Origin of the sequence: Paraburkholderia hiiakae (assembly GCF_904848665.1) — a bacterium.
Classification (GTDB): domain Bacteria; phylum Pseudomonadota; class Gammaproteobacteria; order Burkholderiales; family Burkholderiaceae; genus Paraburkholderia; species Paraburkholderia hiiakae.
In genome coordinates, this window is sequence record NZ_CAJHCQ010000024.1 from 1 (window position 1) to 57,671 (window position 57,671).

The window sequence follows — 57,671 nt, forward strand, 5'->3', positions numbered from 1 at the left end:
CTGGTTGTCCTCGCGCTTGAGGAACACGGCGTTGCGCAGGCGCGCCGAGAGGTTCGGGGCACGCTCGAGTTCGGTCTCGCGGGCGGCGTCGTAGACGCGGGCGGTGAGGATCTTCCGGAGGTAGTCGTTTTCGTCGCGACGGGACTGAGCGGATTCAGTCGCTTCAACGACTTCGGTGGCTTCGGTGGCTTTGGCGGCGGGACGACTTTGATACACCTGCATGACGGCTCCTGTACTCGCTTTCGTTTTGGCCAGGAGGCGGAAACAAAAAACCCGCCTCTCGGGGCGGGTTGTTGTCACTGCTGCCAGACGTACGCTAACCCACCATTCGTTGAATGGTGCGAATAATCAGCGCAATCGTGACAAGGCGGCAGTTCATGGCTGTAAGAATGACCTGGGGGGCGGGTGTTGTCAATTGCAAACAATCGTGTCTTTCGCAATGCACTACAAATTACGTTTTATTTGCTACGTTTTTTGTTTGAAGTAGGTTTCTTCACAGTCTGGCGCGCAAAAGTCGCGCTTTAACCGCGCTCCAGTGAACATGTTTCGTGAAACATTCTAGAAAATACAATCCAACCACTTGATTATAAAAGATTATATTTGGCCTCACATTTCTTAAGGCCTGTTTCACGGATTCGACCCCGCTTGCGTTTCGTGCATGGGCCGCACAGCTGAAACAACGAAAAAGGGCGCCTGACGACGCCCTCCCCTGCTGCCGTTAGCCAATACTCTCGACGCTCAGGTCGCCTCAGATGTGTCCATTTCCGAGGCCCACTGCTCGATGACTGCCTTCACGCGTTCGGCCAGACGCTGCTGATCGGCGGGCGCGATGCCCTTCAAGCTCAACTCCGCGCGCCCGTCGCCAAACAGCTTCAGTTCACCCAACGCGATGCCGTCCGGTCGATTGAATTGGACACGGGACTGGTAATGCGTACGGCGCGGTCCCACGCTGCGTGCGCCCGCTTCAGCCGAAGCTGCCGCCTCGAGCTTGCGCACGCTCGCCTTCCCTTCGATCACCTGCTGAAGCCAATGCTCAGCGACCGAGGCGCCTGCCCGGTCGAAGATCAGCTTGATGTTGTACGCGTGCCCGAGTCCTACATCCTTGCGATTCTGCGCCATCCGTTGCAGCAGATAGGGCGGCAGCGACGTGAGCGCAATCACCTTGCTGATGTGCTTCGGATCTTCGCCTACGGCCACCCCCAACTCGACCTGGTCGACGTAGACACGATCGTCGAGCAGTTTCTTCCACGCGAGCGCATCGTCGAATACCGTCTGCTCCTCGCGCTCCTTGTTCGCGTGATAGGCGCGCAGGTACAGATTCTGGTTGTTGAGACCCTCGCGGACATCGGCATCGATGAACTTGTCGCCGCGCGAGCGCGCAGCGCGAATACGGCGCTCGCCGTCGACGATCACATATTGGCCGGGAAACGCCGCGAGTTTCGTGACCAGGATCGGCGTGATCTGTCCTTGCGTCTCAAAGCTTTCGGCCAGTTCGTCGATCGTCTCGGCGCTATAGAACGCGCGCGGGTTGTACGGATTGGAGACGACATCTTCGACCGAAATTTTCCGAACCGCATGCATCGAAAGCGGTGCCTCGACGATTTCGGCAGGCTGGGCGGCCGGCGTCTCCGCGGGATCAAGTGCGACGTTGGGTGCACCCGCGTCGCGTTGCGCGATATTGACAACATCGGCTTCGGCGAGGCGTTCGCCAGCCGAAACGCGCTCGGCAACCATGCCCGCGCGCACTTTGCTGGTGAAATTCAGCTTAGCGGCCATCGATGACCTCCTCTTCTTCCTCCTGAACCAGCGCAATGATCTCGTTGTAGACGGCGCTGATCTCGTCCTTCGCGACTTTCGTCCCTCGCACGCCGCGCACATCGAAGACGGTGCGGCCAAGCGCTGCCGTCTGGCGATAGAGTTCTCGCTGCTTGATGGTTGCCGAGAACACGCGGACGTTGCTTTCGGCGAGGATGGCGCTCATCTGCGTGTGCAGCAACGTCTTCGAATTAGATTTATTCAACAAAATCGCGAACTTTCCAGCCGGATTGGCGACTCGAGTGCGCTCGACCAACTCCATCATCCCTTCGCTACTCCAGATGTCGATCGGCGACGCATCCGTCGGAATGACAGTGGCGTCGGCTACGGCGAGAACACGCGCGGTAGTCAGGTCGTTGATATTGGGCGGGCAGTCGACGATGACGACGTCATAGTCGTTCGCTAGCGCTGCGACTTCTGGCCCAATCATCTTCTCGAGCTTATGAATGCTGCCGACGCGGAACGGCAGGGGCGTTTCGGGACCTGCCGCTGCACACCAACTCATGCAAGATTGCTGACCATCGGCATCGGCTACATAGACCTTATAGCCTTCAGCCTGAAATGCCCCAGCCAGATTCATGCTGGTGGTGGTTTTGCCAACCCCACCTTTTTGGTTCGCTACGGCGATCACGAGACCCATTCGTTTCTCCATGCAATTGTTCAACAGCGGACAAGCCTCCCAGGCACACTCTCCACGTGGAGACTCCAACAAGTCACTCGGGAGTCTAACGGTAACTTAAAGTAAATTCTAGGATTTCCGTCTCAGACGTTGCCAGTTCACAACCAATTGGCCGAGTGGATAAGAATTGGGCACAACGCGATGCAATGGTGATCGGTCGGATTTGCTGGATTATGGTGTTTCAACGACACGAGAAGTCGCTCTCCACGTGGAGATCACAGAATGTCATTGAAGGTGCGGAGTCCAACTCACAGACCGATGAATCGCAGCATCTTTGCACAGTCGTGTAATGCGCGCGTGACGGCAGGTCGAAGATTCGAGTTGCGTGAGAGTTGAGAGATATCTTCTGGTCGATGGGACGGATCGAGGAGCCGGGCGCCAATCTCTACGTGGAGAATTCGGCTTGGCCGGCATTAGGCCAGCCTGTGCTGTACGCGTGAAGTGGCCGAACGGATAGCCATTCGGCCGGTACGTGAAATCATTGAATCTCCACGTGGAGATTCATCAATAGGTATTCGGGACGAGCGCTAACGCATGAGCAGGTGACATCCCGCACAGGCTGCAAAAGCAAGCGGGTATTGTCCATCACGAGCATGCCGCCCAACCCGCAGGTTCTTGTTCGTTCGATGCAGCAACTCTCCACGTGGAGATCAACGCGAACAGCGCAAACCAACAAAACGGCATCAGCATCGGCAGCACCGCGCGACGAGGCACGAACATCACTCGGATGCACTCACGTAGCCGATACCTGGTGCATCACGAAGAAAGCGAGCGCTTCTCTCAGGCGTAGACGCTTCGATAGATATATTTGTCTACGATTTCCAGGTTGGTATATTTAGTCAAATTTCCTTGCTTGCAAACCACGTATATTCACCGCCCGTCGCACACAAAAAAACGGCGGCCGAAGCCGCCGTCCCATTTCTTCGTTCGCCGTCACTCGTCCCGCGATTTCAACGCAAGATCGATTTCCGCAGCCTGTAGGCCATCGCCCCCCACTGGCGCCTGTTGTCCACTCAACAGGAATTCGAGCAGGTCGGCAGCAGTCGGTTGCCCCCAGGTGTCCAGCACGACCCAACGGAAGAAGTTCGTCGATGCCATCTTGCTTGGCACCTTCGCCGTCGACACCTTGAGCTTGTCCATGCCGACCGTCTCGTTGTAGCGCTTGATCAGCGCAGTCTGGTCGTCGTATTCGAGCTCATTGAAGTAGGCGCGCGCCTCATTGATCTTCGCTGCGATATAGCGGTCCTTCACCTGATCCTGGCTCTCTCGCGCGCGGTTCGCGTCGGAGGCGGGCGCGGCGGCATTCGCACCGGGCAACTCGTAGCCTTCCGTCAGCGCCTTGCGGAAATACGCCGCAACATTCGCGAGCGGCGCTGCGTTTTTCTGTGCCACGCGCGCCGCGGTATATGCCACCGCCGTGCGAATCTTCGCTTCGCCATACTGCTTGAGCAGGCGCCGCGCCTCGGAAACCGGAATACTGAACTTCGACATCTCGCCAATCAGCAGCGTTTCGTTTACACGCAGTTCCTGCGACGGATCGGTCTCCGGCTTGCGCGTCACACGGAACTGCAGGGCGACGACCGAGCGTCCCACCTTGTGCTCGATAAGCTCGAACATGTGATCCGAAATCTCGTTCACTTCCTTGATGCAGGGCACCAGCACACGGCTCTTGAATTGCTTGTAGAGCTTGTACGATTGCGCCGAAGTATCTTGCCCAAGGATCAGGTCACGCAACGTCGCGAGCGGAAAGCGCGCGGTCACACCCACGGCCTCGTAGCGGACGACGTTTTCCCACAGCGCGAGCGAATGCGCCTTCCTGAACTGACGCGTGATGCGCATGTCGATCATCGCGTAGATCTCAGGATTGAGCAGTTCGCCGCGAATCTGTTCGGAGAAGGTGTAGCGCAATACCGATCGCTCGAGTTCGGCGCCGGCAAGCAATCCAGACGCCTTCCAGATGCTGCGCTTGTCCTGCGTGAGGTAGTCCCAGTTGACGACCGTGCTGATAAGCGAGTTGATCGTTTCCTTGACGTACTCGGTGTTGTTGCTGTTCAGATCGACGTCCTGGGAGAGGGCGGAGATCGTGATCTCGAACGACGAGCGGCCGCGGTCGAGCGAATCCTGGCGAATGGCGTTCTTGATCAGCGAGCTGAACATCTTGCGCTGTTGCAGGCTGATCGACCCAGACTTCGGTGCGATATGAATCGCCGGGACAGCCTTGCGGAACAGATCGGGCGGCTGGCCTTGCTGGAATACGAGTGCACCTTGTTTGTCGGCGTCGCCGGCTTCGGCCTTTTTTCTTGCCATATGAGCCACGTTGAAAGGGAACCTGGTCGGTTGGTAACTGTATACCAACCAATCAGGTGACTCAAGGCCGCAGACGCAATCGTGACGCGGCACGACACCCAAGGGCGAGAGCATTGACAGCCGGAGAATTCCCGCCTCGATGGCCACTGGGAACCCCTCCGAAACACTCAGAGCAGATCCCGCGCGCGAACCCATAACTGGTGACCTTTGTATTGTCGCGTCCTGAAAACCATCCCATAGCCGGTGACCTTTAAGCCGAATGTGAGTACTCACTCTACAAATTAAGTCCCGATAGGTAGCCGCCCATGGGATTTTTCGCGTTGCTATCCGCGTTGTTGCCTGGATCTGATCCGCCAGGCGTCGGCACGTTCATGGCGCCCATAAATGGTGACCTGAAGCGGCTCCCACAAATGGCTACCCATGCTGACGCAAAATTCGCCTTTGGCTATTAGCAAATCAGCCCTTGCCCCCATAACAGGTGACCCGTAGCAGATCCCATAGGCTGTTACCTTGCTCCAGCGAGCTCATTCCCATGCACGGAATCATGCGGGGGACCGGATTCGGGCCTGAGGACACCGGTATTTCTCTCCCGAAATGCCACCATAGCTGGTTACCCACGCCGCTTCCCAAGGACGGTTACCTTCATCTGGCCGAGGAACCCTGCAAAACGCCCTCACGCAAGGCAAAGCGTCCCATAACTGGAGACCTTCCTTGGCTCCCATAAACAGAGACCTGAAGGCAAAACGCCTCCTTTTCCCATAGCGGGCAACCTTCCCCCCATATCCACAACCCGTAAACCCCATGTCCGGCTACCGAAGTCCCATATCCACAACCCGAAACTCCCATACTCGGGACCGCAAATCCCATAAGGCGCCACCAAATCGGCCGCAAAGCCTTGCCTGGTAAGGGTTTGAGGCGCCTAAAGGTTTACTAAAGTTGTTAAAGCGTAAAAGGTAAACACTGAAACACGCGTCCGATGAGAAAGACGTCTCCCAAAACCGGGGACCTTAATGCATGTGAGTGGTCACCAACCTCCGTGGCCCCATTCCTGGTTACCTAGCCCGTCTATCAAGGTCTTGCGCGGACCATAGATCATTACCTAAGCGCCCTATTCCTGATATTTGACATGCAAATACTGCGCTAGATCATTGATTTCATGAGTGAAATGCTCACAGGGTCTCCGGTTATGGTGCAGTTCGTCGTTCAAGGTAACTGCCTATGGGATCGATTGAACGGCTCCGAAACCAAGCGGAGCGCAGGCGCGAAGCGCCCCGCCGGTCCCGGACTCGCCCTCAACCCGGGTCGCGAGAGCGAGGCGCCTGCAAAACGCACTCGTGTAGCAACCGTTCCTCCCATTTCCGGTTACCCAACTCAGGTCACCAAATATGGGAGCCGCCGAAGGTCCACATGGGCCGGACCCGAGAGACCACATCAAGTTCGACAGAACCCGGCTAAGGTGCACTGCACAACGTATGCCGGTGACCTACGGCACATCGGGCGACCCGATGTCAGTCTGAATTTGCGGGAAAGGTCACCGCGGCTGTTGTGTGCTGCGGCAGGCAATCGCTACGATACACATCGGCGAGACGTTGCTGGGCGGCTTCGATATCGGCCGGATAGTCTTCGTCTTCCGCGTGTGACTCGTAACCCACCGCCTCGAGTTCTTTCAGTTCCCGGATCAGATCCGCGTGCGTGACCTCGCGGGCCGGTTTGACGAACGGGTAGCTGTGACATTCCTGCTGTGTCAGATGCGGCGCGGCGACCGCGCTTACGCTCACCGCTCCCACAAACGGTACCCATACGAACTTCAGCCATGACTTCATGATGAATCCTCCTTTTGATGAACCCGCAACGAAATGAAAAAGCGCGAACGCGCGAAAAAGCGGATTCGAGGATAAGGAGGCGCTGACGCTGAATCGGGCTCAGCCGAATGACAGAACGTTCATCCACCCCACGCGCGCGTGACGCGAGACCTCGCGTACGCACGAATTGACAAAATGACAGGCGCGCGTCACGCAGCAGTAAGAAGATGACGCGCTCTTCATTGCCGTGATGCCGTTGGGTTGAGGGCACGCCACTATGATGACCGGGCACAAGCGCATCCGCGTTTGCTGGTTCGGCAGTGAGTCGCTGGGCCGACCATTCATTGCCATTGGGGGTAGCGATGTCAGTCAGCGAGAAAGCAGCGCGCGCACGCAGCGCGGCCGCACGTGTGCCGGCCTTGTACGACTTGGCAACCGGCACGCGAGGCGCACGATGAACCTGCCCGCCTGGATCGCGCTCGGGCGTAACCTGTTCGTTCCGGCGTCGTCGCGTGCGGCGCCGAACGTGCGGGACATTGGCCGCGACCACTGGCAAACGACCACGTTCCGCTGGTTCACCGCATACGCCGCGATCTTCTCGCTTGCGTTCATGGCGCTGCTTGGCGTTATCGAGTACTCCGTGACGCGCGCGATGATGCGGGAGACCGACAGCGGCCTGCGCTGGCAACTGCGGTACTTCGATTCGCGCAGCGACGCGAGCCTCGCCAGCGCGATCGAAGCGCGCCTCACGCGTGCGGACCGGCGCGACAACTTTTACGGCCTGTTCGCTCCGGACGGGCGCTGCCTCGCCGGCGATATCCGCGTCATGCCCACCGGTCTTGCGCTGGCACACTATGGCCAATCACACGAGCACTCCCGCGGCCAGACGCTCCAGTTCGAACCCGGCTCCGTGCAATCGTCCCTGCGCGCCATGGGCGAGATTCGGCCCGATGGCGCGCGCCTCGTCGTCGCGCGCACGCTCTCAGATGTGCGCCACGTTCGTGACGAACTGCTGAAGGCGTTGTTCGGCGGCGGCCTCTTGTGCCTCACTGGCAGCCTGTGCGCCGGACTCGTGCTCAGCATGCGGCAGATCCGACGCGTCGCGCAGATCAAACGCGCCACACGCTGTATCGCGAACGGCGACCTCGCGATGCGACTGCCGGTAGCCGGCCGCGACGAACTCGACATGCTCGCGTATCTCGTGAACCGCATGCTCGACGAAGTCGAGCGCCTGATGGGGGAGGTGAAAAGCGCATGCGACGGTATCGCCCACGACCTGCGCACACCGCTCACACGATTGCGCCTGCGTCTCTCGCACGCGGCCGAAGCCATGGAGCAGCGCGGCGAGGCGCTCCTCGCCGACGTTCTCGTTGGCGCGCGAGGGGAGGCCGACGCCGTGCTCAATCGTTTCTCTGCACTCCTGCGTATTTCGGAAATCGGTGCGATGGATCGCCAGCGCGGCTTCTCGAGCGTCACGCTGCCCGATCTCGCGCACGAGCTATGCGAACTCTATGCGCCGCTTGCCGAGGAAAAGGCCGTTGACATGCACGTCGCCGTGGAGCCGGTCGAACCCATTCACGCCGACCGCGCGCTGCTCTTCGAAGCGTTGAGCAACCTGCTCGACAACGCCATCAAATTCACGCCGCGCGGTGGCGCAGTGCAGGTCGCGTTGCGCGCTGGCTCGCGTGGACCGCAACTCGTCATCGCCGACAACGGACCCGGCATCGCGCCTGGCGAATGCGCCGCGGTGCTGCGGCGCTTCTATCGCAGCGAGCGAACCCGTCACCTCCCGGGCACCGGCCTCGGGCTCGGCATCGTCTCGGCGATCATGCGGCTGCACGACTTTCGCGTTGCCATTGGTGAGGCGAATCCTGGGACGGTCGTCACGATCGACTGCTGGACGCATCGAGCGCAGCACACCCAAGCGGGCCCGTGATCGATGAGACTCCTGCTGTGCTCGTCCTCGACGACCGAGCGAAGTTACCTGTACAAGGCGCTGAGCGAGAGCCTGAACAGCGTCGAGGTTGCGGACAACGTCGAATACGCCGTGTATCTCGCGTCGCAGGAGCCGTTCGATACGGTGTTCCTCTGCGCGGCCGGCCCTGAGGCGCATGACGACATCGCCACCGCGCTCGCGGCCTTCACGCGTTTGCCCGACGCGCCTGCGATCGTCGTTGCGCTCGCGCGCGCGACACCCGCGGACTGCGCGCGCCTTCTGCGCGCCGGTGCCGATGCCTGCTTCGTGCAGCCCTGGTCCATTCTGGAGATCCAGGAGCGCATGCTTGCGCTACGCCGCGGCGCGCTCGTTCACGCGAGCGCGCCGTTCGTGCGCCTCGACCCATCCACACGCGACCTCGTGGAAGGCATTCGGCGCGTGCCGCTCACCACGCGCGAGTATCTGCTCGTCGAATGCCTCCTGCGCCACGCGGGCGCGCCCGTCGCGCGCGAGCATCTGATCCGCTATGCGTGGCCCGACAAGGCCGACGTTGAACCGTCGAGCGTGAACCTCGTCGTCTCGCGTCTGCGGCGCAAACTCGCGTCGCACGGCGCGCATGCGAGCGTCGAGACGGTGAATCGCTATGGCTATCAACTCGACCTGCACATGCGTCAGCCAATCGTCGGTGTAATAGCTATGTAAGCGCCGAAGGGCGCGCGAGCCCGTATTGCCGTTGCACCCTTAAATTTAATTTCATGAAAGGAATCGCGGCGCGCCGCGGGCGCAACGGTAAACTCGAGGCTCTTGAATAGTTGTGCCGGCGGCGCGACGGAGTGCGAGAAAGATGAGTCAGGTGCGCGTTTTGACCGTAGAGGACGATGCCGTCACAGCCAACGAGATCGTCAGCGAGCTGACGCAGCGCGGCTTTGCCGTCGAATGGGTCGACAACGGCCGCGACGGTATGGCGCGCGCGATGAGCGACGAATACGATGCCATTACGCTCGACCGCATGCTGCCGGGCGTGGACGGTCTCTCGATCCTCACGGCCATGCGCACGATCGGCATTCAGACGCCGGTGCTGATGTTGAGCGCGCTCGGCGACGTAGATGAACGCGTGCGCGGCCTGCGCGCGGGCGGCGACGACTACCTCACCAAGCCTTTCGACCCCGAAGAACTCACCGCGCGCCTCGAAGTGCTGCTTCGCCGCCGCCAGGCCGCGAGCGTCGCGCGCGAGACCGCGCTGCGCGTGGGGCCGCTCGAACTCGACCTCATTTCGCGCAAGGTGCGCCGCGACGGCGAAGAGGTCGTGCTGCTGCCCACCGAGTATCGCGTGCTCGAATTCATGATGCGCCACGCAGGCAAGACCATCACACGCACCATGCTGTTCGAAGCCGTATGGGGCTACCACTTCGATCCGGGCACCAACCTGATCGACGTGCATATGGGCCGCCTGCGCAAGAAAATCGATCCGCCGGGCGTGCCGCCGCTCATTCAGACCGTGCGCGGCTCCGGCTACATTCTCGGATAATCCGCTTTGTCGAGCCGTTCATCTTCTGCCGCTTCCGCGCAATTGCGCAGGCGCTGGCACACCACGACGTTCCGCTGGCTGTGCGCCTACACGGCGCTGTTCGGCGTCTTTCTCACGCTGCTGGTCGGTTTCATTGCGTGGACCGCTAGCACCACGATCGAGCGCGACGCCGACACGATCATGGGCTGGCAGCTCATCTATTTCGACTCGATCCCCGATGCGCAACTGCCCGACGCGATCTATCAGCGGCTCGAACACGAGCACCTGCATGTAAATTACTACGGACTCTTTACGAGTGACGGCCGTTACGTCGCGGGCGATCTGCTAGCGCCGCCGCCTCACCTCACCTATACGCGCGAGGGCAGCACGCATGCCCATACGCTGAAGCTGCTCGACCGCGATGTATCGCCTGTGGTCCGCGCGATGGGCGAGGTGCGCCCTAGCGGCATGCGCCTCGTCGTCGCGCGTGACATGACGAGCGTGCTGCGCATTCGCAAGATCATGGTGCGCACGCTCGCGGCAGGTGCCGTGCTCGCATTGCTCGGCGCCGCGGCAGGCGGTCTCGTGCTCGGCATGCGCCAGATCCGCCGCGTGCGCGAAATCCGCCGCGTGACCGAATGCATCGCGCGCGGCGACCTCGATCGGCGCCTGCCTGTGGGCGGCGACGACGAGCTCGACATGCTCGCCCATCTGGTGAATCACATGCTGGACGAAGTGGAGCGGCTGATGGGTGAAGTGAAGGGCGCTTGCGACGGGATCGCGCACGATCTGCGCACGCCGCTCGTGCATTTGCACACGCTGCTCGCGCGCGTGGCCGAGCGCGAGAGTGTGCGCGGCGACACCGCCGGTGCGGTGCTGCTCGATCAGGCGCGCACCGAAACCGGGCAACTGCTCGAACGTTTCCGGGCCATGCTGCGCATTTCCGAAATCGGCACGCTGCAAAGGCGCGGCGGCTTTGCGACCGTCGACTTGCACGAACTGGTGCAGGAACTCGCCGACCTCTACGAGCCGCTCGCCGAGAGCCGTGAACTCGAATGGCGCATCACGGCCGAGCCCGTCGCCGAGATTCACGGCGACCGCGCTCTGCTTTTCGAGGCGTTCAACAATCTCATCGACAACGCCATCAAGTTCGCGCCGCAAGGCGGCGTGGTGAGCGTCACGCTGCGCTCCACGCCGCTTGGCCCCTTGCTCGAAGTGGCGGACAACGGTCCCGGCATTCCTCCTGGCGAGCGCGCTGCGGTCCTGCAGCGCTTCTATCGCGGCGAGGCGGTACGTCATGTCGCCGGCTCGGGCCTGGGGCTTTCCATCGTGGCTGCCGTGATGCGTGTTCACGACTTCACGCTGCGCATCGACGACGCGCAAGAACTGGCGCGCGAGGAGCCGGGCGGCGCCGGTACGCGCATGAGCGTGGAATGCTGGCCGCGCTCGCTCGCCTGACATCTTCGGATCAGCCGTCGGGCACCCGCATTCATGCGCATACTACTCATCTCCCGGAATCACGCCGAAGGCGCCTGGCTTCAGAAGGCCCTGCAGGAAAGCGCGCATAGTCTGCAGCGCGCGGAAGACCTGCGCGACGGCCTGTTCGTTGCTGGCGAAGAGCCATTCGATGCGGTGATCGTCATGGCACTCGACGGCGCGCTGCTGCCCGGGCTGTACGGCATCCTTCCCGGACTCTCCAAGGTCACCGCCGGGCCGACGATCATCGCCGTGCTCGGTATCGAAGCGAGCGCGAGCGAGCGCTCGAAGGTGCTGCGCGCGGGCGCCGACGCGTGCTTTCGCTATCCGTTCTCGTTCATCGAGATGCACGAGCGCATGCACGCGCTATTGCGCACCACGGCGGCATGCGGTGGCGGCGTGCAGGGTGGGGTGCCTGCGCAGGCCGCGAACGGCGCCCAGAGCGTCCAGAACGCGCCACAACTCGATGCGGGCACGCGCGAGTTCGTGGAGGGCGCGCGCCGCGCGGAGCTCACGCGTCGCGAGTACCTGCTTGTCGAATGCCTGCTGCGTCAGACCAACGTACCCGTGCCGCGTGATCAGATGATTCGCTACGCGTGGCCCGAGAAGGACGATCTCGACGCATCGACCGTCAACCTCGTCGTTTCGCGGCTGCGGCGCAAGCTCGCGTGCCAGGGCATGGAAGTGCGCATCGAAACCATCAGCCGATACGGCTATCAACTGACGTGGCCCACGTTCGATTGAGACGCGCGCTGAGGTAACCGGTTGTGGGAACCGGTTACCTATCCGGAACCGGACGCATGCGTTTGTTAACATTGAAAAGCGAACGGCACGCTGAGCGCGTGCCGTTCGCTTGTGCCCGGAAAGCCCCGCCTGTCGTGCTCAGTGTGCGTAAAGCGTGGAGTTCAGGTACGCAAGCTGACCGTCCTGTTCCGCCTGAACGAGCTCGTGGTACACCTCGGCGCGCGTCTTTTCGTGCACCGCTTGCCCATAAGGGGGTACCCATCCACCGGGCGCAACCGTGGGGGCCGCGTCGTTCGATGCGACCTGGGTGGCGGCGGGCTGGCTGGCCTGCGTGCCGGCCGTCGGTGCCGAGGTTTGCGCAAAAGCGGACGTGGTGGCAACGACACCGGCGAGCGCCGCGATGATCATGAGAGCCTTCATGTGACTATTCCTCCAGGAGTGAGATCGGTTAGCCGGTTAGCGAATGCGATAAATCGCATCCCGGTATGAGCAGAATAGTTAGGTCACCATATCGAACCCGATGCAGAACCATGAAGAAATGTTTATCAGCCTGAGACGATTCGGCGAAAAGAAAAACCCCGCGTCTGGGCGGGGTTCGAGTGATCATAAAAGCGGCGACGGCCGCTTCAGATGCGCTCAGGAAGCCGCCTTGTCCTCATGCAGGTCCTGCGTGCTCCACCCGCCGCCGATCGCCTGTATGAGGCCCACGGTGGCGGCGAGGCGCCGTGTGTCCAGTTCCAGCGAGGCAATCTGCGTGGAGAGTTCGGTCGTTTGCGCCGTCACGACGTCGAGGTAGCTCACCACGCCGTCGCGGTAGCGCGACATCGAGAGCGTAAGGGTGCGCTGCGCCGCCGTGAGCGCCTCGTCTTCGCGCTGCGCTTCGTCGCCGAGATGGTGCAGCAGCGCCAGGTTGTCCTCGACCTGCTGGAAGGCATTGAGTACCGTGGCCTTGTACTGCGCACCGTTTTCGGCGAGCTTTGCCTGCGCGCCGCGCACGACCGCCGCGCGGCGGCCGCCGTCGAAGACCGTCATCATGAGTGTGGGACCGATGGACCACATCTCGTTGGGCGCGACGATCCAGGGCGAGAACGTGTCGCTCTGGAAGCCGCCGTCCAGCCCGAGCGAAAGATCGGGGAAGAACGCGGCCTTCGCCACACCGATCTGCGCGTTGGAGGCGGCTACGCGCCGCTCTGCGGCGGCGATGTCGGGCCGCCGCTGCAGGAGCGCCGATGGCAGTCCCCCGGGCAGATTCGGCAAATGCGGGCGGATCGTGTCCGGCGCGACGTTGAACTGCGAGGCCGGCACGCCGATGAGCGTGGCAATGGCGTGCTCGTAGAGCGCGCGGCGCGCGCTCACGTCGTCCGCCGCGGCCTGCGCCGAGGCGAGCTGCGTTCTTGCGCGCGAGACGTCGAGCGAAGACGCGATGCCGCCGCGATGGCGACTCTCGGTCAGATCCAGCGCATGACGATAGGCGGCGATGGTGTCGTCGAGCAGCTTCGACTGCTGGTCGAGTCCGAGCAGGTCGAACCACGTGGTGGCGAGCTTCGCTTGCAGGCTCAGTTGCAGCGAAGCGATGTCGGCCTCGCTGGCTGCGCTCGACGCCTCGCCGGCCTTCACCTCGTTGCGCACCTTGCCCCATAGGTCGAGGTCGTAGCCGATCCCCACGTCGAGCGTGTTCGAGTTGTACACGTTCGGCTGATCCGAGCCGCGCAGCGGACGCAGCGCCGACTGGCGCTCGCGCGAGACGTTCGCTTCTGCGCCTACGGTCGGCAACAACGCGGAGCGCGCCTCACTGACGAGCGCATCGGCTTCGTCGTGACGGGCGAGCGCGGCGGCGACGTTCGGATTCGCCTTCGCAACCTGCGGCTCGAGCTGATTCAACACGGGGTCGTCGAACGCGCGCCACCACCCGTCGCGCGGAAGCTGGTCGGCGGGGCGCGCCGTCTGCCAGTCGCCTGCTTCCTTGAAGTGCGTGGGAATGGTGGTGGCGGGCGCGTGATACGGGGGCGCGAATGAGCACGCGGAGAGCAGCAGGGCCGCTGCAAGCGCAACGGCGCGCAACGGTTGCACACGCGCAGACGGCTTAACCATGCGCACGCTCCGCGTCGTGCACGGCTGCCGTTTGCGTCGATTGCGCGCCTCCCCCGTTGGCGGAGGCGACGCGCACGAGGTCGCCGCTCGCGAGCGAATCCGGCGGATTGTCGATCACACGCTCGCCCGCGTGCAGGCCGGCCGTAATCTCCACGCGCGTGCCGAGGTCGGTGCCGATCGTCACGTCGCGCAACTGCACGTGCTGATGAGCGTTGGCGACGGCGATCTGCATACCATGCGCGCGGAAGATCAGCGCGCTCGCGGGCACGAAGAGCGCGTGTGAATCGCCCGGCATCGCGAGATGGACTTCGGTGTACTCGCCGGGGAAGAGCAGGCCCTGCTTGTTGTCCACGGCGAGCTGCACGAGCATCGTGCCCGAAGCGGGCGAGATCGACTGGTCGGTGTCCACGAGCTTCGCGTCGAACTTCACGCCGGGGCGCTCGGGCACGGTGAGCGTCGCGTGCATGCCAGGCTTGATCGAGGCGGCGTCGCTTTGCGGCACGCTCACGTACACGCGCAGCTGGCTCGCGTCCGAGACCGTGAACAGATCGGGGCCGCTGCCGCTGCCCGCGTCGATCAGCGCGCCCACGTCGGTCTTGCGCGCGGTGACGACGCCGTCGAACGGCGCCGTGATGCGCTTGAACGACTCGAGCGCCTCGAGCCGCCGCACGTTGGCCTCGTTTGCCTCCACCGTGGCCTGCTTCGCGATCAGGTCGGAGGTTTTCTCGTCGGCCTCCTGCTGCGAGACCGAGTCCTGCTTGAGCATCTCGGTCCAGCGCTTCGCCGTGGTGGCGGCGAGCTTTTCGTTGGCGACGGAGTTCTGCAGATCGGCGCGCGCCTGCTGCAACTGCTGGTCGAGGTCGGGGGTGTCGATCACGCCGAGCAACTGGCCCGCCTTTACATGTGTGCCGATATCGGCGTACCACGCGTGCAGATAGCCTGACACGCGCGCATAGATGGGCGCGTTGATGTAGGCGGCGAGGCGCCCCGGCAGCACGAGCGGCTCCGATGCCGGGCTCGCTTGCGGCTGCACGGTGGCAACGGTGGGAATGGCCTGCGCGTCGGTCCACGTGGCGAGTTCCTGGTGCGCGTGAACACGGCTGAATATGCCGCCGGACACGATGCCGGCCGCGACCATGAGCGCGATCGCCGCGGTGGATTTCAGATGACGCAGCGGCTGCGGCGAGGCGATGTCGATTTCAGTAGACATGGGCTTCTCCCGATTCGAGGGCAGGTTGATCCGTAGATGATTCGGTTTGCTGACTATCGCCATGGTGGCCGCGTTTGCCGTTCTGGCGCTTGTGCACGAGGCTGAACACCACGGGCACGAACAGCAGCGTCGCGCAGGTCGCGCAGAGCAGACCACCGATCACGGCGCGGCCGAGCGGCGCGTTCTGCTCGCCGCCGTCGCCCATGCCGAGCGCCATCGGCGCCATGCCGATGATCATCGCGAGCGCCGTCATGAGCACGGGGCGAAAGCGCGTGAAACCCGCTTCGAGCGCGGCGCGCATGGGGTCGCCGGTGACGGCTAGACGCTCGCGTGCGAACGACACCACGAGAATGCTGTTCGCGGTCGCCACGCCCATGCAGAGAATCGCGCCTGTGAGCGCGGGTACGGAGAGCGGCGTGTGCGTGGTGAAAAGCATCCAGACGATGCCGGCAAGCGCGGCGGGCAGGGCGCTCACGATCACGAACGCATCGCTCCACGAGTGGAAGTTCACGACGATCAGGAGATAGATGAGCCCCACTGCACCGGCAAGCCCGAGCAGAAGACCCGTGAACGCGCTGTTCATGGTCTGCACCTGGCCGCGCATGGTGACAGTCGAACCCTTCGGCAAGTCCTTGGCGCTCGCGTGAATCACCTTGTTGATCTGCGAGGAGACGGCGCCCAGATCGAGGCCCTGCGTGCTCGCGTAGATGTCGTAGAGCGGTTCGATGTTGTAGTGCGAAACGACGGCATCGCTCACGCCACGTGTAATCGTGGCGATGCCGCCAAGAATCTGCGAGCTGCCGCTCTTGCCCGTGACCGGCAGATTCCGCAGGTCGGAAAGCGTGGTCATGCGGTACTGCGGCGTTTGCGCGACGATGGGGTAGGACACGCCATTCTTCGGATTGAGCCAGTAAGTGGGCGACACCTGGCTCGTGCCGGACAGGCTCGCCACCACGGAGTTGGTCACATCCTGCTCGGTAATGCCGAGTTCGTCGGCTCGCGAACGGTCAACGGCAACCGTCAGTTGCGGATAAGTTGATGCCTGCTGGATGCGTGGGTCGGCAATGCCGGGAATCCTCGCGATCTTATGCAGCAGTTCATTCGCATAGACCTTGTTTGCAGCCTGGTTCGGACCGCTCACCTGCACGTCGATCGGCGCGGGCGAACCGAAGTTGAGAATCTGGCTCACGATATCGGCGGGCAGGAAGGAGAACGTCGTGCCCGGAAAGCGGCGCGGCAGTTCTGTACGCAGTTCGTGCACATATTGCGCGGTGGGCGCGTGTGACCTGGCGAGCGAAATCAGGATGTCGCCATCCTGCGGCCCGATTGTGCCGCTGTTGTTGTAAGTCAGGTTGATGCCGCTGTTTGGCAGTCCGATATTGTCGATCACGCTCGTGAGCTGCTCGGGCGGAATGGCCTCGCGAACGGTGTCTTCGATATGGTCGAACAGATCGGCGGTTTCCTCCACGCGCGTGCCGATGGGCGCGCGCACGTGCAGGGCAATTTCGCCGGAATCGATATCGGGGAAGAAGTTTCGTCCAAGGAACGGCGTGAGCGCGAATGAGAGCGCGACGATAGCGAGAAACCCCACGACAAAGCGCCGCCGGTTCGTGAGCGCGAGTCCGAGCACGACGCGATAGCCCGCGCGCACGCGCTCGAAGCGTCGTTCGAAACGACGTTGAAACAGCACGAGCGGATTGCGCGTGCGCGGCATGGAGTTGTGCACACCATGCGGCGCCATGACGGCGGCCAGTTCGCCCGAAGCGTGACCTTGCGAAGCGTGCGGTTTGAGCAAGTAGCGGGCCATCATCGGCACGAAGGTGCGCGAGAGCACGAACGAGGCGATCATCGCGAAGATCACGGCCTCGGCCATCGGCACGAACAGGAAGCGCGCAATGCCGTCGAGCAGCAGCATTGGCACAAACACGATGCAAATGCAAAGCAGCGAAACGAGTGCCGGCATGACGATTTGCGCGGCGCCGTCGAGAATCGCGCTGCGCACGTCCTTGCCTTGCTCGAGGTGCCAGTTGATGTTTTCGATCGTGACCGTCGCGTCGTCAACGAGGATGCCCACCGCGAGCGCGAGACCGCCCAGCGTCATTACGTTGAGCGTTTCGCCGCACGCTGCGAGCCCTGCGATTGCGGCGAGCACGGCGAGCGGAATCGAGGCGGCGATGATGAGCGTCGAGCGCCAGCTGCCGAGAAAGAGCAGGATCATTGCCGAGGTCAGCGCGGCTGCAATCAAGCCTTCGCGCGCGACACCACTCACGGCGCCTTTCACGAACACCGACTGGTCGGAGAGTGCAACGAGCTTGAGTCCAGGCGGCAATGACTGCTCGATGAGCGGCAGCTTCGCTTTCACGCCGGCAATGATGTCGAGCGTCGAAGCCGAGCCGTTCTTCATGATGCTCATGAGCACGGCGCGGTGGCCGTCCACGCGCACGATATTCGATTGCGGCGGATAGCCGTCGCGAACGTGGGCCACATCGCGCATAGAGATTACCGTGCCATCCACGGTCTTGATGGGCAGCGCGTTGAGCTGGTCGATCGTCAGCGGGCTGTTGTTCAGGCGTACGTTATATTCATAGCGGCCGATTTTCTGCGTGCCGGCGGGAATAATCTGGTTCTGTTGCGCAAGTGCTGTAGCCACGTCTTGCGCCGAAAGCTTCTTCGCCTGCAGCGCTTGCGGGTCGAGGTCGATCTGCACCTCGCGCACCTTCCCGCCGTAGGGCGTGGGAATCGCGACGCCCGCCACGGAAAGCAGTTGCGGCCGGATGAAGTTGGTCGCGTAGTCGGCGAGCTTCTGCTCGTCGAGCGTGTTGCTCGTGAGCGCGAGTTGCAGCACTGGCACCGTAGACGCGTTGTAGTTGAGAATCTGCGGCGGCGTGGTGCCGGGCGGCATCTGCTTGAGCACCGTCTGCGAAACCGAAGTGACCTGCGCGGTGGCCGTGCGGATATCGACCGTCGGCTGGAAGAAGATTTTGACTACGCCGTAACCGCGAAACGACTGCGACTCGATATGCGCCACGTCGTTGACGGTGGTGCCGAGCGTGCGCTCGTAGTAACTGACGATGCGGCCCGCCATGTCGTCGGGCTGCAGGCCCGCGTAATTCCACACGACACTGATGACGGGGATGCGGATGTCGGGAAAGATATCGGTAGGCGTGCGTAACGCTGCGAGCGGGCCCGCGATCAGGATCAGGAGGGCCAGCACGATGAACGTATACGGACGGTTCAAGGCTAGCCGGACGATTTTCAGCATCAGATGGGGCTCCGTTCAGGATATCGGCAGCCAAGCTGCGCGCCACGCGTGGGGCAGCCGACGCCGGTATTGTGTCGGCCGCGTCCTAACACGCGGGAGCCAGGCAAATGAAAAAAAATTTAGCTGCGCGCCGATCTCATGAAAATTGAAGGACTGCGAAATGAAACGAAGCAGGGAGAACGGCGGCAAGGTTGAGAATTGCGTCAACCGAGCAGATAACCCGATCCGCGTATCGTGCGGATGAGCGAGGGTTGGCCAGGCGTGTCCACGCGGTTGCGCAGGCGTCCCACGTGGACATCCACGAGATTGGTGCCGGGGTCGAAGCGGCCGCCCCACACGCCTTCGAAGATCATGGTGCGCGTGAGCACCTGGCCCGCATGGCGCATCATGAATTCGAGCACGCGCAACTCGGTGGGGCGCAGGCGCAGCACCTTGTCGCGGCAGCTGAGCCGCCGCTTGACAAGATCGAGTTCGAGCGGCCCCACGCGCAGCACGGTTTCCGTCGTGGCGGGGCGCGTGCGCCGGCGCACGAGCGCTTCTACACGTGCGGACATTTCGTCGATCGAAAACGGCCGGGTGAGGTAGTCGTCGCAGCCCGCGCGCAGACCCTGGATGCGTTCCTCGACGCCCGTGGTCGAACTCATCACGATCACGGGTGTTTCGATACCCACGCCGCGCATGGTGGTGACGATCGTAAGACCGTCGAGGTCGGGCAGGCGCCGCTCGAGCGCGACGACGTCATAGTCGCCCGCCATCACCATCGCTATGCCCTCGCGGCCTGAACGGGCAACGTCCACGGTGAAGCCGGTCGAGGCGAGCGTGGGTACGACAGTACGCTCGGTAACGGCGTCGTCTTCAATGGTCAGTATTCTGGGCATGGCTTTCCACCCGTTGTGACGAAAAGAACTAGAAACAGCATCAGGCGATATCAGGCAACCGCGCGCAGTGGCGCCGGCGCGGACCGCGTCTGCGCCACGTTAGTGCGGAACTGCTCCACCGCGAAGTCGATAAAACTGCGGATCTTCATCGTGAGGTAATTACGGCCGGAATAAACGATCGAGATGTGCTGCACGCCGCCGTTCACGTCGAACGCGTTGAGCACGGGCACGAGCGCGCCGCGCGCGAGGTCGTCGGCCACGAGCGGTAGCGGCAGCAGTGCGACGCCCATGTCCGCGAGCGCGGCGGCGCGCACGGTTGCATAGCCGTTGGCCGTCATCGGGCCGTTCACGTTGATGCGCTGCACGCCCTCGGCGTTCGAGAACTCCCAGTGGCGCGGCGCAGCGGAAACCGCTAGCAGGCCGTGCTCGACGAGTTCGGCCGGATTGCGTGGCACGCCGTGGCGCGCGAGCCATGCGGGCGTGGCCACCAGCATCTCCTTGATCGAAGTGAGCTTGCGGCTCACGAGCGAGGCATTCACGCTCTGGCGGTCGGTAGCGAAGCACACATCGAAGCCGCCTTCGATCAGGTCGATGTGCGTGTCGTACGCCGTCACGTCGAATTCCACGCGCGGATTGACCGCGCGATACGCGCCGAGCACGGCGGGGAGTCCCGAACTCGCGAACACGGCAGGCGCGGCGATGCGCAGCACACCGCTGGGGTCGCGCGTGGCGCGCACGAGTTCCGATTCGACTTCGTCGAGCTTTTCGATCACGGCGCGACAGCCATCCAGATAGAGGCGTCCGGCTTCGGTGAGCGAAAGGCTGCGCGTGGAGCGGTTCAAGAGGCGCATGTTCAGATGCGCTTCGAGCATGCCGACGCTGCGCGTGACGGCCGCAGCCGACATGCCGAGTTGCTTGCCGGCAAGGTTGAAGCTGCTCAGATCGACGACGCGCGTAAAGACGCGCATGGCTTGGAGCTGGTTCATGGGCGATATTCCTGGGCAGACGCGCCAGCACGAAGGCGAGCGCGGGCATCGCGCCGCACATGGCGGCGACGTTTCGTACACGCATCGTGCGTGATCAGACGGGAAGAATGAGGGGGCTCGAAGCGCGCTTAATTCGGCGGCGCTTGCGTAAAGACATGCGCGTCGCGCTGCGCGGCCGCTTCGTGTGCCGAGAGCGCGGCCTTGAGCCGATGCCCGCTTTCGGTGGGAATAGCGAAACCCGCCCAGCCGAGGCCGGTATGGCGCAGAAACACGACGGTGCCGTCGAAGAGCGGATTGCGTTCCGTGTACCAGCACGGGTCGATCTCGAGCACATATTGATGCGAGCGCAAAGGCTGCTCGGGTACCGCTGGCTGCATGAGTGCGCGCAGCTTGCTGAGTTCTTCGATCAGGCCATCCACATCGGGCGTGTCGAGCAGCGCAACCTGAGCGCCTACCTTCACACAAACCGCGTGCTGTCCGTATTCGTTGACGAGTTCGATCGACATCGGCTTTTGCATATTGCGTTCCTCGCAGTGCTGAAACTGGAAGGCATTATGGGTGCCCAATCGGAACGCATGCTTTAAGTTGCGGCGCACTCCACATGAAAACAAATTTAGAAAGCGACGATTCGCTTTCCCTTCGTCACGACATGGCGTGCAGTGCGCGTGTTAATCGCCCACGCCGCCGGATGGCCATCGTTTCATGCCGCGCGATGTGTGTGTTTATTCTTATACGTGCTGTTTGCGCAATTGCAGCGCGCGATTATTGCGGCCGCCGGCGAGAAACGCTGCAATGAACAGCAGAATGCCAATAATCGCAACCGTCGTCGCAAACGCGCGAGCCACGTGCGTGCTGCTCGATCCCGGCCCGGCAAGCGCGAAAAACAAGCCGCCAAGCAGCGCCACAGCGAGCGCCGCACTCACTTGCAAAACCGAACTGACGAGCCCCGCGGCAAGACCCGACCAGCGCCGATCGACACATTCGACATTGCGCCTGACGAGCGCCGGCAACGCCACGCCCTGGCCGAAGCCGATCAGAAAGAGCGACGCGCTCAGCGCATGCAGTCGCTCATCATAAACAAGCATGGCAGTCCAAAGTAATCCGCAACCCTCGATTGCCATGCCGGCCGCCGCCGCGCGATGCCCGAACTGGCGCACGATCAGCGGGTTGAGCAGCGGCCCGATCAGAAAGCCGATGCCCACAGGCAGAATGCGCAGCCCGACTTCGAGCGGCGCGAGCCCGAGCGCTCGCTGCACGTAAATCGCGAACATCATGAAGAACGGGGCGAGCGAATAGAAGAAGAGCGTGGCAACGAGCCCGCGCACGAGACCTGGCGCTGCGAAGATGATGGGCGGCACGAGCGCATCGCGCCCGGCGTTCGCGACGCGCGCCTCGTAGCGCCAGAAAATCGCGAACAGGGGTGCGGCGCTAATGAGCAGCCCCCACGTCCAGACCGGCCAACCGCGTTCACGGCCTTCGATCAGCGGAACCACGAGCGCAGCCAGCGCGAGCGCGAGCAAGACCATGCCGCCGGGATCGAGCTTCGCGGGATGGTCCGAGCGGCTTTCGCGCACGAGCCAGTACGCCGCGGGCGCTGCCACGATCACCACAGGCAGGTTGATGAGAAAAATGCTGCGCCACCCAAGTCCGAATACGTTGGCCGAAACGAGTACGCCGCCGAGCGCCTGGCCGGCCACGGAAGCGATCCCATAAGCGGTGCCGAAAAGGCTGAGCGCGAGCCCCTTCTGATGCGCCGGAAAGAGCGCGTGGATCGACGCGAGCGCCTGGGGCGCCATGACGGCCGCTGCGGCGCCCTGGAGGATGCGTCCCGTAACCAGCGCTGCGGGCGAACTGGCGAACCCGCATACGGCCGAAGCGGCCGCGAATGCGAGGATCCCCGCGAGAAAGATGCGCCGCCGGCCGTACAGGTCGCCAAGCCGCCCGCCTGTAATGAGAAAGATGGCGTACGTCGCCGCATAGGCGGAAATCACCAGTTGGGCAGTGGCGGCGCTGGCATGCAGATCGGTCTGCATGGACGGTAGCGCAACATTGACGATGAAGAAGTCGAGCGGCGGCAAGAGCGTGCCCATCAGCAGCACGGTCAAGGCCAACCAGGTGCGTGCGCCCGCTCGCGTGGGCGGCAATTCCACAGTCGAAAGGTGAGTCATGCGGCCTCCATATGGAACTAGTCAGTTCCTAATTAGCCAAAAAAACTAGCGGATGGCGCTCAGCGCGATTTCAGCGATCGTGTCCATCGCCTTTTCGCCGGCGTCGGTTTTGCCCAGTACGCGCATGCCTTCGATCGTGCAGAGGAGGAAGCGCGCGAGATCGTCGGCGTTCTGGTCGGCAGCCAGTTCCCCTGCTGTCTGGCCGCGCCGGATGGCGCCGGCGAGCAGCGCCTGCATGCGTGCGAACATGTCCGTGACACGCGATTTCACGTCGGCGTCGAAGGGCAGGCACTCGGTGGCGGCGGCCGTGACCGGGCAGCCCGCTAGCCCTTCGAGGCCGACGGAAAGGCGCACGTAGTGACGCAGCGCCTCGCGCAGCGCGGTGCGCGCCGAGGCGTGTCGCAGGTTGCGCGTGAGCCGCGCGATACCGCGCTCGGTATAGAAGTCGAGCGCCGCGAGAAAGAGCTGGTGCTTGTCGCCGAACGCCTTGTAGAGGCTGCCGCGCGAGAGCTGCGTGCCTTCGATCAGATCGGTCAGCGATGTGGCGGCATAGCCACGCGCGCGAAATACCTCGAGCGCATTCTGCACGGCTTCCTGCTCGTCGAATTCGCGTGGACGGCCGGGGCCAGAACGGGTATCGGATTTCATCCGGTTATTCTAGACCAAACGATTCCGAATTACAGGGAAAAACACGCGCGGTGAATTCAAACATGCGCCAAACATGCATTCAGGATGAATTATATATACGCACAGAAATATCAATTGTTGATAATCGGCGTGCGTCGGTAATCTGGCTGACACACCGACCAGCAAGCCCCACTATGATCCGCACCGCACTCAACGAATGGCTGACGAGTTTCGCGCCCAACCCGGCTGCGCCGCCATGGCGCGAGCGGGGGCGGCGCTGTGGCGGGGCGTTGATCGGAATCGCGTCCACGGGAGTCGCAACCCACCTGATCTTCGGCGCGGCGGGCGATATCCCGCTGCTCGTGGCGCCCATGGGCGCTTCCGCGGTGCTGCTCTTCGGCGCGTCGGACAGCCCGCTTGCGCAGCCGTGGTCGATCCTTGGCGGCAACTTCGTCTCCGCGCTGGTCGGCGTGGCGTGCGCGCAATGCATCGCGTCGCCCGTCGCGGCGGCTTCGGTGGCGGTGGCGCTCGCGATCTGCGCGATGTTCCTGTGCCGCTGCGTGCATCCGCCTTCAGGCGCGGTCGCGCTGACTGCCGTGCTCGGCGGCCCCGCTGTCCACGCGCTAGGCTTTCACTTCGTGCTTGCGCCGATCGCGTTCCAGTCCTTCGCCTTGCTGAGCGCTGCGCTCGCCTTCCACGCGCTGACCGGACACCGCTATCCGCGTGCGGCGTTCGGTCCTACGCCGCAGGCCGCTGCCGCGCCGCTTGCCGCGCTCTCGCAACATCCACTGGAGCCGTCGGATTTTCCGCAAAAATCATTCGAACAACTAACTTGTGAGGAAATCATGTCGATTGGCTGTCCCGCCGTGCCCGCGACAATGGGTGCGCGGGCGGCCCACGAAATGTTCCGTCGACACGGTGCTTCGACGCTGCCCGTGGTCGATGCGCTGGACCGCGTGGTTGGCGTCGTCACGCATCACGCGCTCGGCGATCTCGCACCGGCGCCTGGCATCGAGCGATTCTGGAACACGCTGCGTCGCGCGGTGCTGCGCGAGTCGGCGCGTGTGGAAGAAACGGTCGAGGCTGTGATGGCGGCCGGCGTGCACGCGGTCCATCGAGCCACGCCGCTCGCGCATCTGGTGCCGATCTTCATCGAGCACGCCTACCACGACATTCCCGTAATGGACGATGCGCGGCGGCTCGTTGGCGTGGTCAAGCATTCGGACATGATCCGCTGGCTCCATCACCATGCGGGCACCGCACAGGCCACCGCGGCGGTGGCCTGAGGTTGGCGCAAGCCGCGCTACACCACGAACAGCAGCGCCGCGAACACCGCATAGAGCCAGCCGACATGTGTGAGCTGACGGCTGCGCACCTTCGGCGCGCGAAACGCCCACTGCAGGAACAGGATGGCGACCATGGTCGTCACGGCCGCGAGAATCGAAGGCGTGCCGAGATGCCACGGTGTGAAGAACAGACCGAACGCCGTGGGAATCGTGGCCTGAATCATCATCGCGCCGCTGATGTTCGCCAGCGCCAGCCGCTCTTTGCCCTGACGCACCCAGATGATCGCGTTCATGATCTCGGGCAACTCGGTTGCGATCGGGCTGAATAACACGGCGGTCAACTGCGGGCTCAGACCAAGCCACGGCCCCACGGCGCCGATTTGCTGCACGAACAGATGCGAGGCCGCGAAGATCACCGCTAGCGCGCCCAGCGTCTGCAGCAGAATCCACACCATGGCCGGATTCTCGTCGCGCGGTCGCAGTTTCAGCGGTTCGAGATCGCCTTCCACTTCGCCGCCATCTTCGGCGGAAAGCTCCTTCCAGCAGTAGAACGCGTAGGCCGCGAGAAACGCAATCCCCAGTAGCGGCTTGACGCTGAACACCACGAGCCCGAGCGCAATCTTGGCGACGAAGATCGCGAGGAACCAGAGCTGGTCGCGGCGCAGGCGGCGCGTATTCACATCGACGGTGGCGGCGCGCTCGCGGCCGACGCGCTTCGCGGTGGCGAGCAGCGCGACGCCCACTACGGCATAGGCGATCGTGCTGAGCGCGAGCGGGCCGCCGATCGCGGCGCCCACGCCAATCTCCTTGTGCGCGGAATCCCCGCCGAAAGCGACCGCAACGAGCGTGACCACGCTCTCGGGCAGCGCCGTGCCGAACGCGGCGAGGATCGTGCCGGTGGCGGTTTGCGTGACTTTGAGCTTGTGGCCGAGCCACTCGACGCTATTGACGAAGGTCTCGCAGGACAAATAGATGATGCCGGCCGCGGCAATGAGCAGGGCGAACGTCAAGATCATGACGCACGCTCCGTGGCGCAAATGAGGAGGTGATGCGGGGCGAGACGAGTCATTGTTTTTGCCGTGATGTGCGAGCCGGGCACCGAAACCATGACGCTTCCCTTCGCCCGGCCCGGGTGAAAGGGAAAACGTCATAGGTCTCGTCAGGCCGTGCAACTGCAGCGATTCGCTGCAGTAACTCGCAATACGGCTGCCGACGCCATGGTGCAGGGGGCACCAATTATGTTGACGACGGCGCAACGCACAAGCTGGCGTTGCAGACTACTCCCCTAAGACAGGGGGCGATTATAGCCGAAGTTCATGGCGCCGCGCGATTTCCAGCGCGCTTGCCGCGCGCGATACGAATCAGAACTTGTGACGCAGGCCGATCATCGCCATTGCCTGCTTGTTGTTGGTCGCATCGTTGCCGAAGTCGCCGAACGAGGCGACCGCGCTGACGAGTTCGCCCGTCTGTGCGTCGATCGTCTTGCCCGACGCCTTCTGGTAGCCCGCGAGCGCGTAGATATCGGTGCGCTTGGACAGGAAGTAGTCGCCGCCCAGGCTGAACTGGTTGTAGCTCGCGTCTACGCCGTTGCCATGACCCTTCGTGTAGTTGTAGCCGAAGCCCACGAGCGCGACCGGCGTGACCTGATAGTTGATGAAGGCCTGGCCCGTATTGAACTTCGTGTTGCTGTTCGCGCTGGCGGCGCTCTGATAGTTCGCGTACTCGACGTTGCTGTACGCGAGGCCTGCCGTCACCGGCCCGTACGTGTAGTCGCCGGCCGCACGAATGATTTGCAGGGAGTTCGCGGAGACGAAACCGCCCGTAATGGCGGCGGAATCCACGTTGACATCGGTGTTCGGATTCAGGCCGTCGAACGTCGCAACCGTGCCGCCGTTGCTGCTGGCCTTGAAGTAGCCCGCGCCGAAGCCGAACGGACCGTGGTTGTACGCGGCCGCCACGGCCCACGTCTGGCCCGCGCCGGTGCTGCCGGGCTGGCCGCCGAACGCGTACATCGCGCTCATTTGCAGGCCGCCGAAGTTAGGGCTCGCGTACTTGATCGAATTGCTGGTGCGGTAGCTGTTGTCGTAGTTGTCCATGTCGCCCGGCGTGGCGAACGCGGAACCGAATGCGCCGTCGTTGGTGAGCGGCTGCAGCAAGTCGATGAGCGGATCATACTGGCGGCCGAGCGTGACGGCGCCGGCGGTATTCGAATTCAGGCCGACCATCGCCGTGCGGCCGAAGAGGCGACCGCCCTGGTTCTGCTTGCCGTTGTCGATGTTGAAGCCGCTTTCGAGTTTGAAGATCGCCGAAAGACCGTTGCCGAGATCCTCAGTGCCGCGCAGGCCCCAGAGGTTCGGCGACAGGTTGCCGGACATCATCTGGAACGTGCCGCCCGAGCCGTTCTTGCCTTGCTGGTTGCCGAACCAGGCAACGGAGGTGTCGAGCGAGCCGTAGAGCGTCACGCTGCTTTGCGCGTGGGCGAGGGAGGCGAACGATGCCAGCGCAAAGGCGGCGGCGAGAGCGGTTTTTTTCATTGAATGGTCTTCGTTGATGAGCGGCATAGGTGAGAGTGAAGTAGCGGCGCGCGAAGGCACGGTGTGGCCGGCGGCCCGAAATTCAGCGGCGATTATGCGTAACGCCCTGCATGGACGAATTTGAAAAACGGAAAGACTGAGTTTCAGAAAGCGCATGAGCACCAATGCGCCGCCAGTTCGGCTTCACAGGGCTGTGTCATGCGCTGGCGTTGTTTTTTTGCTGCGTGTTTTCATGATTGATAAGAATGACTAAATAAATATCGAAGCCGATATCGGCACTTCGCCGATTAAACATTTCTTCATTCTTGTGCGGATGTTTGGCGAAAGTCGCGCCTCTATCCTTGCCTCACGAGTCGCAACCCGATTCGATGCCGGAGCGGGCAACGCTTCCGGCCACGACCGACGGCCCAGGCCCGCGAGGCCGCACAGGAGAAACGAGGTGAAGATATTCAAGAGCGGCGCGTGCGTCGCAATCATGCTGTCGATATCGGCGCTTGCGCATGCACAGGCGGCGAGCGCACCACAAGCGCCCGTGCAGCAGTTGGCGAGCGCGCAAGTCCCGCAGGCCGACGCGCCGGTCACACGCGCACAGGTACGCCACGAACTGGTGCATGCCGAGCGCGACGGGCAGATCCAGACGCTCGATCGAACGCTGTACGCGCATCACTGACGCCGGTCGCGCGTTTGCGTCACGGCGAAGTCGGCCGCGCGTCGTGATAGAACTCCGCACCGCGGCCAGTCAATGTCGGCTCATCCCATCCCATTCATGAAATCACGCGTCCTTTCTTATGTGTTGCGCGCCGCGCTGTGCCTTACGGTCGCCGCGGCCTTTTCCGGTTGCGCGAACCTGCATCCGCAGCCCAACGGCCCCGGCGATTGCGTCGGGCCGGCTGGCTTTTGCGTGCCGTTCTTCGGATCGTAGTTCGCGAGGTCGGTCTTCTTGCAGCCGTGATTGCGCGCCGCTCCGGGTGTCCGGCGGCGCGCATAATACGCGTTCGGGTGGCACATTCACGATCCGCGTTGACGAGGAGACCTATGAATCGCGATATCCGCACCGATACCGAAGTCCTCGCATCATGGCAGCGCAACGCGACGCCCTGGATCGCTGCCGTGCGCGGCGGTGAAATCGCGAGCCGTCGCCTCGCCACGGACGCAGCGGTGCTCGACGCCGTGCTCGCGTGCTCGCCGCGCAGCGTCGTCGATCTCGGCTGCGGCGAAGGCTGGCTCGCTCTGGCGCTCGCGCGCCGCCGCATTGCGGTCACAGGCGTGGACGCGGTGCCCGAACTCGTGGAGGCCGCGCGTGAGGCCGGGCTCGCAGACTGCCGTCTGCTAACCTACGAGCAGATCGCGCAGGGTGCACTGGATTGCCGCGCCGATGCGGTGGTGTGCAATTTTTCGCTCATCGGCTCGACCTGCGTTGACGATCTGCTGCGCGCGGTGCCCACGTTGCTGGAGCCGCAAGGCACGCTCATCGTGCAGACGCTGCATCCACTGATGGCATGCGGCGATGAACCTTATGTCGACGGCTGGCGCGCCGGATCGTGGGCCGGATTCAGCAGTGCGTTTCGCGACGCGCCGCCGTGGTATTTTCGTACGCTCGAAAGCTGGATCGCATTGCTCGATGCGAGCGGCCTTGCCCTGCGCGCCCTGCGCGAGCCACTCGACCCGCGCAGCGGCAAGCCGGCTTCGGTGCTGTTCGTGGCGCAACTGCGCGGCTGACACCGCCCCCAAGCGCGGTCGCAAATCAGGAGGCAGAGACGATGGCGATGATTTCTCACGTCTACATCGGCGTGAACGACTTTGAGCAGGCATTGACGTTCTATTCCCCGATCATGCAGGCGCTGGGCTTCGTGCTGAAATTCCGTGAGCCCGGCTACCCCTGGGCGGGCTGGATGGAGCCGGGCGTGCCGCGCCCGCTCTTCCTGGTAGGGCGGCCGTGGGACGGCAATCCCGCGCAGCCCGGCCACGGCCAGATGGTCGCGCTGCTCGCACCTTCGCGCACGGCAGTCGACGCCGCTTACACCGCCGCGCTCGCACACGGCGGCTCCGACGACGGCGCACCAGGCCTGCGGGCTCACTATCACCCGAACTACTACGGCGCGTACTTTCGCGATCCTGAAGGCAACAAGCTCTGCGTCTGCTGCCACGATCCCGTGAGCCATTGACGCGCGCCACCGCACGAGCCATCACACGGGCGTCCCAATCGCTGTGCTACCCTTGCCCTGCCTTGGGCCGAGGGTGCCGTGCGCGCGTATGAACGACCGCCGGCGGACGGCCCGGCATATCGAAGTCGAAAATCGAAGTCCTGAACCAAAGTCCCGAGCCGCGCTTCATCGCGCGCATCTCCCGGGACAACGATCAATAACAGGAAGAAGACTCGGATGAAAAAGCACGAGACACAACGCGCGGGAACGCGCGGCCGCTTGCGCACGCTGATGGCCGCCGTGGTGCTGGCCGGCGGCGCGCAAGCCGCGCATGCCGCCACCGAAATCCAGTTCTGGCACGCCATGGAGTCCGAACTCGGCCAGCGCGTCAACGAGATCGCGCAGCAGTTCAACGCGTCGCAGAGCGAATACAAGATCGTGCCCGTCTTCAAGGGCACCTACGACCAGACGCTCGCTGCCGGCATCGCGGCCTATCGCAGCGGCGACGCGCCCGCCATCCTGCAGGTGTACGAAGTCGGCACCGCCACGATGATGAATGCGAAGAAGGCCGTGCTGCCCGTGTACGACGTGATGAAGACCGCCGGCGTACCACTCGACGAAAAGGGCTTCGTGCCGACTATCGCGAGTTACTACAGCGACGCGAAGACGGGCCATCTCGTCTCGATGCCGTTCAACAGCTCGACTCCGGTGCTCTACTACAACCGCGACGCCTTCAAGAAGGCCGGCCTTCCCGACGCGCCGCCGAAGACCTGGCCCGAAGTCGCCGCGGATGCCGCGAAGCTCAAGGCCTCGGGCATGAGTTGCGGCTTCACCACGGGCTGGCAGGGCTGGATCCAGATCGAGAACTACAGCGCGTGGCACGGCGCGCCGATTGCGACGCGCAACAACGGTTTCGACGGCCTCGACGCGCAGCTCGAAATCAACAAGCCGCTGCAGGTCGCGCATATCGCCTTCCTGCAGGACATGGCGAAGCAGGGTACGTTCACGTACGTGGGGCGCAAGGACGAGGCCAACGCCAAGTTCTATAGCGGCGACTGCGGGATCATGATGGGATCGTCGGGCGCGCTCGCGAACGTCCAGCAGTATGCGAAGTTCAAGTTCGGCACCGGCATGATGCCGTATGACCCGAGCGTGAAGGGCGCGCCGCAGAACGCCATCATCGGCGGGGCGAGCCTGTGGGTGCTCGGCGGCAAGAACCCCGAGGTTTACAAGGGCGTCGCGAAATTTCTCGCATATCTGAGTTCGCCCGCCGTGGCCGCGAAATGGCATCAGGACACGGGTTATCTGCCGGTCACGAAGGCCGCGTACGAACTCACGCAGCAACAGGGCTTCTATGCGTCGCACCCGGGCGCCGACACGGCCACAAAGCAGATGCTCAACAAGCCGCCGCTGCCGTGGACCAAGGGCCTGCGGCTTGGCAACATGCCGCAGATCCGTACGATCGTCGACGAAGAACTCGAACAGGTGTGGACGGGCGCCAAGACGCCGCAGCAGGCGCTCGACTCGGCCAACTCGCGCGGCAACGAACTGCTCAGGCGTTTCGAGCAGCAGGCGGCGAACTGACGCTCGTGTGCTCGTGAGGTGAAGTGAAGCGATGTGATGCGGTGCGGTGCGGTGACTTCGCGCGAGGCGCCGCGTAGCGCCCCAAACGGCGGACTTCAGTCCAGTCTTTTGGGGCGCTTTGCTTTTCGGCGCGGCGTTAGACTGCCGCGCAGCCAGGACTACGACGGCTTTGCGTTGCCATTCACAGCGGATGGCGCAGGCGGATTCCAGCCATAGCCCAGCGCCTTGTACAGATTCACGATTTCCGCGAGTTGCTGATCCTGTAGCGACGACTGCTGCAACTGCGCATTGAAGAGACTGCGCTCCGCGTCGAGCACTTCGAGATAGCTCGTGTAGCCGCCTTCATAGAGGTCACGCGCAAGCCCCGCATATTCCGTAAGCGCGCCCACCTGCCGTGTGGTCGCATCGAGCTGATCGCGAGTGCGCGCCGCGCCGACTAGCGCGTTTTCGACATCGGCGAATGCCTGCTGGATCGTCTTCTCGTAGTTGAAGAGGGCCTCCTGCTGCACCGCCTCGGCCTGATGCACGGAACCCGCGATCGCGCCGCCCTTGAAGATGGGTTGCGTGAGCGCGCCAGCAAACGACCATACGCGAGCGGGCCCCATCCAGAGGCCGGAAAGCGCGGTACTCGCCGCGCCGAACATACCGGTGAGCGAGATATCGGGGAAGTACTGCGCGCGCGCCGCGCCGATCGATGAGTTCGCCGCAATGAGCGTCTGCTCGGCCTGGAGAACGTCGGGGCGGCGCTCCAGCAAGGTGGAAGGCAACCCCGAGGGAATGGCCGGTGCCCTCAGGGCGGTGATCGACTTGCCGCGTGGGATCGGGCCAGGATTCTGGCCGAGCAGCAGTGAAATCGCGTCCTCCTGCTGCGCGATCTGCTGCTGGATGCCATACACCGAAGCCTGCGCCGACTCGTACTCCGAACGTGCCTGGCTCAACTGCACCTTTGACACGACGCCGCCCGCAAAGCGCTCCTCGAACAGATCGAGCGACCCCTTACGGCTCGCGAGCGTGGCCTGCGCGATCTGCAACTGGTTGTCGAAGTCGCGCAGTTGCAGATACGACGTCGCCACGTTCGAAATAATGGCGATGCGCGTGGCCTGCTGCGCGGCCTGCGTGCCGAGATACTCGGCGCGCGCGGCCTCGGTCATGCGGCGTAGCCGGCCGAACAGGTCGAGTTCCCAGGAGACCATGCCGTTCAACTGGAACTGGTTGCCGACCACGGGCGCAAAGCCGGGCGCGGGCACGGCGCGGCCCCGTGACGGATCGAAGTTCACGCCGATTTGCGGAAAAAGTCCCGCGCGCGTCGTGACATAGCGTCCGTAGAACGCCTCGACCCGCGCCGCCGCAATGGCGAGATCCTTGTTCTGAGCGATCGCCTTCGCGATCAGGTCATCGAGCACGGGGTCGTTGAATTGGCGCCACCATTCGAGCGAGGCGTCCACAGCCTCGGCCTGCGGCGAGGCGTAACGGTAGGACGAGGGCGTTTGCACCGCCGGGCGGTGATAGTCGGGCCCCACCGCGCAGCCGCCCAGGCTGGCCACGCTCACGATCAGCGCAAGAGGGCGCAGCGCGCATTGCATACGGTTTTTCATCGCTCAGCCCTCCTGCGACGGCGCCGTGGGCGTCGTGGTGTTGCGCTTGCCGCGTTCGGAAACCGTTTCGAGGCCCCAGAAGAACATGGGGATGAAGAAGAGCGCGATCAGCGTGGCGCCGAGCATGCCGAACACCACGCCGGTGCCGAGTGAGCGCCGGCTTGCCGCCGAGGCGCCGCTCGCGATGGCGAGCGGTATGCAGCCCAGGATGAACGCGAGCGAGGTCATGATGATCGGCCGCAGGCGCATTTTCGCGGCCTTGACCGCCGCGTCGAACGGCGAAAGCCCTTCCTTCTCGCGCATCTCCACGGCGAACTCGAAGATCAGAATGGCGTTTTTCGCCGCGAGCGCGATCAGCACCGTCAGGCCGATCTGGAAGTACACATCGTCTTCCATGCCGCGCAGCAACAGGCCCACGAGCGCGCCGAAAATCGCAAACGGCACGGCCAGCAGCACACCGGCAGGCAGCGACCACTTCTCGTACTGCGCCGCGAGAATGAGGAACACCATCAGCAGCGCGAAGCCGAACACCAGCCCCGCGGTCGAGCCCGCCTTCTTCTCTTCGTAGGACTGCCCGCTCCACGCGTAGCTATAGCCTTCGCCTAGCGTTTCTTTGGCGATTTGTTCCATCGCCGCGATTGCCTCGCCCGAGCTGTGGCCCGGCGCGGCATCGCCGATGATTTTCGCCGCCGGGAAGTTGTTGAAACGCGTGACGATGTCGGAGCCGGGCACGAAGCGGAAGGTGGTCACTGCCTTGATCGGCACCATCTGGCCGGTGTGGTTGCGCACGTAAAGCTGCTGGATATCGTCAGGCTGCATGCGGTACTGCGGCTCGGCCTGCACGATCACCTGGAAGAGGCGGCTACCCTTCGGGAACTGGCTCACGTACGAGGAACCGAACATCGTCTGCAGTGCGGAATACACGTCCTGCACGGCCACGCCGAGCGACTCCGCGCGCTCGCGGTCCACTTCCACGAGCAATTGGCGCGACCGCGCGTTGATGGTGGCGTTCACGCCGGTGAGCGCCGGCGTCTGGCGCGCCTTCGCAATGAACTCGTGCACCTTGTCTTCGAGCTGCTGATAAGTGCCGTCGCCGGTGCTCTGCAGCCAGAACTCGAAGCCGCCTGTCGTGCCGAGGCCCGGAATCGACGGCGGATTGAGTGGCACGATCACGCCGTCCTTGAAGCTCGAGAACACCTTGCTGGCTTCGCGGATCAGGTCCTGCGCGGTGCCGTTTGCGCCGCGCTCCGTGAAGCCCTTGAGCGCGACGAAGAGCGTGCCCGCATTCGCCTTGTACTGCGAGTCGATCAGGCTGTAGCCGCTCGCGCTCGCCACGGCGCTTACTGCCGGCTGCTTCGCGAACCAGTCCTCCGCTTTCTTCGACAGGTCGCCGGTGCGGTCGAGGCTCGCCGCATCGGGCAGCACGACCGCGCCGAACAGATAGCCTTGATCCTCCGCCGGCAGGAACGACGAGGGAATGTGCGTGAAGAGGCCGCCAGTCGCGATCAGCATCACGACGATCAGGCCGATGGAGAGCACCACGCGCCGTATCGCCTTCTGCACCGCACTGCCATAGCCTTGCGTGACCCGCTCGAACTTGTCGTTGAACCAGCGGAAGAAGCGATTCTTCTTCTGTTCGCCCGGTTTGAGCAGGATGGCGGCGAGCGCGGGAGAGAGCGTGAGCGCGACGATGCCCGAGAGCACCACCGAAACGGCGATCGTCACCGCGAACTGCTTGTACAGTTGCCCCGTGATACCCGACAGGAACGCCACTGGAATGAACACCGCGAGCAGCACGAGCACGATGGCCACCACGGGCCCGCTCACTTCGTCCATTGCGCGCTTGGCGGCTTCTCTTGGCGCGAGCTTGAACTCCGTCATGTTGCGCTCGACGTTTTCGAGCACGACGATGGCGTCGTCCACCACGATACCGATGGCGAGAACCATGCCAAACAGCGTGAGCATGTTGATCGAGAAGCCGAACACGACCATGCCGGTGAACGCGCCGATGATCGAGACCGGCACGGCCAGCAGCGGTACGAGCGTGGCCCGGAAGCTCTGCAGAAACAGGAACACCACGATGATCACGAGGATCACGGCGTCGCGCAGCGTCTTCACCACCTCCATGATCGATTCGTGCACGAACTCGGTGGTGTCGAGCGCGATCTCATACTTAAGTCCGGGCGGGAAGCCCTTGTTCAGATCGGCAAGCGTTTGTTTCACCTGCCTGGCCACTTCCAGCGCATTGGCGCCGGGCTGCTGGTACACGGCGATGAGCGTGGCGGCTTTGCCGTTGTAGCGGCCGCGCATCGTGTAGTCCTTTGCGCCCAGTTCCGCGTGGCCGACGTCCTTGACGCGCACAAGCGAAGCGTCGTCGCTTGACCCCGCGCGCAAGATGATGTTGTCGAACTCGGACGGCTCGGTGAGGTGGCCCTTCGTCGCGACCGGGAAGGTCTGGTTCACCGGCTGGCTGGTCGGCGCCTGGCCGAGGCGTCCCGCGCCAAACTGCTGGTTCTGCGCGCTGATCGCGTTCTGCACATCGGACACGGTTATGCCGAGCCTCGCCATGCGGTCAGGCTTGAGCCACACGCGCATGGCGTAGTCGGCCGAGCCGAGAATGGCCGACTGGTTCGCGCCGGGAATGCGCTTGAGCGCATCGAGCACATAGACGTTCGCGTAGTTCGCCACGTAGTCCTGGCTATAGGCGTTCTCGGGCGAATAGACCGCGATCACCATCATGAACGCCGACGAGCGCTTTTGCACCGATACGCCCTCCGACTTCACCGCTTCGGGCAGATTGGGCAGCGCGAGGTTCACGCGGTTCTGCACGTCGACCTGCGCGAGCGACGGGTCGGTGCCGATGTTGAAATAGGCGGTGAGCGTCATGTCGCCCGTAGAGGAACTCGACGAGCTCATGTACATCATGTTGTCCGCGCCGTTGACCTGCTGCTCGATGGGCGCGGCCACGTTCTGCCCGACGACGTCGGCGTTCGCGCCCGGATAGCTCGTGCTCACGGTGATCTGCGGCGGCGAGACGTCGGGGAACTGCGCGATCGGCAGATTGAACATCGCGACGAAACCCGCGACCACGAGGATGATCGAGATCACCGAGGCGAAGATCGGCCGGTCAATGAAGAAGTGGGAGAACTTCATCGCTTCTGCACCCCCGCGGCGCGCGTACCGGATGCGGCGGTGGCTCCAGCAGCGGCGCTGCCAGCGGGGTTCGCGCTCGCCGCTGGCGCGCTCACGAGATGCTCCTTGACCGGCGCACCCGGCATGAGCCGCAGCGTGTTGTCGATGATGACGTGGTCTCCGGCATGCAGGCCGGACTGAATGAGCCAGGCGTTGCCGTTCCACTGCCCGGTTTCGACCGCGCGCTGCTGTGCTTTGCCGTCCGTGCCGATGGTCCACACGAACGCGCCTCGCGGCCCTTGCTGCACGGCGTTCTGTGGCACGGCGATCGCGTTGGGGCGCACCGCGCCGATCAGGCGCACGCGCACGAACTGGCCGGGACGCAGCGAGCCGCCGGGGTTCGTCACAACGGCGCGGATCAGATAGGTGCCGGTTTCCTGGCTTAGCGAAGCGTCGGTAAACGAGATATGCCCGCGTTCTGGAAAGACGCTGCCGTCGGCGAGCACGATCTCGACTTCGAGTTCGCCGAGCGCCGGGAGCTTGAGCGTGCCGTTCTGCGTTTGCGTGCGCACGCTGAGCATCTCGTTCTCGGAAAGCGAGAAGTTGATCCACATGGGATCAAGCTTGGCGACGTAGGTAAGCAAGCTGTTGGCCGAGTCGAGGTACGACCCGTCTTGTCTCTTCGCGTAGCTGGAGAGGCCGCTGACCGGCGCGGTGATGGTCGTGTAGCCGAGATTGAGCTTCGCGCTCGTGACGTTCGCACGCGCCTGTTCGAGCGCGGCGGCGGCCGCACGCTGCTGGCCGATCGAATCGTCGAGGTCTTTTTGGCTCAGCGCGTTCTTCGCGGCGAGCGGGCGCACGCGGTCGAGATTGGCCTGCGCCGTAGCGAGCCGTGCCTGCTGTTGAGCGGACTCGGCCTGCGCGGCGTCGAGCGCCGCCTGGAAGGGCTTGCGGTCCATGACGAACATGACATCGCCCTGGTGGACCATCGTGCCTTCCTGATACACGCGCTTTTCGAGAAAGCCGTTCACGCGCGAGCGGATCTCGACCTGCTGCGAGCTTTCGGTCTGTCCGACATACTCGAAGGCTACCGGCACCTCGCGCAGCTCGATCGCCATGGCGTCGACGCTGGCGGTGTGCAGGGCGGCTTCAGGCGCCTTGGCTTTATGGCATGCGCCGACGCCGAGGCAAAGCCCCAGCGTGATGCCCGTGAGCGCGACATGTGTTCGTCTATTCATTGATCTTTCTCAAAGCCAGAATGCTCCGTATTGCCTCAGGTCAATTCAATTTGAGAGGCAGCACGGCGATGGAGGATTTCAGAGGGGAATGAAAAAAATCCGTTAAGAATGCAACATCTCAAAAGAGATGGAGTGCGAATTAATTGCGCTCGATCATTGATCAGATCATCTCGATTGCGAGGACGCGCGGGACGAAATGAGCCGTAATCCGGGGGCAGGATTCCTTCGAGTCTTGAGAAATGTTGAAAAGCGAGGGAGCAGGAAAACTAGCGTGATGGTCTCGTGACGACGCGACCTGAAGGCTGGAGCGGAAAGTCTCGCTGTCTGGAGCAGATAGCTCGCCGCCGCGTACTTCAACCAGGTTTCGAAGGGGCGTTTCTGGCTTGGGGCGCGGCGGCCGTGGTGCCGGCCACATGGGCGTTGGCCAGATTCCACGCGCGCGCGGTGGTGGACAGGACTGAGGCGACGATGGCAGGCGTGGAATAGATTAGGGTCCGCTCCATCATGAATTGATTTCCTACAGAATTAAACCGACTAAAAGAGGAGCGCGTGAAAACTTATTCAGTCATTATTCGATCGTGATGTTTAGGGATTCGTCGAAATTCGCGCGCATGAAGATGCGAAATATAAATACGAATTTCCTTTTTTACTATGTAGAAATGTGAAATTTGAATTTGTAAATATTAAACAAATATCGAATAACTCCAGAATTCCTGTCGCTTATTGCGACATTTCATGCGATATCTCTAAATGATCGTTATGAAAAATCGTGTTTTTTTGCCTTCTCGCAACGTTGATGATTGTCATGTGTTCTTTAAATTGATAAAAAGCTGAAAATCGGCCGATGAATTGAATCAATTTATTTTTGATAATGAATAGCCCGTATTGGGGCATGCATCTATGGAACCATGTTGAATCAACTACAGGCAATGCGCGTCTTTCTCAGAGTCGCGGAAAACAACTCGTTCAGCCGTGCGGCTGTTAGCCTTGACCTCTCCAACGCCGCGGTGACGCGCTATATCGCGCTTCTCGAAGCTCATCTCGATACCCGTCTTCTCAACCGCACAACGCGCAGTCTCTCGCTCACGGAAGCGGGTCAGGCCTACTTGCACGGCTGCCGGCAAATGCTCGACTTGATGGAGACAATCGAGTCGTCGGTCGGGCGTGGGGCCAGCGAACCCAACGGTACGCTCAAACTTGTCGCGGCGCCTTCGTTCTCGCATGTCGAGCTTTCGCCGCTGGTCAAGCGCTACTGCGAGCGGTATCCAAAGGTCAGGCTCGACCTCCAGCTGTTGCACCGTAGCGTGGATCTCGTCGAAAGCGGATTCGACGTGGGCATTCTGGCAGCGTCGCAAGTCAGCGCGAGCACGCTTATCATGCGCCCGCTGGCGTCGCCGCGGTCAGTGGCGGTGGCCTCGCCGGCCTGGGTCGAGCGGCACGGCGAGCCAGTGACGCCGGCGCAACTTTCTGCGTGTGGGATGTTGGTGCCGTCACGTGACATTCACACGGGCGAATGGTGTTTCGTCGATGCCTATGGAGAAGAGCAGGTCGTGAGTGTCCCTGCGCTCTGCACGGTCAATGACTGGATCATGCTGAGGGAACTGGTGCGCGTCCAGATGGGTGTTGCCATTCTTCCTGTGGCGTATGTCAAGGATGATCTGGAAAGCGGAGCGCTGGTTCAGGTGCTCGGAGGCTACGAAATTCGTGGGGGTGTGAAGGAACTCGCGCTCGTCTATCCCGGCAGGCGGCACATGTCTCCGAAAGCGCGCGCCTTCATTGACCTGGCGATCGAGTATTTCCAGAGCGAGTGCGAAGTGGGGGCGATGGCGGCTGTTGCGCAGGCCGCGTGAATGCGCGATCGATGTCGTGCATTTGCGCGAGCGTCACGTAGCGGTTTGAAGCTTGCCGCTCGTCGTGCCGGGGCGTTCGTCCCGGCACGACATCGCATCTTTCGCCGGGTTCAGAACCAGGCGTCCTGCATGTCGAGCGTGGTGCGGTCGAGCGAGGCGAGCAGATCGAACTGCGCGCCTGTCTTCGGCAACTCCCAGGCAAAGAAGTACGCGGCCGCCGCGAGCTTGCCGCGATAGAAGTCCGCTTCATCACCGCTTGTTTTAACAGGCACCGCGAGCGCCGCGCGCGCCACAAGCGCTTGTTCGAGCCACACCCAGGCCATGACCACGTGGCCGAACGCTTCCAGGTATACCGAAGCATTGGCGAGCGTCACCGCCGGGTCGCCTGCTGCCCACAACTGCTGCGTGACTTGCGTGAGCCGCTTGAGTGCGGCTGCGAGCGCGCTGGCGTGAACGGCATCGTCGGCAGCGCCCGAAGCGTGCGCGCGCTCGAGCGTCGCCTGCACGCGCTCCACGAAGATCTTGAGCGCCGCACCGTCCTTGATGACGACCTTGCGGCCGAGCAGGTCGAGCCCCTGAATACCGTGCGTACCTTCGTGAATCGGATTGAGACGGTTGTCGCGATAGAACTGCTCGACGTTGTACTCGCGCGTGTAGCCATAGCCGCCGTGCACCTGAATGGCGAGATCGTTGGCGGCGAGACACCATTGCGAGGGCCAGCTCTTGGCGATGGGTGTGAGCAGGTCCAGGAGCAGCGAGAGCGACTCGCGTTCGGCGCCGCTGGCCGCGTTCGCTTCGTCCACGAGTTTGGCGCACCAGAGGTTGAGCGCAAGCGCGCCTTCCACATAGCTCTTTTGCGCGAGCAACATGCGGCGCACGTCGGCGTGCTCGACCAGCCTCACCTGGGGCGAAGCCGGGTCTTTGCCCGCCGCGCCCAAAGGACGCCCTTGCGGACGATTGCGCGCGTAATCTAGCGCATGCAGATAGCCGGTATAGCCGAGCATCGTCGCGCCGAGTCCGACGCCAATGCGCGCCTCGTTCATCATATGGAACATGTACGCGAGCCCGTGATGCGGCTCGCCCACGAGATAGCCGATCGCGCCCGTCCGGCCGCCCGGCGTGTATTTCGTCCCTTCGCCGAAATTCAGCAGGCAGTTCGTCGTGCCGCGATACCCCATCTTGTGGTTGAGGCCCGCGAGCACGACGTCGTTGTGCTCGCCGAGCGTGCCGTCCTCGGTCACGAGGTACTTGGGCACGACGAAAAGCGAGATGCCTTTGACGCCTGGAATGAGCTTGCCGTCGGGGCCGGGAATCTTGGCGAGCACGAGGTGCACGATGTTCTCGGAAAGCGCGTGCTCGCCGCCCGAGATCCACATCTTGTTGCCGCGCAGACGATATTGCGCGCCGAGCGGCGAGTCGCATTCGAAGTCGGCGCGCGTGGCGACATCTGAAAGCGAAGAGCCCGCCTGCGGCTCGGAAAGACACATCGTGCCGAAATAGCGGCCTTCCAGTTCGGGCCGCACGAAGGTGTCGATCTGCGCAGCGTTGCCGTGCGCGAGCAACAGGTTCGCGTTGCCGATGGTGAGGAACGGATAGGCGCTTGTGCCGACGTTCGCGCCCTTGAACCACGCGAAGCCCGCCTTTTCGACGACGAGCGGCAACTGCATGCCACCGTATTCATAGTCCTGGCCCGCGGCCATCAAGCCCGCGTCGCTGAATGCCTTCAACGCAGCCTTCACTTCGGGGATGATCGTGACCGTCTCGCCGTCGAAGTGCGGCTCGTGCTGATCGTTCTTCTTGTTGTGCGGCGCGAAGAGGTCGGTGGCGATCTTCTCGCAGGTGTCGAGCGCGGCATCGAAGGTTTCGCGCGTGTGGTCGGCGTAACGCCCGATGCGCGTGAGGCTTTCGACATCGAGCCATTCGTAGAGCAGGAAATTCAGATCGCGGCGGGAGAGGATCAGCGACATGGCGGAACGGTCTCGCATCATGGAGGAGAAGTTGAGAAGCCTACCTAAAATAGAACGATCGTGCTATTGGTAATTTCTCCTGCAGCAACGGGCGCAAGTCGTGGACGGACGGCCTTCGACAAGCGTGAATCAATGCGTTTTCATTCCTTGCGAAAAATTAAAATAGGACCAAAACGCTGCAAACGTTTGCAAATACTTGTGCAGTAAAGGGTTTTCTGAAGTTTCCCCATTCGCGGCCGTAAACTCGTTCGCGGGTCCCGACTTTCTTGCCGATCCCGCCAACGAGTCGCGCCGACGCCATTACGGCGGCTCTTTTTGCAGCCGGATTCAATCAGGTGCATCAAGGTCCACCAGCCGCCGCCGCTTTAACGCCCACCCGCAACTTTTTTTCCTGATCCAAGTGTCGTTCATGCTGGCAGATTCGCCGGGTCGCGCGCAGGCGCTTCGACCGTCCGGCTCGCAACAGCGCGTGGCCATTCGCGCACTCGATGACGTCGCGCGCGCCGCCGACGCGGTGATGTATTCCACGCTCGTTCTCTCCGCCATTGCGGCGGTGCTGATCGGCTTCGTCTACTACGAACCGCAGCTTGCGCTCGTGGGCGCCGCGCTGTTTCTCGGCGCCGGCAGCTTCGTGTTTTTCTGCGCGCGCGGCACGGCGCTTTCCTGCGTCGTGCTCACGCTCGCGAACGCCGCGCTCGTCGCGCTGCATATCCAGGCGGCGCATGGCGTGACCGAATTCCATTTCGGCGTGTTCGTGCTGCTCGGCCTCTTGCTCGTCTATCGCGACTGGCGCCCGATCGTGCTCGCCGCGGGATTCTTCGCAGTGCATCACCTCGCGTTCGATCGGCTGCAGGCGCTCAACTTCGCCGTGTACTGCACGCGCGAGGCGAACCTGCCGCGCGTGCTGTTGCATGCCGCCTACGTGGTCGCGCAAACCGCCGTCGAAATCGTGCTTGCGCATCGTCTGCGCGTGGCGGCCATCGAGGCGGCGGAGCTGTCCGATATCGTGCGCAGCGTGGTGCGCGAGCGCGAGGTGTGCCTCGCGGTAGACGGCATTCCGGCGAGCGCCCCCACCGCGGTCGCGCTCAAGGGGGCGATCGCCCAGATGGCGCGCGCCATGCACGAAGTGAGCACGAGCACGGCACATGTGGAGCAGGCCGCGCTCGAAATCGCGCAAGGCAACGCGAACCTGAGCGCGCGCACCGAGCACCAGGCGGGTAGCCTCGAAGAGACGGTCGCGTCGATGGATATCTTCACGCGTACGGTCAAGGCGAGCGCGGAGCACGCGCGCGAGGCGAGCGCGTTTGCCCGCGAGGCGTCGACGGTCGCGCAGGCAGGCGACGACGTCGTCGCACGCATGACCACGACGATGGGCGCCATCGAAGCCTCGGCCAAGCGCATCTTCGAGATCGTCGACGTGATCGAGGGCATTGCGTTTCAGACCAACATTCTCGCGCTCAACGCGGCCGTGGAAGCCGCGCGCGCGGGCGAGCAGGGACGCGGCTTCGCCGTGGTCGCCGGCGAAGTGCGCGGCCTCGCGCAGCGCGCCTCGGCTGCCGCGCGCGAGATTCAGCAACTCGTGGAGAACTCGGCGAACGAGGTCGGCGCGGGCACGCAGCTCGCCGGCGAGGCGCGCGCCGCGATGGAAGGTGTGGTGCGCAGCATCGGCCGTGCGGCCGACATCATGGGCGAGATCACAGCGTCGAGCCACGAGCAGGCGCAGGGCATCGAGCAGGTCAACGCCATGGTCGCGCAGATGGACGACACCACGCGCCGCAACGCCGCTCTGGTGAACGAAGCGGCCGCCGCGTCGTCGTCGCTGCACGCGACGAGCGCGAGGTTGCGTGAGGTGCTCGGCGTCGTCGCATTGTCGTGATAATGTGGCGCGACGCCCGGGGTGAACGACTGGTGAACAAGGAGACTTTCCCGTGATGAGCGTAGTGGGCTGCATCGTCTACAAGCACAACCTGTGGCTTGTCCTTGTCGCGCTGCTGATTTGCGCCGCGGGCTCGTGGGTCACCGCACGGCTCGTCCTGCGCGCGTTCGCCACGCATTCGCTGCAGCGCCTCGGCTGGTCGTTCATCGCGGCCGTGGTCGCCGCCGCCGATATCTGGTGCACACACTTCATCGCCATGCTGGGCTTCGAGCCGGGCGTGCCGATCGCCTTCGATCCCGTGCTGACCATCACGTCGCTGCTCATCGCGCTCGTGGGCAGCTTCGCGGGATTTCTGCTCGCCACGAGCCGGGTCGCGAACCGCCTCACGCGCGCAGCGCCCGCGCTCGGCGGCGCGATCGTCGGGCTGGCGGTCTCGCTCATGCACTACGCGGGCATGCTCGCGTATCGCGTGCAAGGCATCGTGATCTGGAATCGCGTTGGGATCGCCTTGTCGATCGCGTTTGCGGTCGCGATCAGCGCGCTTGCGCTGCATCTCGCCGGCGTGGCGGCGAGACGCCCGCAGGAGAACGCGGCCAGCGCGCGGGCCAACGCCGAGGCCAGCGCTCGCGTCGTGGCGGCCGTGCTCGCACTCGCCATTGCCGCGCTGCACTTCACCGGCATGTCCGCGTTCCAGGTCGAGCCGATGCCGATCGACGGCCACTTCTCGAATCCCGCCGCGCTGCATGCACTCGCGCTCGCCGTGGCGTGCATGGCGCTCGTGATCGCGGGCGCGGGCTGCGTGAGCTTTTTGCTCGACGACAGCGTGCGCGCCGAATCCGTCGAGCATCTGCGCACGATGGCGCTGAGCGACATGCTCACAGGCCTCCCCAATCGCGCGAGCTTCAACGTACGCCTCGACGCTGAGCTGGCGCGCGCGCAGGACACGCGCAAGCTCGCGCTCATCGGCATCGACCTGAACCGCTTCAAGGAGATCAACGACCTGCACGGCCATCACGCCGGCGACGAAGTGCTGCGCATTCTCGCGCGGCGTCTTTCGAGCCTGATGCGCGAAGGCGAGTTCATTGCGCGCGTGGGCGGCGACGAGTTCGTGGCGCTTACGCGCTTCGCCTCGCGCGAGGAACTCGGCGATCTGCTCTCGCGCCTCGAAACCGCGTTGTACCGTCCGGTGCGCTACGACGATGCCGAAGTGCTCTCGGGCGCGAGCCTTGGCGTGGCCATCTATCCTGACGACGCGACCACCAAGACGGTGCTCATCAACAACGCCGACCTCGCCATGTACCGCGCGAAGGCGGACCTTGCGCAGTCGGTGTGCTTCTACGAGCCGGCGATGGACGAGATCGCGCGGGCGCGCCGCTCGCTCACGCACGACTTGCGGGAGGCGCTCGCGCGAGGGCAGTTGAGCGTGCACTACCAGGTGCAGACCTCGATCGCGAGTGGCGAAATTTGCGGCTATGAAGCGCTGCTGCGTTGGGAGCATCCGCGGCTTGGGTTCATCTCGCCCGCCGAATTCATTCCGCTCGCCGAAGAGAACGGCCTCATTCTCGGCATTGGCGCCTGGGTGCTGCGCGAGGCATGCGAGCGTGCCGTTTCGTGGTTGCCGCCTTACAAGGTGGCCGTGAATCTTTCGCCCGTGCAGCTCTCGCACGCGGACCTGCCGAAGCTCGTCGAGACCGTGCTGGTCGAGACCGGCCTTGCGCCGGAGCGGCTGGAACTCGAACTCACCGAGACGGCCATTTTCGCGGACCGCGAGCGCTCGCTCGACGTGCTGCAGCGGATCAAGGCCATCGGCGTGAATATCGCGCTGGACGACTTCGGAACCGGCTATTCGTCGCTCGACACGCTGCGCTCGTTCCCATTTGACAAGATCAAGCTCGATCAGTCCTTCGTGGGCGAGGCCGAGTCGAGCCGGCAGGCTACCGCGATCATTCGCGCGGTGCTCGCGCTCGGCAAGAGCCTCGGCATTCCCGTGCTGGCCGAAGGCATTGAAACCGAGGCCCAGCTCGCGCTGCTCGCCGACGAAGGCTGCGACGAAGTGCAGGGCTTCCTGCTTGGCCGCCCGGCGCCGCTCAGCCATATCGTGGCGAGCGGCCAGCTTTCGTTGCTCGCCGAAGAGGAAGAAAAGCTGGGTGAGGTGCGAGGCTAAGCGCCCTCGTCACCGTAGCTTACGAAGCGCGGCGCGCATTGCGGCTGCCACGCGCCGCCGCTCTGCGCGAACGCGCCGCGCGCGGTGTTGTGCGCATCGAGCGGCGCTTCCGCAAGACTCAGCACGGGCGTGACACACGCATCGCTGCCTTCGAACACGGCGGTCCATTCGTCGCGCGTGCGCGTGCTGAGCGCCTCGGCAATGCGTGCCTGCACGCGCGGCCAGTTCGCCCGGTCGCGTTGCGGCAGTTCCAGCAGATCTTCCGCGCCGATGCCTTTCATGAACGCCGCATAGAACTGCGGTTCGATGCAGCCCACGGCGATATAACGGTTGTCCGCGCAACGATACGTGCGATAAAACGGGGCGCCGCCGTCGAGCAGATTCGTCCCGCGCTCGTCTTGCCATTGCCCCGCCGCGTAGAAGCCGTACATCATGCTCATGAGCATGGCTGCGCCGTCGGTCATCGCGGCGTCGACTACGCAGCCTTCGCCCGTCGATCGTGCGCGCAGAATCGCGGCCACCACGCCGAACGCGAGCAGCATGCCGCCGCCGCCGAAGTCGCCAACCAGATTGAGCGGCACCACGGGCTCGCCACCCGCGAGACCCACCGCATGCAACGCCCCCGAGATCGCGATGTAGTTGATGTCGTGGCCCGCCGTGTGCGCGAGCGGTCCGGTTTGCCCCCAACCGGTCATGCGGCCGTAGACGAGCGAGGCGCGACGGGCGTGGCACACTTGCGGCCCGAGCCCCAGCCGCTCCATCACCCTGGGACGAAAGCCTTCGATCAACGCATCGGCGCTCGCGATCAGATCGAGCGCGCGGGCAATGCCATCGGGGCGCTTGAGGTCGAGCGCGACGTATTCGCGAGCGCGCGCGAGCGGTCCTGTTGGCGCGTGCGCGCCCTCGCGGCCGATGCAGATCACGCGCGCGCCCATTTGCGCGAGCAGCATGCCGCAGAACGGCGCGGGGCCGAGCCCCGCGAATTCCACGACGGTAACGCCTTCCAAAGGCTTGATCATGTGTGCGTTCCTGCCTGCTTCCCGGTGTGCCGAATCACTCGCCTTCACAGCGTGCGCGCGATGATTTCCTTCATGATCTCGTCGGTGCCGCCGTAGATGCGCATGACGCGCGCATCCACCCACGCGCTGCCCACCACATACTCGGACATATAGCCATAGCCGCCGTGCAGCTGCAGGAATTCGTCGAGCAACTGGTTCTGCAGTTCGGTGGCGTTGAGCTTCGCCATCGCGGCGTCTACCGGCGAAAGCTCGCGCCGCAGATGCCGCGCAATGCAGTCATCGACATAGGTGCGCACCATTTCCGCCTTCGCGCGCGCATGCGCGAGCTTGAAGCGCGCGTTCTGGAAGTCGAAGATGGCCTGGCCGAACACCTTGCGATCGCGCGTATAGCGAATCGTGCGCTCGAGCATGCCCTCGATCGAGGCGGCAGCGCGCACCGCAATCACGAGCCGCTCCTGCGCCAGTTCGCGCATGAGGTACGAGAAGCCCTGGTTTTCCTCACCCAGCCGCTGCGAGATGGGAACGCGCACGTCCTCGAAGAAAAGTTCGGATGTGTCTTGCGCGCGCAGTCCGATCTTGTCGAGCTTGCGGCCCTTGCTGAAGCCAGGCGTGCCTTCCTCGACCACGATCAGCGACACGCCCTTGCCGCCCAGCTCGGGCGCCGTCTTGCAGACCACGACCACGAGGCTTGCGTTCTGGCCATTCGTGATGAAGGTCTTCTGGCCATTGATGACGTAGTGGTCCCCGTCTTTGCGCGCGGTGGTGCGCACTGACTTGAGATCGCTGCCCGTGCCGGGTTCGGTCATGGCGATGGCGCCGATATGCTCGCCGCGCGCGAGCTTCGGCAGCCACTCGCGCTTTTGCTCCTCGGTGCCGTACGCGAAGATATAAGGCGCGACGATGTCCGAATGCAGCGGAAAGCCGATGCCGCTCGCGTTCACGCGCGCCAGCTCCTCGATCATGATCGCCGCGTGGCCGAAGTCGCCGCCGCCACCGCCGTACTCCTCAGGAATCGTGCAGCAAAGCAGGCCTTCCTCACCCGCTCGCCGCCATACCGACTTCGGCACGATGCCTTGGTTTTCCCATTGATGATGAAACGGCACGATTTCGCGCTCGATAAAGCGCCGAGCCTGTTCGCGGAAGATTTCGTGATCGTCTCGGAATACGGTGCGCATGCCTTGTGTCTCCAGTTCTTTTCGTTACTTCGTTATCCGTATCAAGCTTTCGGCTGGCGGTAACGCTCCTTGAGAATGCGCCGTAGTAGCTTGCCGTTGTCCTGGCGCGGCAATGCGTCCTCGAATTCGACCGAGCGCGGCACCTTGATATGTGAAAGGCGCTCGCGGCAGAACGCAATCAACTCGTCGGCGAGCTGCGGGCTCGCGGCGTCGCGCTCGCGCGGTTGCACGACCGCCTTCACGGCTTCGCCGAACTCGGAGTGCGGCACACCGATCACGGCGGCATCGGCCACGGCGGGATGCTCGGCGAGCACGTTCTCGATCTCTTGCGGATACACGTTCACACCGCCGCTGATGATGAGGTCCACGCGCCGGTCGCTCAAGTACAAGTAGCCATCTGCATCGACATGGCCGATGTCGCCGTAAGTGGCCCAGCCGTGGCGGTTGTAGACGCTGCGCGTCTTAAGCGGATCGTTGTGGTACTCGAAAGAGGGGCCGCCTTCAAAAAACACGCGGCCAATCTCGCCCACAGGCAGTTCGTGATCCTCATCATCGATGATGTGGATCTGTCCATATTTCGAGCGTCCCACCGAGCCGCGATGCGAAAGCCATTCGTCCGAGTCGATCGCCGTGAGGCCCACGCTTTCCGAGCCCGCGTAGTACTCGTAGATCACCGGGCCGAACCAGGCGATCATCTGCTCCTTGATATGCGGCGGGCACGGCGCGGCGGCGTGAATCGCCACGCGCAGGCTGCTCACGTCGTATTGCGCGCGCGTGGTCTCGGGCAGGTTCAGCAGGCGGATGAACATCGTTGGCACCCACTGGCTGTGCGTGACGCGGTGGTGCGCGATGGCGTCCAGCGCGGCCTCGGCGTCGAACTTCTGCAGCACGATGGCTCGGCCGCCCGTGTGCAGCATGCGCATGAGGTAACGCAGCGGCGCGGCATGGTAGAGCGGCGCGGTGCTCAGGTAGACAGAGTCGGCGTTGAAGCCGAAAGTGTTTCGCCACGCCGCGGTTTCGGTATCGTCGGCATCGCGCCGCTCGAACGGCACGAGCGGCTTGCGGATGCCCTTGGGCAAGCCGGTCGTGCCCGACGAATAGAGGAAGTCGCGACCGCGCGGCAAGGGCGGCAACGGCGCGCTTGCATCGACATCGGCCAGCGCCGCTTCGAGCGAGGCGAAGCCAGGCAGCGTTTCCGAAGCGCCGGCAACGAAGCTGGCAACGCCCTGCACCGCGCCCTCGGCCACGAGGGTCGCCGCGAGTTCATGCATGGCCTGCGAGATGATCAGCACGCGCGCGCCGCAGTCTTTGAGGACGTGCGCGGCCTCGCGTGTTTTCAACTGGATGCTGATGGGGGTGTAGTAGAGGCCGGCGCGTTCGGCGCCAATGGCGATGACGGCGAGCGCAGGATGATTCTCGAACAGTAGTGCAATGCCGTCGCCGGGTTGCAGGCCGAGGCCGAGGAGCCAATGCGCGATGCGGTCCGCGCGTTGGTCCAGCTCCTTGTAGGTGATGATCTGGTTGAGTGCGGGGAAGCACAGGGCTTCCCGCGTGGGTGCTGCTACAGCTAGTTCGCGGACACGCTCCACGGTCTCGTCTCCATGTCATGCGCGGCCCCAGTCATGCTGCCGAGCGCTGCCTCCACGCGCCTGACGAGCGACATCAGCCGCGGGGCGATGTCGTCGGTCAGCTGGTTGCCGCTGATGTTGAAAACTGCAATCGAACAGCTAAAAACCCAATACTCGTCGTCGATCGGGGCGGACAGCGGAATCGCCACCGAATGGATCTCGCGCTGCATGTCGCCGTGCGAGATCGTGCAACCGTGCGCGCGCAACTCCTGCTGCGCTTGCGCGAGGCGCTGGGCGAGCAACTCGCCCTTCGCGGGGTCGCGTGCAAGCGTTTCCTGCAGGTACTGCTCGCGCTCCTCGCCAGGCACGGTCCACAGATACGCGCGGCCCGACGCCGTGCGCGAAAGCGAGAGCCGCGTGCCCGTTTCCGAGCGGTACACCGCGCTGCCTTCGCCCTGAATCACCTCGGCATACGCCATGTTCAGGCGGTAGCCCACCGCGAGCGTGACCTGGCCGTGGCAGTAGTCGGCCAGCTCCTGCATCATCGGCCGCGCGATCTGCCGGATCGTCATGCGGCCGAGCGCCGGCGCGGCGAGACTGAGCATCTCCGTGCCGAGCACGTACTTCGAAATGCGCTCCGAATAGCGCAGCAGGCCGAACTCCGCGAGCGTGTTGATGAGCCGCAGCGCCGTGGGCTTGGGCAACCCCGTGCGCTCGACCAGATCGCGCGCCGAAAGCTCCGCGTCTCCCATCGAAAAGCACTGCAGGATCCGGATACCGCGCGCGAGCGCGCTCACGATCTGCGAGTCGGCGGCGTCGTCGCTGCGGGAGTTGGCCTGGTCGTTCATTTCGGGTCCTTCGTCGGGGTAAGGGCGCGGCGCGCCGATGTGGCTCGCGGCAAACCCCGGATTCTAGCTTTCTGATGCTCGCGGGAACGATTTTTTAAGACGCCTGGTTCATTTTTTCGCCTTCGCGACGCCGCGCCGCTCGTGGCCGCGTGCCGATGTCTCCTTTTTCGATCTCCCAGTATCAAGCCGTGCAAATAGTGTTGCGGATCGTAAGCGAGAAATCAATAAAAATGATCCAAGAGTTCCGAAATATGTTTACCACTATTGAAATAGTGATCCGTTGAGGTGTATTTTGAGTCGGCTGATTCATTTTTCATGACACTTCCAACCATTGAGAGAACCATGACTCATAGCGCGGTAATCGTCGACGCAGTACGCAGCCCGATGGGCCGGACCAAGGCGGGCGGCGCTTTCGTCGACCTGCATCCTGTGGATCTGCTTTCGCAGGTTCTCAAGCAACTGATCGCGCGCAACGATGTCGACCCCGGCAGCGTGGACGACGTGATGATCGGCTGCGTGAGTCAGGTGGGGGAGCAGGCCTCGACGCCCGGCCGCCTCGCGTGGCTCGCGGCGGGCTTTCCGCAGCACGTGCCTTCCACCACCATCGAGCGCAAGTGCGGCTCGAGCCAGCAAGCCATCCATTTCGCGGCGCAGGCGATCATGGCGGGCGTCAACGAGATCGTCGTGGCCGGTGGCGTCGAGTCGATGAGCCGCGTGCCGATGGGGTCGTCGCGCATCGGCCGCGATCCGTATGGCGCGCTGTACCACGCGCGCTATCCCGAAGGCATGGTCGGCCAGGGCGTGAGCGCCGATCTCGTCGCGCAGAAGTGGGCGCTCACGCGCGAGGCGCTCGACGCCTACTCGGCGCAGTCGCACTGTCGCGCGGACGCCGCGCGCGCCGCCGGCCAGTTCGCGCGTGAGATCGTGCCCATCGAGGTTCCGGGACCCGAGGGCGTGCGCCGCGTGAACCTCGACGAAACGATCCGCGCCGGCACCACGGTCGAGCGGCTCGCCGGCCTTGCGCCTTCGTTCGAAAGCGCCGAACTGGCGGAGCGCTTTCCGGGCATCCGCTGGAACGTGACGGCGGGCAACGCCTCGCAAATCTCGGACGGCGCCTCCGCACTGCTCATCATGAGCGAGCAGAAGGCGGCGCAGTTGGGGTTGAAGCCGCGCGCACGCATCGTGGCGTTCGACGTCTGCGGCGACGATCCGCTCATGATGTTGACCGCGCCGATTCCCGCCACGCAGCGTCTGCTGAAGAAACGCGGCCTCACTATCGACGATATTTCGCACTTCGAAGTGAACGAGGCATTCGCCGCGGTGCCGCTCGCCTGGCAGAAGTCGCTGGGCGCGGACGCGGCGCGCCTGAACCCGGCGGGAGGCGCGATCGCGCTGGGGCATCCGCTCGGCGCCTCGGGTGCGCGCCTCATGACGACGATGCTCAACGCGCTTGAGGTGAGCGGCGGCCGCTACGGCCTGCAAACGATGTGCGAAGCGGGCGGGATGGCCAACGCGACGCTCATCGAACGCCTCTGAAGCGTAACCACGAACAACGAAGGAGAAACGACACATGGACGAGCAGAACAAATTCGCCGGCACGGTGGCGGTGGTGACGGGCGGCGCATCGGGTCTGGGTCTCGCGAGCGCGAAACGCTTGCTGGCAAAAGGCGCGCAGGTCGTGATCGCCGACCTCGCCAGTTCGCGCGGCGCGGCCGTGGCCGATGAACTTGGTGCGAACGCGTGTTTCGTGGCCGCCGACGTGACGAGTGCCGACGATATGACCGCCGTATTCGAGGCGGCGACGCAGCGCGGCACGCTGCGCTCGCTCGTGCATTGCGCGGGCCGCGGCGGCGCGGTGCGTCTGATCGAGAAGGACGGCTCGCCGGGCTCGCTCGAAGCCTATGAAAGCGTGGTGCGCGTGAATCTCTTCGGCACCTTCAACGCACTGCGTCTCGCGGCGGCGGCAATGGCGCGCAACGCACCCGACGCGGGCGGCGAGCGCGGCGCTTGCGTGCTCACAGCATCGGTTGCGGCGTACGAAGGGCAGATCGGGCAGGTGCCCTATGCGTCGTCCAAGGCGGGCGTGGTGGGCATGACGCTCGTGGCCGCGCGCGATCTGGCGAGCAAGGGCATACGTGTTTGCACGATCGCGCCTGGACTCTTCGACACGCCGCTGCTCGCGCGCCTACCCGAGGAGATTCGCGAATCGCTCGGCCGCATGGTGCCGTTTCCGCCGCGTCTGGGCGTTGCTGACGAATTCGCCGCGCTCGCGCTGCATATCCTCGAGAATCCGATGCTCAACGGCGAGACCATTCGCCTTGACGGCGCGATTCGCATGCAGCCGCGCTGAGTGAGGCCGACCATGAGCGACGAATTGCTGATCGAGTATCGCGACGGTATCCAGATCCTCACGATCAACCGTCCTGAGGCGCGCAATGCTTGCACGAAGGCGGTGTCCGAAGCGATTGCCGCCGCGCTGGACGAACTAGAACGGCGCGACGACCTGCGACTCGCCATCATCACGGGGGCGGGCGGCACGTTTTGCGCGGGCATGGACCTGAAGGGCTTTCTGAAGGGCGAGCGGCCGAGCCTGCCGGGCCGTGGCTTTGCCGGGCTCACGCAAGCGCCGCCGCGCAAGCCGCTTATTGCGGCGGTGGAAGGCTACGCGCTCGCGGGCGGTTTCGAAGTCGTGCTGGCGAGCGACCTCGTCGTGGCGGCGAACAACGCGCAGTTCGGGCTGCCCGAAGTCAAGCGCGGGCTGTGCGCGGCGGCGGGCGGATTGTTGCGTCTGCAACAGCAGTTGCCGGAGCGCATCGCCATGGAGCTCGTGCTGACGGGCGACATGTTCGGCGCGCAACGGGCGTTCGAGTTCGGCCTCGTCAACCGCCTGACCGCGCCGGGCGAAGCGCTGGCGGGCGCGATCGAACTCGCGCAGAAGATCGTGGCGAACGGGCCGCTTGCGGTGGCCGCGAGCAAGCGCGTGATGCGCGAGTCGCGAGACTGGTCCAGTGCGGAGATGTTCACGCGGCAACGCGAGATCACGGACCCGGTGTTCGCTTCCGCCGACGCGCGGGAGGGCGCAGCGGCGTTTGCGGAAAAGCGCAAGGCGGTTTGGCAGGGGAAGTAGGACTGCCGCTTCGTCGAACCTTCGTCAAGCGTGTGTGAGCGTTCTTCGCAGCGCCGCGAAGAACAGCTCCGACTGCAATCGCTCACCCTGAATCTGGTCCGCCACGCGCTGCGCGAGATCGGCCGCCACGGGCCGCAATGCGCGCCCGGTAGCGCCCGCGAGCACCTGCGCGGCGCATGCGCGCTCCAGGTAATAGAGGTCGTCGAACGCGTAGTCGATGCGCTCGCCGCACACCACCACGCCGTGGTTGCCGAGGAAGCCGATATCCTTGCCGTCGAGCGCATGCGCAATGCGCTCGCCTTCCTCGGGGCCGAGCGCGAGACCGTTGTATTCGCGATCCAGCGCGACGCGGCCGTGGTAGCGCATGGCGGTCTGCGACAAGGTCGTATCGAGCCCGCAGTCCTGCGTGAGGGTGAGCGCAGTGGCGTACGGCATGTGGGTATGCAGCACACAGGCCTTCTTTGCGATTGCATGGATGGCGGCGTGAATGAACATCGCCGTCGGCTCCACGGTATGGCGGCCTGCCACCACGCGCCCCTGTGCGTCGACAATGACGATGTCGTCGGCCATCACTTCGCTCCACAGCAGGCCGCGCGGGTTCAGGAGAAAGAGGCCGTCTTCGCCGGGAAGCGCGACGCTGAAGTGATTGCAGACGCCTTCACCCAGCCCGAAATGCGCGGCGGCACGCAGCGCGAGCGCGAGGTCTGCCCGCAGCGTTGCGATTTCCGGATGGTGGAACAACTCGTCACCTTCAATGGCTCCCGCATGATGCGCCGTGTTGCTCATGTGTCGTGGCTCCTGTTGTCGAAATGACCGCGTTGCGTCGAAATGCGCGTTCTTCATTCGCCGGCCGGCGCGAGTGGCACTTCGCGCCCCGCTTCACGCGGCTCATGGTCACCAGCGTCTTGAACCGCTTCACGTTGTCGATTCAACCGCGAGTTGATAGATCGTGAATATGGCGCAAACCAGCGTGGTGACTGGTCTACGGCTCCCGTGGCCGCGCCCATAGTCTACTCTTCAAGGCGTCGTGCGGAACCACCGTTGTGTCCATAGCTATGTGTTTCGGATTGGAGTGGGTGGAGGCTGTAACTCATCAATCAGTTTTTTAATCGACTGCAGTTGTTCTGTTAGTTCGACTATTCTTTCGTTCGCACTGGCTGTCACGGATTGAGCCGAGTCTCGCTGCCTGATCCGACCAGAATCGAGGCAGAGCAGGTTGGAGTAGATAGGTCCTTCAGTACCCACGCTTCGGCTGGCAGCAGCAGCACTACTGGCACGATGAGGTGAAACGCTTCAACCCACAGGGCAGCGGTATCGTCACGCGGAGCATGGCTTTATTCACGATTCGTGTTCAATTTGTCCACGCGCGCGGGGCTAATTTTCGCGGTGGTTTGAGGCATCCTTGTACTCATTGGGCGCGGGTCAATCAGGGCGCGCGCCGTGCAAATGGAGAACAAGGCAATGAGCAAGACATTCAGAATCGCAGCGATTCCCGGCGACGGTATCGGCCTGGAAGTGATGCCCGAGGGCGTGCGCGTGGTTCAGGCGGCGGCGAAGCGCTTCGGGCTGTCGATCGAATTCACGCATTTCGACTGGGCAAGCTGCGACTACTACCTCGAGCACGGCAAGATGATGCCCGACGACTGGTTCGCCACGCTCAAGGGGTTCGACGCGATCTATTTCGGCGCGGTGGGTTGGCCGGACAAGGTGCCCGATCACATTTCGCTATGGGGCTCGCTGCTGAAGTTCCGCCGCGAATTCGACCAGTACGTGAACCTGCGCCCGGTGCGTTTGTTGCCCGGCGTGCCGTGTCCGCTCGCCAACCGCAAGCCTGGCGACATCGACTTTTACGTGGTGCGCGAAAACACCGAGGGCGAGTACAGCTCGGTGGGCGGCAAGATGTTCGAAGGCACCGAGCGCGAATTTGTGCTGCAGGAGTCGGTGTTCACGCGTCAGGGCGTGGACCGCATTCTCAAGTACGCGTTCGAACTGGCTAACAATCGAGGTCGCAAAAAGCTCACGGCCGCGACGAAATCGAACGGCATTTCGATCAGCATGCCGTATTGGGACGAGCGCGTGGCGGCCATGGCGCAGACGTACCCGGAAGTGAAGTGGGACAAGCAGCACATCGATATTCTGTGCGCGCGCTTCGTGCTGCAGCCCGATCGCTTCGACGTGGTCGTCGCATCGAACCTCTTCGGCGATATTCTTTCTGACCTCGGCCCCGCCTGCACGGGTACGATCGGTCTGGCGGCGTCGGCGAACCTGAACCCCGAGCGCACGTTCCCGTCGCTGTTCGAGCCGGTGCACGGTTCCGCACCCGACATCTTCGGCAAGCAGATCGCCAACCCCATCGCGATGATCTGGTCGGGCGCGATGATGCTCGACTTCCTCGGCAACGGCGACGCGCAATACAAGGCCGCGCACGACGCGATCATGCAGGCCATCGAGAAGGTGCTGGTGGAAGGCCCGCGCACGCCCGACATGGGTGGCACGGCGAACACCTCCACAGTGGGCGAAGCGGTAGCCGCTGCGCTTTAACCTTCAAACAGCGGTTCAAACAGCGGCGCAGCGCGCAATCAACGTTGCGCCGCGGCCGCTCCGTCTTCGGCGGCGGGCTGCGTGCTCGCCGCCATGTCGGCAGGCTGCGCAGCTCGGCACAGCGCCGTAATCCACACGTCGTCACCATGCGGCGAGACGCGCGCCTGCCCCAGTTCCACCACCAGACGCCAGGTATCGTCGGGCAGCGTAGCGCGATAGAGCACGCGATAGTCCGAGCGATGGGCGAGTGCGTCGTTGATGGCGGTTTCCCGCGCGGCGCGGTCTTCCGGATGAATATGCCCGGAGAGCTCCACGAAATGCCGAGGCACGGCGGCGGGATCGACGCCAAAGAGCCGGCACCATTCGTCCGAAACGATCAACGCGTCCTGATTGCGCTCCCAGCGCCACACGCCGAAACCCGCGATGCGCGCCGCGTCGTTGACCAGTTGCAGGTGCTGCTCCAGCGCCGACTCGGCTTCCTTGCGCGTGCTGATGTCGATGGTCGTGCCTACCACGCGCACCGGGCGCCCCGCGTCGTCGAGCAGCGTGGCCACGCGTGACTCGATCCAGCGAATGCGCCCGTCGGGCAAGATGATGCGAAAGTCCCACACGCGCGGCGCCTTGCTTGCCACGAGTTCTTTCATCGCTTCAGCGTTCAGCCAGATCGAGTCTTCGGGGTGGAGGATTTCCCAGAACTCGTCGTTGCTGTGAATTTCGCGGCCATAGAGCTTTTCGCAGTTGCTCGAATAGATCAGTTCGTCGGCCACGAGATTCCATTCCCACGTCACGATGCCGGCCAGTTCCTGCGCCTGCTTCATGCGCGCCTCGTTCGACATGATCTCGGCGGTGTAGCGGCGGCGCAGGTCGGTCATGGGCAACTCGGTATTGCCCATGATGCCGAGGTCTTTCACGGCTTCGTCGCCGTAGCGCAGCCAGACCCAGTTCACGTCGAGGAAGGCCGCCAGGCGGCGCAGATTCGAATAGTCGATCTCGCCGCCGCGGGTCCATTTGTGCACGGCGGGTCGTGAAATGCCGACGGCGTCGGCCACTTGCTGCAGGCTCAGCTTCTTGTGCTCGAGCAGCACTTTCAGACGGAACGCGAACGTATCCTCGGACATCCAATTCCCTCTATGACGTATCGCGCGGTTAAGCGGATCGAGCGGATCGAACAGATCAAGCCGATCTGGGCAGGCCAAGCGAAAAGGGCGGCATACACCCTAAGGCCGCCGATCGGGCCGGGCACATGCCGCCGCTGATGGGTGAGGCGCGAGGCCCGCACGCTTCGTCTGCCCGCGTATCTCCTGCTAGTTTAACGGATCGGCCAAAGCCGGTTACAGATCGATCACAAGACGCGGCGTGAGCGAGCGCGACACACACAGCAGAATGGTCTTCTGCGCGGCCTTCTCATCGTCGTCGAGATACTGGTCGCGATGGTCGGCCTCGCCTTCGAGAATCGGCACTTCGCAGGTGCCGCACACACCTTCGCGGCACAGCGACTCCACGGTCACGCCCGCGCGCTCGATGGCCTTGAGAATGGTTTCATCCTCGCCGACTTCGAGTTCGATGCCCGACTTCGCGAGCACCACGGTGAAGCCGTTGCCCGCAACGTCCGTGGCGGCGAACTGCTCCGAGTGCAGTTGCGCCTTCGGCCAGCCGAGCAGCGCGGCGTTCGCGTAGACGGCATCGTTCAGGCCCTGGGGACCGCATACGTACACATGCGCGTCGGCGGGCAGGTTTTTGAAGAGCTTGAGCAGGTCGAGCCGCTGGCCTTCGCTGTCCACATAGCACTGCGTGCGCTGCGCGTGCGGACCGGCGTTCAGTTCGTCGACGAATGCGCCGTGCTCGGGGCTGCGGTACGCGTAGTGCAGTTCGAGTTCGAGATCTTCGGGCTGATGCTCGGCAAGTTGCGCGAGAAACGGCGTGATGCCGATGCCGCCCGCGATGAACACGTGCCGCTTCGCGTCGCGCGCCAGCTCGAACAGATTGGCGGGCGTGCCGATGGCGAGGCGCGTGCCCACCGCCACCTTGTCGTGCATGAACGCCGAGCCGCCGCGCGAGGCTTCTTCACGGCGTACGGCAATCCGATACTGGCGCGTGTCGTGCGGCGAGCTCAGGAGCGAGTACGCGTTGTGGTGCCATTGCTCGCCGTCCTGCATCGAAACGAGTACGTGGGCGCCGCCGCTGAACGACGGCAGCGGCGCGCCATCGGGCAGGGCGAGCGTGAAGCGCTTGATGAGCGGAGTGAGTTGCTCGACGGCGACGACGTCGACAGTGATCGATTCGCGGGCGTTCATGTTGCCTTCCTTTACCGCAAGCCGCCTGGTGCGCAGCGCGGGGTTGCTTCGGGTTTGCCTGGTTTTTGCCCGGTGTCCGGCTCACAGGCAATGGATTCTTGATTCGGGAAAAAGCGCGGATGCGACGCGAACCGCATCCGCGCGACGCTCAGCGCGCGGGCTGACTATTCACGCCGGCCATGCAGAGGTACTTGATCGACAGATAGTCTTCGATGCCATACTTCGAGCCCTCGCGGCCGAT

The 57,671-nt window shown here is 63.6% G+C and carries 44 protein-coding genes, 2 pseudogenes and 1 riboswitch (1 of these 47 running past the window's edge); of the genes and pseudogenes, 18 read left to right on the top strand and 28 right to left on the bottom strand.

Features of this window, described 5'->3' with window-relative positions; genetic code table 11:
- From JMY28_RS32425 to JMY28_RS32445, 5 genes and pseudogenes are all read right to left on the bottom strand, one after another.
- A pseudogene (locus tag JMY28_RS32425) lies at positions 1–222 on the bottom strand (threonine ammonia-lyase, biosynthetic); the annotation flags it as partial.
- Between the two features lie 516 nt (positions 223–738).
- Entirely contained in the window at positions 739–1,776 is a 1,038-nt protein-coding gene (locus JMY28_RS32430; protein ID WP_201699973.1) for a ParB/RepB/Spo0J family partition protein, read from the bottom strand.
- Entirely contained in the window at positions 1,766–2,455 is a 690-nt protein-coding gene (gene parA, locus JMY28_RS32435) for a ParA family partition ATPase (RefSeq protein WP_201699974.1), read from the bottom strand. Before parA ends, JMY28_RS32430 begins: the two co-directional genes overlap by 11 nt.
- A gap of 972 nt (positions 2,456–3,427) precedes the next feature.
- Positions 3,428–4,801: a replication initiation protein gene (locus JMY28_RS32440; RefSeq protein WP_201699975.1), complete on the bottom strand. Its 1,374-nt coding sequence runs from the start codon at positions 4,799–4,801 to the stop codon at positions 3,428–3,430.
- Between the two features lie 1,508 nt (positions 4,802–6,309).
- Positions 6,310–6,624, bottom strand: coding sequence for a DUF4148 domain-containing protein (locus JMY28_RS32445; RefSeq protein WP_201699976.1), 315 nt, complete (start codon positions 6,622–6,624; stop codon positions 6,310–6,312).
- A 433-nt stretch (positions 6,625–7,057) separates the two neighbouring features.
- On the opposite strand from JMY28_RS32445, the gene JMY28_RS32450 reads away from it, so the two are divergent.
- The 5 genes from JMY28_RS32450 to JMY28_RS32470 all read left to right on the top strand — a co-directional run bounded on the left by JMY28_RS32450 (position 7,058) and on the right by JMY28_RS32470 (position 12,266).
- Complete coding sequence (locus JMY28_RS32450) at positions 7,058–8,539, top strand: sensor histidine kinase (protein WP_201699977.1); 1,482 nt, start codon at positions 7,058–7,060, stop codon at positions 8,537–8,539.
- Between the two features lie 3 nt (positions 8,540–8,542).
- On the top strand, positions 8,543–9,241 hold the full coding sequence (locus JMY28_RS32455; protein WP_201699978.1) for a winged helix-turn-helix transcriptional regulator: 699 nt from the start codon (positions 8,543–8,545) through the stop codon (positions 9,239–9,241).
- Positions 9,242–9,392: 151 nt separating this feature from the next.
- The gene (locus tag JMY28_RS32460) at positions 9,393–10,067 is read left to right on the top strand and encodes a response regulator transcription factor (RefSeq protein ID WP_201700069.1); all 675 of its coding nucleotides are present in this window, start codon (positions 9,393–9,395) and stop codon (positions 10,065–10,067) included.
- Between the two features lie 6 nt (positions 10,068–10,073).
- Positions 10,074–11,504 carry a HAMP domain-containing sensor histidine kinase gene (locus JMY28_RS32465; protein WP_236597141.1) on the top strand — a complete coding sequence of 477 codons (1,431 nt, stop codon included), beginning with the start codon at positions 10,074–10,076 and terminating at the stop codon, positions 11,502–11,504.
- Positions 11,505–11,537: 33 nt separating this feature from the next.
- Positions 11,538–12,266: a response regulator transcription factor gene (locus JMY28_RS32470; RefSeq protein ID WP_201699979.1), complete on the top strand. Its 729-nt coding sequence runs from the start codon at positions 11,538–11,540 to the stop codon at positions 12,264–12,266.
- 138 nt (positions 12,267–12,404) lie between these two features.
- Here JMY28_RS32470 and JMY28_RS32475 read toward each other — a convergent pair whose 3' ends face one another.
- From JMY28_RS32475 to JMY28_RS32515, 9 genes are all read right to left on the bottom strand, one after another.
- The gene (locus JMY28_RS32475; RefSeq protein WP_201699980.1) at positions 12,405–12,686 is read right to left on the bottom strand and encodes a DUF4148 domain-containing protein; all 282 of its coding nucleotides are present in this window, start codon (positions 12,684–12,686) and stop codon (positions 12,405–12,407) included.
- 216 nt (positions 12,687–12,902) lie between these two features.
- Entirely contained in the window at positions 12,903–14,357 is a 1,455-nt protein-coding gene (locus JMY28_RS32480) for an efflux transporter outer membrane subunit (RefSeq protein ID WP_201699981.1), read from the bottom strand.
- On the bottom strand, positions 14,350–15,567 hold the full coding sequence (locus JMY28_RS32485) for an efflux RND transporter periplasmic adaptor subunit (RefSeq protein ID WP_201699982.1): 1,218 nt from the start codon (positions 15,565–15,567) through the stop codon (positions 14,350–14,352). The genes JMY28_RS32480 and JMY28_RS32485 overlap by 8 nt, the downstream gene beginning before the upstream one ends.
- The gene (locus tag JMY28_RS32490) at positions 15,557–18,829 is read right to left on the bottom strand and encodes an efflux RND transporter permease subunit (protein WP_201699983.1); all 3,273 of its coding nucleotides are present in this window, start codon (positions 18,827–18,829) and stop codon (positions 15,557–15,559) included. The genes JMY28_RS32485 and JMY28_RS32490 overlap by 11 nt, the downstream gene beginning before the upstream one ends.
- Positions 18,830–19,032: 203 nt before the next feature.
- Positions 19,033–19,707: a response regulator transcription factor gene (locus JMY28_RS32495; RefSeq protein WP_133189322.1), complete on the bottom strand. Its 675-nt coding sequence runs from the start codon at positions 19,705–19,707 to the stop codon at positions 19,033–19,035.
- Between the two features lie 50 nt (positions 19,708–19,757).
- Positions 19,758–20,693, bottom strand: coding sequence for a LysR family transcriptional regulator (locus JMY28_RS32500; protein WP_201699984.1), 936 nt, complete (start codon positions 20,691–20,693; stop codon positions 19,758–19,760).
- Positions 20,694–20,821: 128 nt separating this feature from the next.
- The gene (locus JMY28_RS32505; RefSeq protein WP_201699985.1) at positions 20,822–21,211 is read right to left on the bottom strand and encodes a hypothetical protein; all 390 of its coding nucleotides are present in this window, start codon (positions 21,209–21,211) and stop codon (positions 20,822–20,824) included.
- 210 nt (positions 21,212–21,421) lie between these two features.
- Positions 21,422–22,861, bottom strand: coding sequence for an MFS transporter (locus JMY28_RS32510; protein WP_201699986.1), 1,440 nt, complete (start codon positions 22,859–22,861; stop codon positions 21,422–21,424).
- A gap of 45 nt (positions 22,862–22,906) precedes the next feature.
- Positions 22,907–23,509 carry a TetR/AcrR family transcriptional regulator gene (locus JMY28_RS32515; protein ID WP_201699987.1) on the bottom strand — a complete coding sequence of 201 codons (603 nt, stop codon included), beginning with the start codon at positions 23,507–23,509 and terminating at the stop codon, positions 22,907–22,909.
- Between the two features lie 173 nt (positions 23,510–23,682).
- Between JMY28_RS32515 and JMY28_RS32520 the strand changes: the two genes are divergently transcribed.
- Positions 23,683–24,774: an HPP family protein gene (locus JMY28_RS32520; protein ID WP_201699988.1), complete on the top strand. Its 1,092-nt coding sequence runs from the start codon at positions 23,683–23,685 to the stop codon at positions 24,772–24,774.
- Between the two features lie 17 nt (positions 24,775–24,791).
- Here JMY28_RS32520 and JMY28_RS32525 read toward each other — a convergent pair whose 3' ends face one another.
- Together JMY28_RS32525 and JMY28_RS32530 are read right to left on the bottom strand one after the other, a co-directional pair.
- Positions 24,792–25,790, bottom strand: coding sequence for a sodium:calcium antiporter (locus JMY28_RS32525; protein WP_201699989.1), 999 nt, complete (start codon positions 25,788–25,790; stop codon positions 24,792–24,794).
- A 145-nt stretch (positions 25,791–25,935) separates the two neighbouring features.
- A riboswitch (yybP-ykoY riboswitch) is annotated at positions 25,936–26,072 on the bottom strand.
- Between the two features lie 63 nt (positions 26,073–26,135).
- On the bottom strand, positions 26,136–27,308 hold the full coding sequence (locus JMY28_RS32530) for a porin (RefSeq protein ID WP_201699990.1): 1,173 nt from the start codon (positions 27,306–27,308) through the stop codon (positions 26,136–26,138).
- A gap of 439 nt (positions 27,309–27,747) precedes the next feature.
- On the opposite strand from JMY28_RS32530, the gene JMY28_RS32535 reads away from it, so the two are divergent.
- The 4 genes from JMY28_RS32535 (at position 27,748) to ugpB (ending at position 31,036) form a co-directional block, all read left to right on the top strand.
- On the top strand, positions 27,748–27,978 hold the full coding sequence (locus JMY28_RS32535; protein ID WP_236597142.1) for a DUF4148 domain-containing protein: 231 nt from the start codon (positions 27,748–27,750) through the stop codon (positions 27,976–27,978).
- Positions 27,979–28,343: 365 nt separating this feature from the next.
- Entirely contained in the window at positions 28,344–29,027 is a 684-nt protein-coding gene (locus JMY28_RS32540) for a class I SAM-dependent methyltransferase (protein WP_236597143.1), read from the top strand.
- A gap of 47 nt (positions 29,028–29,074) precedes the next feature.
- Positions 29,075–29,473: a VOC family protein gene (locus tag JMY28_RS32545; protein WP_201700073.1), complete on the top strand. Its 399-nt coding sequence runs from the start codon at positions 29,075–29,077 to the stop codon at positions 29,471–29,473.
- A gap of 270 nt (positions 29,474–29,743) precedes the next feature.
- Entirely contained in the window at positions 29,744–31,036 is a 1,293-nt protein-coding gene (gene ugpB, locus JMY28_RS32550) for a sn-glycerol-3-phosphate ABC transporter substrate-binding protein UgpB (protein ID WP_236597153.1), read from the top strand.
- A 158-nt stretch (positions 31,037–31,194) separates the two neighbouring features.
- Here ugpB and JMY28_RS32555 read toward each other — a convergent pair whose 3' ends face one another.
- From JMY28_RS32555 to JMY28_RS32565, 3 genes are read right to left on the bottom strand one after another with little or no spacing between them, the layout of a single operon-like run.
- Entirely contained in the window at positions 31,195–32,631 is a 1,437-nt protein-coding gene (locus JMY28_RS32555) for an efflux transporter outer membrane subunit (RefSeq protein ID WP_236597144.1), read from the bottom strand.
- Between the two features lie 3 nt (positions 32,632–32,634).
- On the bottom strand, positions 32,635–35,784 hold the full coding sequence (locus JMY28_RS32560) for an efflux RND transporter permease subunit (protein ID WP_201699992.1): 3,150 nt from the start codon (positions 35,782–35,784) through the stop codon (positions 32,635–32,637).
- The gene (locus JMY28_RS32565; RefSeq protein ID WP_201699993.1) at positions 35,781–37,001 is read right to left on the bottom strand and encodes an efflux RND transporter periplasmic adaptor subunit; all 1,221 of its coding nucleotides are present in this window, start codon (positions 36,999–37,001) and stop codon (positions 35,781–35,783) included. The genes JMY28_RS32560 and JMY28_RS32565 overlap by 4 nt, the downstream gene beginning before the upstream one ends.
- Positions 37,002–37,930: 929 nt before the next feature.
- Here JMY28_RS32565 and JMY28_RS39140 point away from each other — a divergent pair.
- Positions 37,931–38,089, top strand: a pseudogene (locus JMY28_RS39140) (helix-turn-helix domain-containing protein); the annotation flags it as partial.
- 36 nt (positions 38,090–38,125) lie between these two features.
- Positions 38,126–38,851 carry a substrate binding domain-containing protein gene (locus JMY28_RS32570; RefSeq protein WP_236597154.1) on the top strand — a complete coding sequence of 242 codons (726 nt, stop codon included), beginning with the start codon at positions 38,126–38,128 and terminating at the stop codon, positions 38,849–38,851.
- Between the two features lie 110 nt (positions 38,852–38,961).
- Here JMY28_RS32570 and JMY28_RS32575 read toward each other — a convergent pair whose 3' ends face one another.
- Complete coding sequence (locus tag JMY28_RS32575) at positions 38,962–40,818, bottom strand: acyl-CoA dehydrogenase (RefSeq protein WP_201699995.1); 1,857 nt, start codon at positions 40,816–40,818, stop codon at positions 38,962–38,964.
- A 409-nt stretch (positions 40,819–41,227) separates the two neighbouring features.
- Between JMY28_RS32575 and JMY28_RS32580 the strand changes: the two genes are divergently transcribed.
- Together JMY28_RS32580 and JMY28_RS32585 are read left to right on the top strand one after the other, a co-directional pair.
- Positions 41,228–42,694, top strand: coding sequence for a methyl-accepting chemotaxis protein (locus JMY28_RS32580; RefSeq protein WP_201699996.1), 1,467 nt, complete (start codon positions 41,228–41,230; stop codon positions 42,692–42,694).
- 55 nt (positions 42,695–42,749) lie between these two features.
- The gene (locus tag JMY28_RS32585) at positions 42,750–44,858 is read left to right on the top strand and encodes a putative bifunctional diguanylate cyclase/phosphodiesterase (RefSeq protein WP_201700075.1); all 2,109 of its coding nucleotides are present in this window, start codon (positions 42,750–42,752) and stop codon (positions 44,856–44,858) included.
- Here the strand turns inward: JMY28_RS32585 and JMY28_RS32590 are convergent.
- From JMY28_RS32590 to JMY28_RS32605, 4 genes are read right to left on the bottom strand one after another with little or no spacing between them, the layout of a single operon-like run.
- A complete protein-coding gene (locus JMY28_RS32590; RefSeq protein ID WP_201699997.1) occupies positions 44,855–45,877 on the bottom strand; it encodes a CaiB/BaiF CoA transferase family protein in 1,023 nt (340 codons plus the stop codon). The two genes, JMY28_RS32585 and JMY28_RS32590, sit on opposite strands and share 4 nt — an antisense overlap.
- Before the next feature lie 44 nt (positions 45,878–45,921).
- Entirely contained in the window at positions 45,922–47,052 is a 1,131-nt protein-coding gene (locus tag JMY28_RS32595) for an acyl-CoA dehydrogenase family protein (protein ID WP_201699998.1), read from the bottom strand.
- A gap of 41 nt (positions 47,053–47,093) precedes the next feature.
- Positions 47,094–48,641 (bottom strand): AMP-binding protein, encoded by a 1,548-nt coding sequence (locus JMY28_RS32600; RefSeq protein ID WP_201699999.1) that lies wholly within the window; start codon positions 48,639–48,641, stop codon positions 47,094–47,096.
- On the bottom strand, positions 48,620–49,468 hold the full coding sequence (locus tag JMY28_RS32605) for an IclR family transcriptional regulator (RefSeq protein ID WP_201700000.1): 849 nt from the start codon (positions 49,466–49,468) through the stop codon (positions 48,620–48,622). The genes JMY28_RS32600 and JMY28_RS32605 overlap by 22 nt, the downstream gene beginning before the upstream one ends.
- Positions 49,469–49,810: 342 nt before the next feature.
- Here JMY28_RS32605 and JMY28_RS32610 point away from each other — a divergent pair, with 342 nt between their 5' ends.
- Genes JMY28_RS32610 through JMY28_RS32620 form a run of 3 tightly spaced genes read left to right on the top strand, consistent with a single transcriptional unit; the run spans position 49,811 to position 52,595 of the window.
- Positions 49,811–51,004 carry a thiolase family protein gene (locus JMY28_RS32610; protein WP_201700001.1) on the top strand — a complete coding sequence of 398 codons (1,194 nt, stop codon included), beginning with the start codon at positions 49,811–49,813 and terminating at the stop codon, positions 51,002–51,004.
- Between the two features lie 34 nt (positions 51,005–51,038).
- Positions 51,039–51,818, top strand: coding sequence for an SDR family NAD(P)-dependent oxidoreductase (locus JMY28_RS32615; protein WP_201700002.1), 780 nt, complete (start codon positions 51,039–51,041; stop codon positions 51,816–51,818).
- A 12-nt stretch (positions 51,819–51,830) separates the two neighbouring features.
- Positions 51,831–52,595 (top strand): crotonase/enoyl-CoA hydratase family protein, encoded by a 765-nt coding sequence (locus JMY28_RS32620; RefSeq protein ID WP_201700003.1) that lies wholly within the window; start codon positions 51,831–51,833, stop codon positions 52,593–52,595.
- 24 nt (positions 52,596–52,619) lie between these two features.
- Here JMY28_RS32620 and JMY28_RS32625 read toward each other — a convergent pair whose 3' ends face one another.
- Positions 52,620–53,381, bottom strand: a complete 762-nt coding sequence (locus JMY28_RS32625; protein WP_201700004.1) for an aldolase — start codon at positions 53,379–53,381, stop codon at positions 52,620–52,622.
- Positions 53,382–54,056: 675 nt separating this feature from the next.
- On the opposite strand from JMY28_RS32625, the gene JMY28_RS32630 reads away from it, so the two are divergent.
- A complete protein-coding gene (locus JMY28_RS32630; RefSeq protein WP_201700005.1) occupies positions 54,057–55,136 on the top strand; it encodes a tartrate dehydrogenase in 1,080 nt (359 codons plus the stop codon).
- Positions 55,137–55,174: 38 nt separating this feature from the next.
- Here JMY28_RS32630 and JMY28_RS32635 read toward each other — a convergent pair whose 3' ends face one another.
- From JMY28_RS32635 to JMY28_RS32645, 3 genes are all read right to left on the bottom strand, one after another.
- On the bottom strand, positions 55,175–56,254 hold the full coding sequence (locus JMY28_RS32635) for a helix-turn-helix domain-containing protein (protein WP_201700006.1): 1,080 nt from the start codon (positions 56,252–56,254) through the stop codon (positions 55,175–55,177).
- Positions 56,255–56,467: 213 nt separating this feature from the next.
- Positions 56,468–57,430 carry a PDR/VanB family oxidoreductase gene (locus tag JMY28_RS32640; protein WP_201700007.1) on the bottom strand — a complete coding sequence of 321 codons (963 nt, stop codon included), beginning with the start codon at positions 57,428–57,430 and terminating at the stop codon, positions 56,468–56,470.
- A 148-nt stretch (positions 57,431–57,578) separates the two neighbouring features.
- Positions 57,579–57,671 carry the 3' portion of an NAD-dependent succinate-semialdehyde dehydrogenase gene (locus JMY28_RS32645; RefSeq protein ID WP_201700008.1) on the bottom strand. Its footprint extends 1,380 nt past the window's final position, so 93 of the gene's 1,473 nt are visible here — the last part of the coding sequence; the start codon falls outside the window, past its right edge — the gene reads right to left on this strand; the stop codon is at positions 57,579–57,581.

Bases quoted from the DNA above. Each gene is read 5' to 3' on its own strand.
- JMY28_RS32430 (WP_201699973.1), bottom strand. From the start codon at position 1,776: ATGGCCGCTAAGCTGAATTTCACCAGCAAAGTGCGCGCGGGCATGGTT.
- parA (WP_201699974.1), bottom strand. From the start codon at position 2,455: ATGGGTCTCGTGATCGCCGTAGCGAACCAAAAAGGTGGGGTTGGCAAA.
- JMY28_RS32440 (WP_201699975.1), bottom strand. From the start codon at position 4,801: ATGGCAAGAAAAAAGGCCGAAGCCGGCGACGCCGACAAACAAGGTGCA.
- JMY28_RS32445 (WP_201699976.1), bottom strand. From the start codon at position 6,624: ATGAAGTCATGGCTGAAGTTCGTATGGGTACCGTTTGTGGGAGCGGTG.
- JMY28_RS32450 (WP_201699977.1), top strand. From the start codon at position 7,058: ATGAACCTGCCCGCCTGGATCGCGCTCGGGCGTAACCTGTTCGTTCCG.
- JMY28_RS32455 (WP_201699978.1), top strand. From the start codon at position 8,543: ATGAGACTCCTGCTGTGCTCGTCCTCGACGACCGAGCGAAGTTACCTG.
- JMY28_RS32470 (WP_201699979.1), top strand. From the start codon at position 11,538: ATGCGCATACTACTCATCTCCCGGAATCACGCCGAAGGCGCCTGGCTT.
- JMY28_RS32475 (WP_201699980.1), bottom strand. From the start codon at position 12,686: ATGAAGGCTCTCATGATCATCGCGGCGCTCGCCGGTGTCGTTGCCACC.
- JMY28_RS32480 (WP_201699981.1), bottom strand. From the start codon at position 14,357: ATGGTTAAGCCGTCTGCGCGTGTGCAACCGTTGCGCGCCGTTGCGCTT.
- JMY28_RS32485 (WP_201699982.1), bottom strand. From the start codon at position 15,567: ATGTCTACTGAAATCGACATCGCCTCGCCGCAGCCGCTGCGTCATCTG.
- JMY28_RS32490 (WP_201699983.1), bottom strand. From the start codon at position 18,829: ATGCTGAAAATCGTCCGGCTAGCCTTGAACCGTCCGTATACGTTCATC.
- JMY28_RS32495 (WP_133189322.1), bottom strand. From the start codon at position 19,707: ATGCCCAGAATACTGACCATTGAAGACGACGCCGTTACCGAGCGTACT.
- JMY28_RS32500 (WP_201699984.1), bottom strand. From the start codon at position 20,693: ATGAACCAGCTCCAAGCCATGCGCGTCTTTACGCGCGTCGTCGATCTG.
- JMY28_RS32505 (WP_201699985.1), bottom strand. From the start codon at position 21,211: ATGCAAAAGCCGATGTCGATCGAACTCGTCAACGAATACGGACAGCAC.
- JMY28_RS32510 (WP_201699986.1), bottom strand. From the start codon at position 22,861: ATGACTCACCTTTCGACTGTGGAATTGCCGCCCACGCGAGCGGGCGCA.
- JMY28_RS32515 (WP_201699987.1), bottom strand. From the start codon at position 23,509: ATGAAATCCGATACCCGTTCTGGCCCCGGCCGTCCACGCGAATTCGAC.
- JMY28_RS32520 (WP_201699988.1), top strand. From the start codon at position 23,683: ATGATCCGCACCGCACTCAACGAATGGCTGACGAGTTTCGCGCCCAAC.
- JMY28_RS32525 (WP_201699989.1), bottom strand. From the start codon at position 25,790: ATGATCTTGACGTTCGCCCTGCTCATTGCCGCGGCCGGCATCATCTAT.
- JMY28_RS32530 (WP_201699990.1), bottom strand. From the start codon at position 27,308: ATGAAAAAAACCGCTCTCGCCGCCGCCTTTGCGCTGGCATCGTTCGCC.
- JMY28_RS32540 (WP_236597143.1), top strand. From the start codon at position 28,344: ATGAATCGCGATATCCGCACCGATACCGAAGTCCTCGCATCATGGCAG.
- JMY28_RS32545 (WP_201700073.1), top strand. From the start codon at position 29,075: ATGATTTCTCACGTCTACATCGGCGTGAACGACTTTGAGCAGGCATTG.
- ugpB (WP_236597153.1), top strand. From the start codon at position 29,744: ATGGCCGCCGTGGTGCTGGCCGGCGGCGCGCAAGCCGCGCATGCCGCC.
- JMY28_RS32555 (WP_236597144.1), bottom strand. From the start codon at position 32,631: ATGAAAAACCGTATGCAATGCGCGCTGCGCCCTCTTGCGCTGATCGTG.
- JMY28_RS32560 (WP_201699992.1), bottom strand. From the start codon at position 35,784: ATGAAGTTCTCCCACTTCTTCATTGACCGGCCGATCTTCGCCTCGGTG.
- JMY28_RS32565 (WP_201699993.1), bottom strand. From the start codon at position 37,001: ATGAATAGACGAACACATGTCGCGCTCACGGGCATCACGCTGGGGCTT.
- JMY28_RS32570 (WP_236597154.1), top strand. From the start codon at position 38,126: ATGCTCGACTTGATGGAGACAATCGAGTCGTCGGTCGGGCGTGGGGCC.
- JMY28_RS32575 (WP_201699995.1), bottom strand. From the start codon at position 40,818: ATGTCGCTGATCCTCTCCCGCCGCGATCTGAATTTCCTGCTCTACGAA.
- JMY28_RS32580 (WP_201699996.1), top strand. From the start codon at position 41,228: ATGCTGGCAGATTCGCCGGGTCGCGCGCAGGCGCTTCGACCGTCCGGC.
- JMY28_RS32585 (WP_201700075.1), top strand. From the start codon at position 42,750: ATGAGCGTAGTGGGCTGCATCGTCTACAAGCACAACCTGTGGCTTGTC.
- JMY28_RS32590 (WP_201699997.1), bottom strand. From the start codon at position 45,877: ATGATCAAGCCTTTGGAAGGCGTTACCGTCGTGGAATTCGCGGGGCTC.
- JMY28_RS32595 (WP_201699998.1), bottom strand. From the start codon at position 47,052: ATGCGCACCGTATTCCGAGACGATCACGAAATCTTCCGCGAACAGGCT.
- JMY28_RS32605 (WP_201700000.1), bottom strand. From the start codon at position 49,468: ATGAACGACCAGGCCAACTCCCGCAGCGACGACGCCGCCGACTCGCAG.
- JMY28_RS32610 (WP_201700001.1), top strand. From the start codon at position 49,811: ATGACTCATAGCGCGGTAATCGTCGACGCAGTACGCAGCCCGATGGGC.
- JMY28_RS32615 (WP_201700002.1), top strand. From the start codon at position 51,039: ATGGACGAGCAGAACAAATTCGCCGGCACGGTGGCGGTGGTGACGGGC.
- JMY28_RS32620 (WP_201700003.1), top strand. From the start codon at position 51,831: ATGAGCGACGAATTGCTGATCGAGTATCGCGACGGTATCCAGATCCTC.
- JMY28_RS32625 (WP_201700004.1), bottom strand. From the start codon at position 53,381: ATGAGCAACACGGCGCATCATGCGGGAGCCATTGAAGGTGACGAGTTG.
- JMY28_RS32630 (WP_201700005.1), top strand. From the start codon at position 54,057: ATGAGCAAGACATTCAGAATCGCAGCGATTCCCGGCGACGGTATCGGC.
- JMY28_RS32635 (WP_201700006.1), bottom strand. From the start codon at position 56,254: ATGTCCGAGGATACGTTCGCGTTCCGTCTGAAAGTGCTGCTCGAGCAC.
- JMY28_RS32640 (WP_201700007.1), bottom strand. From the start codon at position 57,430: ATGAACGCCCGCGAATCGATCACTGTCGACGTCGTCGCCGTCGAGCAA.